We start from the raw sequence: 57,671 nt of genomic DNA on the forward strand, positions 1-57,671 counted from the left end.
AGTATTCCATCGAATCTTTTGAAAAGCAAAGTGTTTGGCTTGGTGGGGGGATAGATGTTGCTTGGTTAGCTTCAGCTGATGTCAATGGAGATGGAGCAGACGATTTATTGCTAAATGAGTTTTGTAAACTTGAAGAAGAGTATAAACTCAGTTGGGCAAAAAATGTAGATGATAAAAATAGTTTAGACTTGATTCATTATCAAAACTGTTTACAGATATCAGAAAATAATATTGAAGATCTGGATGGAAACGATCTTTTTGATGTTGTGATTGACAGATATTGTGACAAAACAGGTCCTATTATTTTTAAACAGACATCCGTTAATGTGTTTAACAAAGAAAGGCCTAGTGAGCAATGTCATCCCCTTTCACTGATACGAGTGGGAGATATGGATGGAAACGGCAGTTTAGATACGTTAATACTCAACAAAAATAGAGATAAGTTAATTCAATACCTGCGGTAAGGTATGAGCAGTGCTTCTTACTTTTATTGTAAGAAGCACTATTTGTTCACTCTATATTCGAATAAGTTTCAGTTAATGCTTTTGATATTGTGCTGTGAGAGTATTTTGAAGATGCTAATAGCATAAGGTTCTTTTTGTTAATTGAGCGTTTAAGGCATATCTTTATTGACTCTGCCATCGAGCTTTCAGATAGATTACAGAGAATACCTAGCTCATCAGAGTTTATTATCTCTGGTATTCCACCCACATTCGGAGCTACTACAGGAAGACCGCACGCCAGTGCTTCAATTAACACCACGCCAAAAGTTTCATAATCGCTACTTAGGCAAAATAATTCAGCTTGATTCATAAGCGTAGCTATTTGAATTTTGTTTTGCGTTCCAAGAAAGTAAACTCTATCCGATAAGCATAGCGACTTTACGAGGTTGCCTAGTTGCTCCCGTAATGGTCCGTCACCAACAATGACCAAATTTAGGTGATTGTTTGATTTAGCAACGATTGAGAAGGCGTTAATTAAACGCTCATGGTTTTTTATCGGTACTAGGCTGGCTACATTCAATATAAACTTGCCAAAATCAGATTTGCCAACGCTAAGTACTTGAAACTCAGAGCCAACAATATTGGGAATGCATTGAAAGTTAAGGTGAAACATTTCTTCAAGCGTGTTACATAATGATTTACTCACGGCTAGACAGGCGTTTGCATTTTTAAAGGCACTGCGAGCTACCTTGTGAAAATAGGGCGTAATTTGATTGTTTGCAAAATGAGAGTAGTGTTCTGTAATCACGTATGGAATGCCATATTTTTCTTTCGCCCAAATGGCCGCACCAGCCGCACTATAAACATGCACATGGATCACATCGGGTTTACCACAGGCTTTAATGTATCGCTTAATTAGGCGTGTTGTGAGTAGCGTTCTAATTTTATGATTCAACGATTGCAGCTTTGGCACAGCAGGGAAGCAAAGTTGTATTTCATTATTGGTTTCTAACTGGTCGATGTATGAAATATGTTTAAGCTCTGAAATACGTAATAAACAAAAAGAAACGACACCAACGGTATGGCCAAACTCTCGTAAGGAGTTGACTTGAGACTGGAAAAAAGTACCTGCCACTGAATTAGCTGGATTCGGATAATTGACCGGTAAAGCGAGAATGTGTTTTTTATCGTTCACAGTTTGACCTTTTAATTAATGTGCGATACCAATAGAGCTGTACAGCGACAATAATACTACCAATAGCGGAAAAGTATTGAACACTATTTAGAAAATTAAGCTCAAAAAAACCGCAGATAGTGATCGTACCTAATGAAATAATTCCGTAGCCTATTTCAAACAGCAGTGCCATTTTTTGTTTATTTCGTAAAATGGTAATAAACGAAAATGCACCTGCAATGGTGCGAAACAAAAACCAGGGAGATAGTGCGATAATTATATAAAAGGTCGATGACCAGTTTTCACCTAAAAGTAAGGTAATCATTTGCTTGCCAAAAATAAAGAAGATCAGTAGTCCAATAGAAAAAAACGCGACTAAGATAGCTAAGATTTTTTTGGCTAAACGCCACTGCTCAATGTGGCCGCCTTGTTTAAAACGAGTCGCGAATTGTTTATGTAATATTTTGTTTGTAGCTACCGTAACAAAGCTAATAGGAGTACCTACAAGTCGGTTAGCCATAGAATACAAACCAACATTAGCAGCCGAATAAAATGCGGAGAGAATGTAAATCGGTGTTTGTAGTGTTAGCATATTATACAGGGTGTGAGGGGCAAGATACTTCAGGTTATTCGCATTTTTTTTAAGTGCATAAAGTACATTGCGCTTACTAAATTTAGATAAAAATTGTTTCATTTTATACAAGGCATAGAGCGCAATAAATAAATGACTAAGAAAGAATCCCCAAATTTGTCCTGCATGACTTATATTGGCTAATACAATAGTAAGTGAGACTAGTAAAAGAGACTTTAAAACAATTACAAAGCCTAATTTATTCATCTGCTCAGCCCATATTAAGTAGTTTTGAAAGGTATTAAAAATAGCCCAAAATAACCCAGTAATAATGCCTAATAGAAGGTAGTGTTTCGCTTGAAATATTAATGAAAAAGCACCATAGAAGACGCAAAGAATCATTAACATAGTCAGTGCTAATAATGTGATTAATTGGATGTTTGCGCGAATCTCTCGTTGGCTCTTTTTAGCAGTCAATAGCGCAACCTCAGCACGCAGGCTAAATAGCACAGACGAGATAGCTGCGGTTGCTAAATAAATTGCAAAATCAGCAAAATCGTGTGGTGAATAAAGCCGAGAAAATAAAGGAAGCGCCAGTAGAGGAAGAAGCTGTGCAATCGCTGTACTATTAACAATTTTTGAAATATCTAATAGAATTTTTTTGATCACGAGGAGGGTGGAGTTTTAAAGTTTAAAGCCTGATTCTACCTAGTTTTCAAATAAAATCATAATTTATCTGGTACTCACCACTTTCCATCGTATATCTCGCTATTTAAGCTGTGTTATTATGGCAAACTATGAATAGTATGTAGTAGAGATTTAAATGCTAAACACGTCATTTAGTCCTTGGCCTTCATTTACGGAAGAAGAAGCGAACGCTGTTAAAAATGTTTTATTATCCAATAAAGTAAATTATTGGACGGGTAATGAATGCCGAGAGTTTGAAAAGGAGTTTGCGCACTTTTCCGATTCGGACTTTGCGATAGCCGTTAGTAATGGTACGACAGCGTTAGAGTTGGCGCTTAAAGCTATTGATATTCAGCCAGGTGATGAGGTGATTATTCCCCCTCGCACCTTTTTAGCAACAGCAAGTAGCGTTGTTACTTGGGGTGGCATACCTGTTTTTGCAGATGTTGAGCAAACCAGCGGTAATATTTCAGCTGCATCAATCAAACAAAAAATTACTAAAAAAACGAAAGCGATTATCGTTGTGCACTTGGCTGGTTGGCCATGTGAAATGGATGAGATTTTGGCGCTAGCCAAAGAGCATGATTTAAAAGTAATCGAAGATTGCGCCCAAGCACACGGTGCGAGATACAAAGGGCGTTCCGTTGGTAGTATTGGTGATATCGGCTGTTGGTCATTTTGTCAGGACAAAATCATGACCACAGGCGGTGAAGGTGGCATGGTAACAACAAATGACAAATCACTTTGGCAAAAAATGTGGTCGTTTAAAGATCACGGCAAAGATTTTGATGCTGTTTATAACCAAGAGCATCCGCCAGGTTTTAGATGGTTGCACAATAGTTTTGGCACCAACTATCGTATGACTGAAATGCAGGCGGTTATTGGTCGTATTCAACTGCGTAAAATGGACGCGTGGTTTGCGGCAAGAAATAACAATGCAGCAGCAATACTTTCGTCACTACAAGGTATCAACTGCATTGATGTCCCTGTATACCCTGAAAATATTGATCATGCGCAATACAAGTTGTATGTCTATGTAAATCAGGATGAGTTAGCACAAGGCTGGACACGTGATCGAATTGTTGACGAAATAAATGCGCGTGGGGTGCCTTGTTATCAGGGCAGTTGCTCCGAAGTGTATCTAGAAAAAGCGTTTGATAATACGAACTTTAAACCTGAGGCACCGCTTAAAACGGCTAAAAAAGTGGGAGAAACTAGCTTGATGTTTTTAGTGCACCCTACGCTAAGTGCAGCCGAAATCATTCAGTCTTGCGAAATCATTTCTGATGTTTGTCAAAGTGCGAGTAAATAATGTTAAAGCGTTTATTTGATATATTCGTCGCGTTGACCTTATTAATCTTACTATTACCGGTCTTGTTGGTTGTGGCGTTACTTATTCGTATCAATCTGGGTGGGCCTATTTTATTTAGTCAGGACCGCCCAGGTTTAAATGGCAAAATTTTCAAAATGTATAAGTTTCGCTCAATGAGTAATGAGCGAGACCAACACGGCAACCTGTTGCCTGATGAGGTTAGACTAACAAAATTTGGCAAAGCGCTGCGTGCCTCTTCGCTAGATGAATTGCCAGAATTGGTGAATATTCTTAAGGGGGATATGAGCTTAGTTGGGCCAAGACCACTACTTGTTGAATACTTACCGCTATATAACCAGCAGCAAGCTCGTCGCCATGAAGTTAGACCTGGCATTACTGGGTGGGCTCAAGTAAATGGCCGTAACAGCGTAAGTTGGGAGCAAAAGTTTGACCTTGATGTGTGGTATGTTGAGAATCAAAGTATCTTGTTAGATATCAAAATTTTGTTTATGACCTTTTTCAAAGTAATTAAAAAGGACGGAATTTCTCAGGCGCAGCATGTAACGGCAGAAAAATTTAAGGGAACCAAGTGAAGCTTTATGTTGTCGGAGCAGGTGGTCATGGTTTGCAATGTGCTGAAACTGCAGAATTACTAGGCTATTCAGTTGTATTTTTAGATGATCGAAAAAGTGAAATGAATGGGCTAATTGAAAAGTGGACCATTGAAAGCACGGTTGATACTATCCCTGAATTAAAGAAACAAAGCCATTTCTTTGTTGCAATAGGTTGTAACAAAACAAGGCAAAATATTACTGAGCTTATTTTGAACTGTAATGGTAATTTAGTTACCCTACAGCACCCAAGCGCTATCGTGAGTGATAATGCAACGATAGAAAGTGGTGTTTTTATTGCGCAGGGGGCGATAGTTAACCCATTTGCGAAAGTTGCGTGTGGTGCGATCATTAATACCGGCGCAATTATTGAACATGAATGTAAAGTTGGGGCGTATAGCCATGCATCGCCGTCATCTGTAATGCTTGGTAATAGCGTACTTGAAAGGTGTGCGTGGCTGGGCGCAAAAGCGGTGTTATTTCCAGGTAAAACGGTAAAAGAGTACACAACAATTGGCGCCAACAGTTTAGTAAACCGCGATACAAAAAGTAATACTGTTTATATCGGAAGTCCAGCCCGTGAGCTGGTCAAAAAGTTATAAATTTGAACAAATAGAAATTAGAGGAATTTTGAAGTGAGATCGTACAATAAAGGCTTCTCGTTAGTTGAGTTATTGATAGTAATGATTATTATTGGTTTGCTGGCGTCTCTAGTTGGTCCTGCCATGTTTGGTAAAGTTGATTCATCTAAAGTAAAAACTGCACAAGCGCAAATGCAGCTACTTGCCACCGCCATCGATACTTATCGCTTAGACAATGACGCTTTTCCAGAGTCTTTAGAAGGATTAAGAAAATCTTCAGGCCCGCGTTGGGATGGTCCTTATTTACCTAAAGATGTACCGCTAGATCCTTGGGATAACCCTTATTTTTATCAACAACAAGGTAATTCATATACACTAATGAGTTTGGGTCGTGACGGAAAGCAAGGTGGTGAAGAACTTGATTCGGATATCGTTTATCAATGAGTCAGTTACTAGAATTTATAAATCATGGCAAAGCTGACAAAAACCAGATTAGCCAGCATGATTTAGACGAGTTTTTGCAGGGGCATCAATCTGATTTAGAAACGGCTTTACTATCAATGTCAGGTCGCTCAGAAGATGAACTGTTAGAATTTTTGGCAGAAAAAAATCAGTTAGAGTGCATTCGTTATGAAAAAGCGGGTTTCTATATTGATGAATCAAAAATCAATGAAGCGCTAAAGTTAAATTTAAATTGGAAGTTTCTCTCTAAATTTAGCTGGTTACCATTGGGGGTTGACGAGTACTTAACTATTGTTACTAACAAGCCATTTAATCTAGAAGCGTCAAACTATCTAAGCTACAGCGGTTTAAAATATAAGGTTGTTCTTGCGCCTGAATCTTTATTGCAGCGCGTTTTGGGGATCTTTGAGCAAAACCGCCAACAGGCAATGTCAAATGTCGTTGAAGTAGAAAAATTAAGAGCTATGGCTCTTGAAGCCCCTGTAGTTAACTTAGTAAATACACTTATTAACAGGGCGCTAGATGCGGGTGCATCAGATATGCATATTGAGCCAGTTGAGTCAGGCGGTAGAGTGCGCGTTCGTGTTGACGGCATTTTACAAAAATTAGATGACATTCCTCACTCACTGTTACTTCCTGTTGTATCACGTATTAAAATTTTAGCTGCGATGGATATTGCGGAAAAGCGTCGCCCACAAGACGGTAAAATCGCTTTGCATGGGCGTAGTATTGATATTCGAGCCTCGGTGTTGCCGCTCAATAATGGCGAAAGCGTGGTAATGCGATTCCTAGTTAAAGGCTCGCTGCGTTTTGATATGACTCAATTAGGTTTTGAAAAAGATACCATTGATCTTATAAACGAAGATCTGAAAAAAACGGCCGGTGTAATTTTGATGACTGGCCCAACGGGTTCAGGTAAAACAACCACGCTTTATTCTTTCTTACAGCAGTTAAACAGTAGTCACGAAAAAATCATCACACTTGAAGATCCTGTAGAATACGAACTTGAGGGTATAAACCAAATTCAGGTGAATGGCGATATCGGTTTTGACTTTGCTGCGGGCTTGCGCAGCATTGTTCGTCAAGATCCAGACGTCATCATGGTCGGTGAAATACGTGACGCCGAAACAGCGCGCATTGCAATGCAATCGTCACTAACCGGTCACTTAGTGTTTAGTACCGTACACACTAATGATACGCCAAGTGCGTATATCCGACTTATAGACCTTGGTGTTGATGAATTTCTGTTAAATGCTTCTGTGATCTCAATCATTGCACAACGTCTTGTCAGAAAACTATGTCCACATTGTTGTGAAGACGACCCTAACGCGACAGAGATCATCCGTAAAGCCAACCTTGAGCAGGTAGTTCAAAGTCTGGGAAGAACGGATATTACAATTAAACGCGCTGTCGGTTGCTCGCATTGTAATGAAAGTGGCTACAGTGGCCGTTTAGCTTTAATCGAATATTTACCAAACAATAACAGTATTAAAGCGCTTGATAAGAATGCTTCGTTCACTTTAAAAGCCACTGATTATATGCAGCAAAGTGGTTTAAGAACGCTTTATCAAGATGGCTTGATTAAAGTAGTTTCAGGGCAGACAACAATCGAGGAAGTGATTAGGGTTGCTGGCTGATGGAACGTTTTAAAGTTACATATTTAGATGGCAATGGTGGCAAGATCGAAAAAGAGATGTATGCGCACCATGAGTCAGAAATTCTAGAACAACTGAGTGAATCTAAATTCACTCCACTGACTATTAAAAAGGCAAGTAAAAGCGTTGTCGAGCTGTTACGCGGCGACGGCGTATCTAAAGCCACTATTGAAACCTTTATTACTAATTTAGCAAGCTTACTTTCAAGTGGCATTAATTTAGATAAAGCACTCACACTGCTTAGTAAATCAGCAGATACAGCCTCATTAAAGTCTTTGATCAGTGTGCTGCAAAAAGATGTTAGAGGTGGTGAAACATTTGCGAACACACTTGCTAAACATCCGGAATATTTTGATTCATTAGTTATTAACCTTGTCAAAATCGGTGAGAGCACAGGGCGGTTGGACGATGTGTTAGTTGACTTAAGTGAACAGCTAAAATTCCAACAGAAGATTGCATCGCAGATTAAGCAAGCTGCTATCTATCCACTTATTATCGTCGCGATTTGTGTTATTTCCGTTTTGTTTATTCTAGTTTCTGTAGTGCCACAATTATCGGGAATGTTAGAACAAGTTAAAGATCTCCCAGGGTACACCGTTGCATTAATGACTGCTTCTGAGTTTGTTCGTAGCACTGCCGGCATTATAAGTTTAGCCGCTTTTGTAGTGATGACGATGTTTACTATTTTTTCACAGGCGAAAGAAATAAAAGCGTTTAGAGCAAGTCTTTGGCGAGTGTTTCGCAGCTTGCCAATTATAAACTCCATGCAATTTTTAACTATGCAGTTAAGGTTTTCATCGGCAATGATGGCAACACTCAGAGCTGGGTTATCATTAACTGACGCCGTTGAACTATCTGCAAACACCCTGCCTGATGAGGATGTTAAGTCAAAATTGCATGAAATTAAACGACGTATCCAATCTGGTGAGCCATTAGCTGGTTCAATGGAAGAAGCATCATTATTTTCATCAATGGAAATCGGTTTTATTGATGTGGGTGAAGAAACGGGGGAGTTAACAAAAGCCTTTACTGAGATTCAACAACGTAAAAGCTTTGAGTTTGACACTCGTTTAGCCTCGCTACTAAAACTACTGGAGCCGTTATTAATTCTAATAATGGGGGTGATAGTTGGTGGCATCGTCATAATTATGATGTTAAGTATTATGAGCGCTCAAGATGTAGGTCTATAGCGTGGGCTGGCAAAAAGGGATCTCACTACCTGAGATGTTAGTTGTACTAATTATCTTGTCAGCATCAATTTCATTGGTTGCGCCGCTGACAATAGATCGCTTAGAAAAAAACGAAATTAAGTTTGAAAAAAAAGAACTTTATCTATTGTTTAAGCGTCTACAAAAGCATGCAAAATGGACCGGTGCCGCAGTTGAGGTTAAAGCTCAACAACATAACTTACAAGTATACTCCAATGGTGAACCGCTGCAGGCGAAGCGATTTGAAAAGCTCCTGTTTGATAAACAGTCGTTAATCATAAATGCAAAAGGCTATCCAGAGCGTTGTACAATAAAAATTAAAGAACCAAAAGAAAGTTTAGAGGTAGTTTTTTCTGAATGTACAACAAAAAACTAGGCTTTTCATTAATAGAATTACTTGTTGCGATATCTATTTTATCTATGGCAATTGCATTGGCGAATGTTGTTTACGCTAATTACGTTAATAGCGATGCAAGATTTGCCCGTCAAGCATTGCTTTACTCTAATTTGAGCGAAGCTGCTGACTTTGTTAGGGCGCGTTTTAAGCGAGGTGAAGAAACCGGTGCTGTAGATGTGTCTGGTTTGCATTGTCGTTGGAATTTAATTGAGCGAACCGCAAGTAAGCGTAAAGTTCACAATGTTGAAACTGGCGCGGTTGCAGAGTCAGGAGAAACATATTATTTAAATACGATAGAGATTTCTTGTTCAGCTGATGGGCGTGAAATTGACACAATAAAAATTAAAGTGCTGACCTACAACTTACTCTTTTATGATACGGGAATTGACCTTTAGTTATGCGTAGAAATTCAAAAGGCTTTACGCTAATAGAAACATTAGTAACAGTCACTGTACTAACGTTGTTGTTAGGGTTAGCTTATCAATCAATGAGTGTGTTTATCGCAGCAACAAATAAGTCCAGTTCGCGCTTTTTTGAGGTTGAACAAGTTGTTGAATTGAAGTTAAAGCTAAGAGCATCGGTTCGCTCCATGCTTGATTACTATGTTAAACCAGACCCCACTAAGCCTAAAGAATTGTATTTGTATAACAGAGACAACGTTTTGCGCTTTGTATCATTGAGTTCATTCTTTTTCGATGACAAAACAGAGGTTGCAATACAAATGGCGGCGAAAAACGTTGATAGCCAGGTTTTTATCGAAGTAACAGAATGCCCTATAGCAGAGTTTCTACCTTTAAGTCTTGAACAGAATTTTTTAGTTACGGAAAATTGTCGGCAGCAATCGTATAAACTGCCTTTTACTTCAGTGGTGTTTAACGTTGCTTTAGCTACCTCGAGCAGAGAAAAACAAGAGTTTGATTTAACTAGAGGTTTTGCAGAAACATTTAAAGCAGGGTCAGAGCTGGATCACCTATTACCTGAAGCTATAAAATTGCAATTTGAAGGTGAGCAAAAAACAGAGTGGTCTTTTTTAACAGTGATAGAAAACAGAATGAAATACTTGGAAGGGTATGGCTCAACGATCAATATATAAAAGTAGCCAAGGTATTGCGTTAATATCTGTTTTACTCGTTTTTACTATTCTGGCATGGGTAGTAAGTTATTTTCTGTCGCAAACCAATGCGCATTTGAATTTAATGGAAAATATAAAAAACAAGGTGAAGGCTGAGATTGAAGTTGACTCACTCATTGATGAAGTTTATTTCACCCACTTAACAAGTGAATATATAGATAAAAGTGGCTTTGAACAATGGAATTATAGAGGACAGGCATTTTCACCCCTACAAGGCTTAACTATTACAATTCAAGACACACAGGGAAAGCTAAGCCTTGGCGGTTTAGATAAAGGTATGCTTAGTCGGTTTTTAGCTCAACAAGGTGTTGAAGCACCTCAAATAAGGCATTTCCTCGATTGTATTGAGGATTGGCAGGATGGAGATTCATTAAAGCGAATGAATGGTGGGGAAGAGGATTGGTATATCCAAAACGAGATGCTACCGCCTCGTAATGGCAAGATGCAAACGGTAGGGGAACTCGAAGCGGTATGCGGTTTTCCAAAACAGCAGCGCGACATTTTGTATAATAACTTAATTTTGACTGGTGATGGTGGATTTAGCCCATTGTTTGCAAGCAAAGAATTGATTATGGCAAGCACACTTGTTGATGACAGAAAGGAAACGCTAATCGCACTTAGAGAGCAACAGGGTGATAAAAAAATAAGCGAAGTCTATAACCAAAATTCTTCGCAAATAGGTGCATATCAGTACAATATTTCCGATGTTATTGAAATAAAACTTGAGTATAAGCTTGGTCAAGTGCTCACAAAGAGAAATGTTGTGATCAGTCATAGATTAGGGTATAACCCAAGACCAATTATCCAGTACTGGCATTGGTCTGAGTAAGGCGGTAGGCTTCACGTTGTTTAAAGATTACATAAAGAACTTTATTAACTCACGTACGTATGTTTTTCGTGATAACAAATTAACGCATTTAAAAACGGGCAATGCTGCAGAGCAGGTTAAACAAGTCGCGTTGGTTTTAGTTGGCAGTCAATATATTGTAGAAATAAACTCCTTTTTTAAAGTTAAAAAGTATAAAGAGTTGACTGAAGCTGCTAAGTACTTCGCTGAGCAAAATAAGCCATTTAATGATTATCAATATTGGTTAGTCACAAATAAAGTCAATAACGGGTATTTTGTTACTTTTTGTTTCATTCAAAACGGCATAGTTAATACGTTACGCGATTCTATGAAGTCGGGTGGACTAGTTCTACCAGAGCGTGTAATTGCTGCTAACTTCATTAAAGAAAAGCAAGTATTAGATGTTGAAGGTGAGACATTTATCTGGGATGTGAATTACGCTTTACGATACGCTCAGTATAATAACCCGTTAATCAATATTGCTTGTGCTGACTACGAACAGGTAACCCTAAGCAAAAATACGTTCAATCAAACGCTTTTAATGCACCTTGATTGGCGAAAGTTTGCGCCATATCTAAATAAATTTAAGTTTTCCGAGCGCAATAAACCGAAAATAACTGTAGGTAACCTTCTTAATGTGACTGCAGCAGTTACCTTATATCTAATGGTGTCTTCCGCATACCTTTATCTAGTTGATGCAAAAGTTTCTAGAGAATTTGAAAAAAATAAAGAATTGATTACATCAGTAAAAAAGCAACGCGGTGAGTTAAAAGAGCTCGAAAATAAAGTATCGTTATTGAGTGCTCCATTTAAAGATTACCGTGAAAAGTATAAAGCGTTTTCAGCACTGCCGTTATCTACTGATTATGAACTAACCTCGATTGTTATTAATAATGATGACATAGGTATTAGAGGGAGTGCCAAAAGTGCGACAGAGCTATTTCAAGCATTAGCTGAACATGAGCAGTTGAAAAATGTTGAATACCGCACTCCTGTTCGCCGTATAGGTGAGCAGGACCTTTTCTCAATTAGTTTTAATGTGGTGAACTAAATGAAGTTATTAAGCTTAGGTAGTGAAGATTTAGCTTCAAAATTAAGCATTTCAGTTAAACAGTTAAAGCTATTTGGTTTTTGTATTGTTTTACTTTTGATTAAATTTATTGTTGTTCCTATTGTTGAGTGGCAGGCTGAAATTAAAGAAAACATTGATTTTTATTCATTACAACTTCGTGATGAAGTTGAGATTGAAAAAAATAAAAAAGCAATTCAACAAGCGTTAACTGACACAAAAGATAGTGCAGCACGTTTATCCCCTTACTTTTTTAAAGACATTACTAGTTCACAAGCACAAATACAGTTGACAAAAAAAATTGAGCAGGCTGTAAAAGATAGAAATATGGAGCTTGTTTCAAAAGGTAGTACTGAACTCGTTGAAAATGAACTTTACCGTACGCTTGAGTTCAGATTTGAGTTTCAGGGCTATGCTAAACAATTACAAGAATTTTTATTCTGGATGGAACAGCAACAACCTCTCGCCGTTGTTCAGGAAGTGTCTGTTCGTTCGGTACGAAGTACGTCATACACAACAATGAGAATACGGGTCCACTATTTTTTATTAAAACCAGATGAGGCAACTTCGTGAACAGAGTTATAGCATTTGCATTGTTGCTACTTTTTGCGCTTGATTTTGTATTGAGGGTCTTTGTGTCACATAGTAATGAGAAAGAGTGGGAGCTTAATATTGCAAATATCGAGGTTTTTGCACATAAGAGCCATGAGCAACCAACATTTAATGAACACTTGTTTGGCTTCATAGAGCCAGAAGCACCTCAAGAACCCGAAGTAGCAATAACCGAGGAAGTCGTTAAAGAACCTCCGTTTAACCCAGTAATTAGAGCCATTTACACAAGTCCAACGCCTTATGTAATAGTTGCGCAGACTAACGAAGGTCCGTCAATTAAATTAACGTTGGGTGGTGTTTTGCTTGGGCATTCGTTAGTGTCAGTTGATGCAACAAAGGTGACTTTCGAAAAGCAAGGTAATAAAAAAATATTTAGGATGTTTAAAAAATGAAGAGTTTAGGTCTTTCAAGTCAGAAAGTTATATCTTTAGCTGTTTTATTGGCGCTTTCAGGTTGCGTTGCGACAGATGAACCTTATCAGGTACAAAAATCGCCAATGGCAACAAACAGCGTTGATACAGCTGATAAAGAAGAATTACGCTCTTCGGACGAGCCTGAAACTAAACTAAGTGAATTAAATACAGTACCAGGTGCAGGTGTTACTCCGCCCGATGTTAAAAAGGTCAATTCACCAAAGTTTGATAATACTCCTGTTACAATAAAAGCTAACTCACTACCAGTTGCGGAATTTATACACACTGTGTTTGGCGAGTTACTTAGTTTAGATTATGCGCTTGATATGAGTGTTAAAAATTCAGGTAGAAATGCAACCCTCAACATTGATAAACCAATGGCGAAGTCGAGATTGTTCCAGTTGGCCCAAGATTTGTTACTGCAAAATAATATTTCATTTGATGTTAAAAATGACGTTTATTTCTTTGTAGCGCATTCACCGAACCAAAAAAAGGGGTTTAATTTAGGGGTTGGCCGAGCCGCTGTTGATGTACCTGAAGTAACCGGTGATATATTACATATCGCACCATTATATTTTGCCGATTGGCGTTCACTATCCCGTGTTGCAACACAATTAACGACCGCGAAGTTAAACTATATGAAAGAAAGAAACGCGGTATTAATTTCAGGCTCTAGAGAGCAAATATTACAGGTCATTAAAATAATCAATGCGTTTGACAGGCCTTCAGCAAAAGGGCGTCATATAGGAATCATTGATCTGGTTTATATTTCACCGCAAGAGTTTAAAGAACAACTTGAAGAAGTTTTTAAAATTGAGGGTGTTCAGATTGTTACTAATGGCAATCAAGAAGGAACTGTGGCAATAACACCTATGGCGAGGCAACGTTCTGTACTTATTCATTCGGCTTCGGAACCTGTTTTTGAACGAGTAATGTACTGGGCATCAAAGTTAGATATTCCAAGCACTTCAGATGGAAAACGCTATTTTACCTACTTTCCTCGCAATGTAAGTGCGGTCGATATGGGGCAGAGTTTAGGTACCTTGTTTGGGCTTAACAAGGATGCAAAAAAAACGGGGAGATCATCGAGCAGTGATAGTTCGACTGCTGGTTCTGCAGAAGTTGAAATTAAAGATTTATCAATGGCGGTTGATGAAATTCAAAATGCACTTGTGTTTTATGCAACACCTTCAAAGTACCATGAAGTGCTAGAGTTGATTAATCAGTTAGACGTTATGCCTGGGCAAGTATTAATTGAAGCCGCGGTAGCTGAGGTTACGTTGGAAGGAAACTTCAGTAAAGGCATTAATTGGACTCTTAATAGTAGTAATGTCAGAGATAAGAGTAGTTCCGTGCTTAGTCTTGCAGATGGTTTAAGTTACGTTATTAGTGGCTTAGATTTTAATGCCACCCTTAGTTTTCTTGAGTCGAACTCTAAAGTAAACATTGTTTCTCGCCCTCGCTTGTTAGTGAGAGATGGTAAGGCTGCATCGATGAATGTAGGTACTGAGGTACCTGTTATAACACAATCGGTGTCTGAGGTTGAAAGCTCTGATAAAGTACTACAAACAGTACAATACAGATCCACAGGTGTCTCTTTACAAGTAACGCCTACAATTAACGCAAAAGGTGTTGTATCGCTTTCTTTGTCTCAGAGCGTTTCTGAGGCCGGTGAAAACAAAAGTTCAACGATTGACTCGCCTATTATTTTGAATAGATCATTTAATACTGAACTATTAGCATTAAACGGAAAAACAGTTGTACTTGGTGGTTTAATAAGCGAAAATACTTCGAGCGGTAGTTCAGGTGTGCCGTTTTTAGCTGATATTCCTATTTTAGGGAACTTGTTTAAAAACAGTAATCAACGAAAAAATAGAGTTGAATTAATTGTGATGATTACACCTCGAATTATTACAAAACAGCAAGATATTGATGACGTAATTGAAGTATTTTCTACTGAATATCAAAATATGTCAGTACCTGAAAAACTTAATTAATTTTGCTTTGCGTTTGTAGTGGTTTAGAATGGATATCTAAATTAGTTAATAATAAAGTTTGTTAACACTTAGATTATATCGTTAATAATTTAAATTTGGCTTGAAATTTAGCGTGTTTAGCTATATAAAATAGCATGCTGATAGAAGTCAGATAATAATTACAATAAATTAGGTAGTAAAATTTAAATAAGCAGGTCGGAGAAGTCTTTTTTGATTGACATCTTGTTAACCTGTGATTTAATACAACCTTTATAATTGGTATACCAAAAAATCAGTTCAAAAAGGAGAAACTTAATGAACTTAAACAAAGGTCTGGTTGCGCTAGCGGTCACAGGTGCTCTAGCGTCACCAATCGCAGCTAATGCAGCTGCTACGTTAGTAACTTACGGTGGTAAATCAGGTATTCAAACTGGTCCACAGGCTAGCACTGGTACTTTCGATAACGGCGTAGTGTACGGTATTCGTTACTCTACAGGTTCTGGCACAAGCTTAGTTGTAACTGGTGCTTCAGATCACGTAACTATCGATAAAATCTACGTAAAAGATGATAACGATGGTAAGAAAGAAAACCTAGTTGTTGATTACGATGCGGGTGAAAACAACACTCCTGCTGGTACTGACTTCCCAGGTTCAGTTCGTACAGACGTTTCAATTGCATACACTGCAGACGTAACGGTTCCGAACGAAGGTACGTTTACTATTCAGTTCTCTGGCGCTGCTGGTGGTTTAGATCCAGCAACTGCTCCTAACCTAGTATTTGTAGCTCAAGTAGCTGATCCAGGTACTACCGGCACTTATGTTGCTGGTGACTTTGTAACTATTGGTTCTGTAATCGATTACAACCTAAATGCAGAGCGCAATGTTGTTGATTCAATCACTGTTCAGGTTGACACTAACCGTCCAGAACTAGCTGGTTTACACTTTGTACTAGCTGATAACTCAGAAGTTAGCACTCACGGTGTTGTTCCATCTACTCCAGGTTGGATTGCTGGTGAAGACTACTCTAAAGACCCGTTCCAGCAAGCTGATGCGATCCCTGCTCACACGCAGATTTTCCTAGCTAGCCCTGGTGTAAATGACGGTGAGTACAACCCTGTTAAAGTTTCTGCTGAAGAAGGTTCACAAGTTGGTGATTTCATCCGCGCAGAAGTAACAGAAGTAAAGAACACGTCAGGTATCGTACTTAATGCTTTAGCTAACAACGAACAAGTCGCAGTTGCTGAAATCGTTGATGGTTTTGCACTAAACGTTATCGACCAAGCTACTACTACTATCAACGTAGAAGCTGACCGTTTATCGTTCATCCACGATGATGCTGCTGACGAAGTTGGTGTTAATAACCTTACTTCAACTGCTTTACTACAGCTTCAAAACAAAGCTGACTACGGTGTTGAACTAAGCCCAACTGATACACTTTCAATGGACTTCGCACGTAAAGATGGCGAATCAATTAAAGGTGTTAAATCAATCACTTTAGGTGGTACTGGTTTATCTAAAGCATCTGGTTCTGATGATTTCGACCTAGCTTCTACAGCACTTAACACTCTTGGTCTATACACTGGTTCTTACAACTACAACGTAACGCCTTTCGTTATCGAAGTAGACGGTAAAAACTTCCTAGAGCAAAACAAAGAAAACCCAAGTGACTGGGTTGCTTCAGGTGTTGAACTTAAGACTTCTGCTGGTGATTTCGACGTTCCAGTAGTATACGCTGAAACTGGTACTTATGTTGACGGTAACTCTGTTGCTGAAAACGGTGCTACTCACGTATGGCCTGTAAACGGTGCACAGTTCAAGATCCCATACATCTACTCAATCAACACAACTACTGGTTACGGTTCTACAGTTAAGATCGTAAACGAATTCGCTCAAGAAGGTGATGTATTTGTTGATGCTGTAGTTGCTCCAGCTGGTCTTGGTCAAGGCGTTCTTAAAGATGAACAGCCTCGCACTATCAAGAACGTTCTTCTTGGTACAGTTCCAGGTGAAGGTCACTTCACTCAAACTGGCGACCAAATTGCTGAGCTTCTTGAGCTAGATATGGCTATGAACTGGCACATCGAGTTAACTTACCTAGTTAACGCACCACAAAATAAAGTACACGCTGCAGCGCAAAACAAAGACCCTGTAGGTCGTGCTGATACGCCAGTACTTTACAAAACTAACAACACTGGTGGCACAATCAAGCTTAGCTGTACAGATGCAACTACTGGTGGCGTAAGCCCAGATACTTGTGAAGGTACACTAGTTGGTGGTGACAAGCGTCAATGGCAATAATTCTTTATTAGAATTATTTGTTAATAAAAAGAGCACTTAGGTGCTCTTTTTTTATTTTCGTTTTTAAAGATACAGAGCAGTGTTATAATCCATTAATTTAATCGTCTGTGTAAATTATGAATAGCCTGATAAGCTTCTTCCTTCAGTTATCGCGAAAATCCAAACGAGCGATTACACTTTTTATTGATACTCTTTTAGTTACCATCTCATTTTGGCTATCAATTATTCTGATTCAGGATGATATCGGCGTATTGCTAAATAAATCATATTGGCTTTTACTTTGCTTATTTTTGCCGATAGCTTTACTCGGATTTATAAAGTTGGGTTTGTATCGTGCTGTATTACGCTACGTTAGCTCACAAGCGTTAGGTGCAATTTTATTCGGTACCATCATAGCCACACTGTCTTTGGTGGTAGTGTCTTTTATGCTACATATTAGCCTACACAGAAGCGTACCGTTTCTATTTACAAACTTCCTTTTAGTCACAATTGGCGGAGCACGTATTTCAGTAAGAGCTGTTCTCGGTCACCTCCAAGTGAGACGAAAAGAGCCTATTATTATTTATGGAGCAGGCTCTGCTGGACGACAGCTCGCTAACGCACTACAAAACGGCAATGAAATGCACCCTGTTGCTTTTGTTGATGATGATAAAAATAAAGATAAGACAAAGATACTTGGGATCAATTGTTTTCATAGCACAGGCCTGCAAGATGTAATCGATACTTGGGGCGCAAGGAAGCTATTACTAGCGATGCCCAGCGCATCGCTTGACCGTAGAAAAAAGATTTTAAAGGGGTTAGAGCCCCTTGCAATAAAGGTAATGAGTGTACCAAGTGTTCCAGAAATGCTTGCTGGAAAGAATAAAATTACGGATGTTGATGATATTACGCCAGATGATTTATTAGGTAGGGCTCCTGTAGACCCAACCCCTGAATTAATGGCTAAGAATATTGTTGGTAAAGTGGTTATGGTAACGGGTGCGGGAGGATCTATTGGATCGGAGTTATGCCGTCAGATCGCCCATCAAAAGCCTAAACAGCTGATTCTTTATGAGTTATCAGAATATGCGCTATATGCGATAGATAAAGAGTTAAAAGAGACAGTTAAAAAATTAGGCTTAAAATTAACTATTACACCGTTGCTTGGTTCGGTGCAACGGAAATCACGCTTAACTACGGTACTTAAGTCATTCAAAGTACAAACTTTGTATCATGCAGCGGCATACAAGCATGTACCAATGGTTGAATATAACGTTGTTGAAGGTGTGAGAAATAATGTGTTTGGCACATTGTATACTGCCGAGGCTGCAATAGAGGCGAATGTAGAGACAATGGTTCTGGTTTCTACAGACAAAGCCGTAAGACCTACAAATGTAATGGGGGCTACTAAGCGTTTAGCTGAATTAGTATTACAAGCACTCTCAGAGACGCAAGTTAAAACACAATTTTGTATGGTACGATTTGGTAATGTATTAGGTTCATCAGGTTCAGTTGTTCCCTTGTTTCGGTCTCAAATAGCTAAAGGTGGGCCAATTACGTTAACACATCCTGAAATAACTAGATACTTTATGACAATTCCAGAGGCTGCTCAGTTGGTTATTCAAGCTGGCGCAATGGGGCAAGGAGGCGATGTATTTGTATTAGATATGGGCGAGTCAGTTAAGATAATTGATCTTGCTAAACAAATGATTCACCTATCAGGCTTAGCACTAAAAGATGAAGACAAACCGTACGGTGATATTGAAATACAATGCACTGGCTTAAGGCCTGGAGAGAAATTGTATGAGGAATTACTGATTGGCGATAATGTCAGTGGTACTTGCCATCCTAGAATTATGACTGCGCTGGAGTCTTTCTTGCAATGGAATAAATTACTTCCTTTGTTAACACAACTTGACGATGCTTGTCATAATTTTGAACATGATAAAATTAGAAAAATTTTACTTGAGGCTCCAACCGCTTTTAAACCTACGGGAGGGATTTCAGACTTAGTGTGGATGCAAAATAAGAGTCAACAACCTGTTGGAGAACAAAAGTAAATTTAAAACTAATAACAAATTTAATTAAGAAGGGAATTGTGATTAAAAATAATAGTTTAAATAGTTTTTTCTGGTTGCTTGGTTTAGTGGTTATTACTCTTGCTGCTTATTCAAACGCATTTAGTGTACCGTTTTACTTAGATGACTTTTATCATATTCGCGATAATAATTTTTTAAGAGAAGGATCTGTTGGTGATATTTTTGGATTTCAAAGGCCGGTCGGAGTATTGAGCTTTTGGGCTAATTTTCAATTTGGGTTCGACTCATTAATCGCGTTACACGCGACCAATATCATTATTCATATTATCAACGCCGTACTTGTTTTTGTGTTTGTTAAGGTGTTATTTATTACGCCAATACTAAAACAGCATCCGTTAGCAAAGTACCAAGGCTACATTGCGCTGCTAGTAGCATTTATTTTTGCTGTGCATCCATTGCATACTCAAGCTGTCACCTATTTAGTTCAGCGCTTTGCGTCATTGGCTCTGACGTTTTATTTACTGAGCTTAATTTGCTATGTCAAAACACGTGTGTCAGCAAGTTTGTCCATTGCCGGTCTGTGGCTAATTACATGTATTGCCACCACGCTATTGGCATTTTTAACCAAACAAAATGCGGTCACTTTAGTTGGCGTGTTGGTGTTAATTGAGATTTACTTATTTGCTAGTAAGCGATTGGCTAAATGGCTTGTTTATATTGGCATTCTTGCTGTTGTTGCGGCGCTCGTAATATGGCAGTTTGACTTATTTGCGCCGTACCTAACTAAGCTTGACCAACTAACTACTGAAACCGGGCGCTTTACACGCTTAGAATATTTGTTTTCACAATTTTCTGTACTGGCGATTTATATTGGCAAGGTGTTCTTCCCATTTCCGCTAAGATTAGAATATGGCTATGTTCCAAGCGACTTTAGCACTTTATATAATCTTTTAAGTTTATGCTTTTTAATTGGATTACTTGCAGTTGCCTATCGATTTAGAACAAAAAATCCGCTATTGCTGTTTGGTGTACTGTTTTACTTTATTGCTCATGGCGTTGAATCTAGCATTATTCCGATTAAAGACATTATTGTAGAGCACCGTACTTATATTCCGAATGTTGGCTTGTTGATAGCCTTAGTTTCAAGTGTTTTTATTTTTGTTAAGAAACCACAACAGCTAAAGGTGGCGTTAGGAACGTTTGCTGTTGTAATAGTAGCGCTTGCAACAACCGCCAGTTATAGAAATGCACAGTGGCAAAACCCGCGTGTTTTTTATGAGTATGAACTAAGTTTAAACCCGAATCATAAACGCTTGAGTGCAAACTTAGCCAAGGTTTATTTGGAAGCGGGAGATTTGCAGTTGGGCATTGCGCAACTAGAAAAAACTATTGAACTTAAACAAGGTCAAATCGATGAGGATTTAGCAAATAATTTAATTGCCGCAGCGATCGATTCGGGGAACTTTGAAAAAGCACATAAAATAGCCGACGGATTGTTACCGAATATTAAAAATTCATACACTCGCTCTCAGGTGCTGACCAACCTTGGTGTGCTTCATTTGCGCAAGAATAAACTAGCTGAAGCAGAATCCTATTTTAAACAGGCACTTGCTGAGCCTTGGTATTTAGCCGATACCCATTTTGCAATTGCGGTAGTGTATTTTAAAACAAGTCGCTTCATATTAGCTAAAAAGCATATTTTACTTTTACTTGAGAAGAAGCCAAGGCATCAAGAAGGCCTGCGTATGAAAAAATTACTGATAAGCCAAGGGTATTAAAAATAAGGCCGAGCTGAGATAGCTCGGCCTACTTAGTTATAGTTTTCTCAAATGTTCAAGAACATTAGTGACATAATTTTGCGCACTGCTTACACAATCACTTTCAACATAACATCTCAGCTCTGGTGCGTTACCTGATGGTCTAAGGTGAATTATATCCCCTTTGGAGAAAAGCATTCTAAGTCCATCTGTTAGGTTTATCTCGTTCAACTTATCCGTTATACCTAACTTAGGCAACCAAGCTTCAGGCTCTTTATTAATGTTAGCAATTAGTGATAGGCTTTTATCTCGTGCAAAGTCTTTAATTCGATTACTCGCTGTATAGCGTTGTGGTAATAACTTAACTTGTTCAGAAATTGTTTGCTTATTTAATTGGCTTAATAAGGTAATTGCGGGCAATATCGCATCTCGTGTAGGCAATGGTTGAATTGTTTTGCCATTAAGCTTTATTTTGCTGGCTAATAAATATCCGCCGTTTGCTTCAAAGCCTGCAACAGAGTTAAATGTACGAAGTAAGCCGTCGAATTCTGAAATAACGTATGGTGATCCAATCTTTGTACGTTCAATGTGTTTAAAAAGGTTGCTCTTTTCGATTGCGGTATTACAGCTCACCGGAGTAGATAATGCTTCGATGCCTAAAATTTTTGAACATAATAAACCTAATATATCGCCTCTCAACCACTCGCCAAATTCATCAGAAAGAAGAGGCCTATCGCCATCGCCATCGGTCGAAAATAGCGCATCTAATTTGTATTCTTTCACCCAAGCGCGCGCTTTTACTTTGTCTTCCTCTGCCACAGCTTCGGTATCGATCGGTACAAATTCGTCACTTCGCCCTAGTGAAATAACTTCAGCACCAAGAGCTTCAAAAATGAGATTGTAAATATCACGGCCAGCACTCGAATGTTCATAAATGCCAATGCGTTTGCCTTTAAGGCTATCCGATGAAAACGCTTCGGTGTTTCTAAGTATGTAGGCGTCTTTAGCTGCTGCTAATACTGTTAGGTGAGGTAGTGAGGTGATGGGAGACACGTTAGCTTGCGCTGCTAAAATTGCGGCTTCGTCTGCTTTAGAAATTTCACCTTGGGACTTGTAAAACTTTAAGCCATTACGATCAAATGGAATATGGCTACCGGTAACCATTATACACGGCATGTTTTGCTGCATTGCATAATACGCTAGCGCAGGAGTCGGAATTACGCCGTAAAATTTGGTCTCGATGTTAATTTGAGCAAGTCCAGCGCTAATAGCTTGTGCCATCTGGTAACTACTCGGGCGATTGTCAATAGCCAATGCCATTGTAGTGAGAACGTCTTGTTCACGTATTACGTTGGCGAATGCAATTGCAAACGCGGCACATACTTCAGGAGTGAAGTCGGTTACTAGGCCTCGAGCACCAGAAGTGCCAAAACTAATGTTAGACCTGGCGATAATGTGAGAACTTTCTTTCATTGAATTTTTGGTCCTAAAATTTATGTCATTATTTCTTTCATTTTGCTGAAAAATAAATCAGCTTTAAATGCTTGAGCTCGTACAAAACAATTACTCATCATTCTTTGTGCTTTGTTTGGGGTTAAGTACTCTATCGCGTTAATAATGTCGTTGGTACTTAATTCCGTGGGGCAAAGGTAGCCGGTTTCTAGGTGTACAACGGTTTCTTTTATTCCTCCATCATCAACGCCAATAACGGGTTTTCCTGCGGCCATAGATTCAACTGGAGACATACCAAAATCTTCGTCAATAGGGATGTAAATAGTTGCAATACATTCTGCAATATATTGTCGTAACTTTTCTTGTGATACCCAACCAACTATCTGTATGTTTGAGTAATTTTGACACTCTGCTTTTAGTTTTTCGAACATGCTACCGCCTGAAACAAGTATGAGCTTTTTTGTGGGAAGCTGTTTGAAAGCATCAACAATAATTTGTATGCGTTTATACTCTTCTAGTCTAGCTGTTGATAAGTAGTAACCATTAGAGTTTGAATTAAAAAACTCTTCAATATGAACTGGTGGATATATAACCGTTGCATCAACATCTAAGTATTTTTTTAAACGGGATTTAACATTCTTTGAATTCGCAATGACTAGATCCATCTTTGGCAAAGTTGGTTCATATTTTTGTTTCACCCAAGTTGCGAACTTATCAATTATAAATGCTTGCCAAGAAGGCAGTGTACTTTGATAGTGATCATAAAGATCATAAGCAAACCTTGGCGGAGTATGACAATAGTATATGTTTTTTTCAGCTTGAGAATTGTGAACTGCAATAGGTGCGTTGCTACCTGAGAACAATATGTTCTTGTCAGTGAGTAAGCCACTTGATATTTGTTCAAAGTAGTTGATCGACTTAATCGACTTCCAAATAGGAATCTTTGAAACATTGCCAATATTTATAATTTCTAATTGTAGTTCGGGGAAAGAGTTAAAAATACCTTTATTTGTACCACTTACAATAAGCTTGCAATCTAAGTGTTTAGCTAACTCTAGCGAGACTTTTTCTGCGCCTCCAGCGACTTCGAGAAAATCATATAAAATTGTCAATGAATACTCCTTGCTAAATCATTTTCTCATTTGAACAAATAATACCTATATTTACCCAATTTGTAATTGTAGTTTGAAGGTGGTTTGCTACAATCGTGCGCCAATGGAGTGAATTATATAAAAATGATGTCTAAAATATACCCAACTATTTTGTCTGGTGGTTCTGGCACTCGACTTTGGCCTCTATCTAGAAAGCACTATCCTAAGCAATTCTTGCGGCTTACTAGTAGCTATACAATGCTTCAAGAAACGGCTTTACGCTTAACTGGATTTAATAAACCTATAGCTGTTTGTAACGATGCTCATCGATTTATACTTGCCGAACAATTACAAGAAATAGGTCAAAACCCAACGTCTATTATTTTGGAACCCGTGGGCAGAAATACAGCGCCTGCTATAGCGCTTTCGGCATTTAAAGCGTTAGAGCATAATAGCGATGCTATTCTAGTTGTACTTGCTGCGGATCATGTAATTGAAGATAAAGAAACATTTCAAAAGTCGGTTGAACTGGCAGCTGAATACGCAGAACAAGGCAAAATAGTTACTTTTGGTATCGTTCCCAGTACTCCAGAAACAGGTTTTGGTTACATCCAAGGTGAAAAAAGTGATAAAAGCGCACTGAAAATTAAGCAATTTGTTGAAAAGCCGAATAGAATTAAAGCCCAAGAGTATTTAGAAAGCGGAGACTTTTTCTGGAATAGCGGCATGTTCGTTATGAAAGCCAGTATTTATCTTGAAGAATTAAAAAAATTTAACGCGAAAATGTATGATTCAGCGTTAAAAGCATATTCAAATGCTACATCTGACTTGGACTTTGTTCGTATAGCTAAACAAGACTTTGAATTGTGCCCTGACGATTCAATTGATTATGCAGTAATGGAACATACCGAACTTGGTATAGTTTTACCTATTTCTGTAGGGTGGAGCGATGTTGGGTCATTTTCAGCGTTATGGGAAGTATTGCCGAAAGATGAGCATGGAAATGTAAATTTAGGTGATGTTAAAAACATTGAGTCGCGTAACTGCCTTGTTCAATCCGAGAATCAATTTATCTCTACAATTGGTGTAGAGGACTTAGTAGTTGTTGGGACTAAAGACTCAATTCTCGTGGCTCATAAAGATAAAGTCCAAAATGTAAAAGAAATTGTTAAGCATTTAAATCATACTGGTCGCAGTGAACACTTACTTCATAGAGAAGTTCATAGACCGTGGGGGAAGTATGATTCAGTAGATAATGGTGCTCGCTATCAAGTTAAACGCATAACTGTTAAACCTGGCGCGTCACTCTCTAAACAAATGCATCATCACAGAGCAGAGCACTGGATTGTTGTCACGGGGACAGCGATAGTTGAAATCGATGAACAAGAAACTCTTCTGAGTGAAAACCAATCTATCTACATTCCGCTCGGATCTACTCATCGACTAACTAACCCTGGCAAAGTCAACCTTGAGCTTATCGAAGTTCAAAGTGGAAGCTATCTGGGGGAAGATGACATTGTTCGCTTTGAAGATACATTTGGAAGAGTGTAGTTTTGGGTTTTGAAACAAAGGGAATCCCTGTGAAATTTTATGGTCAGTTCGAACCTCAGGTTGATAACTTTATTTACTCTCGCTATGTAAAGCATAATGAATTTTTAAGTCAGGCTGTTTGTACCTTTATTGAATGCGGTGCCTTTGACGGTGTGACAGAAAGTTCATGCTTATTCTTCGAAGAGTCTCTCGGTTGGACAGGTTATAACATCGAGGCTTCGCCAACCATCTATGCTGAGCTTATAAAAAATAGGCCAAATACTGACAATTTTAATTTAGCCTTATCTGATTCTATTGGCGAAATCGAGTTTACTGATGTTCATCATCCGTCATTTCCGCTGTGTACGAATGGCTCAGTATCGCATACACCAGAGCACGTAAAAATTCTGAATGAAATGAATTGCGAATTCACGACTTGTAAGACTAACAAAGTTACTTATCGTGAATTTATTAATGAGAATGGAATAACAGATATTACTTTAATGGTGTTAGACATAGAAGGACATGAAATACAAGCTTTGAAGGGGTTTGAGAATGTCACGGTTCTACCAAAAATATTTTGTATTGAACATGGGCACTTGGGAGTGGAAACGTTACGAGAGTATGTCGAGCCATTAGGGTACATTTTTGATACTACATCACATGTTAATTCCTATTTTCTTCATGAGAGCGTTTATATTGATTTTTTACCATCGATTATAAAATCGGAGTTAGATCTTATTAATACCTCTAGCAATATTGAAGAAATAGAGCTATTAACTCGCAGCATTGAAAATAAAGCAATGTTGTTACATGAAAACTATAAAGCTAAAGCTAAGCGAGTGGATTCGCTTATGAACTCTTTGTCTTGGAGAATAACTAAACCGCTGCGATTTATCGTCGGCTTAATTAGCAAAAATTAGAGCGCCGCAGCGCAGTAAACTAAAAAATAATAGGAAAAAAAATGTCAAATAAAGTAGCCCTAATTACGGGCATAACAGGTCAAGATGGAGCTTATTTAGCTGAGCTGCTTTTAGAAAAAGGATACGAAGTTCACGGTATCAAAAGAAGAACCTCTTTATTCAATACAGATCGAATAGATCACCTATACCAAGACCCTCATAACGAAGGTGTAAAGCTAAAGCTGCATCATGGGGACCTTACTGATTCAAGTAGCTTATTACGTATAATTCAAGAAGTTCAACCTGATGAAATTTATAACCTGGCTGCACAGAGCCACGTGGCTGTTTCGTTTGAAGAACCTGAATATACTGCTAATTCTGATGGGGTTGGTGTTTTACGTATTTTAGAAGCTATAAGAATTCTTGGTTTAAAAGATAAAACAAAGTTTTACCAAGCCTCTACTTCTGAGTTGTATGGTTTGGTGCAGGAAATACCTCAAAAAGAAACGACACCTTTTTACCCTCGTTCTCCTTATGCTGTAGCTAAATTATATGCTTACTGGATAGCAGTGAACTACCGTGAAGCATATGGAATCTATGCTTGCAACGGAATTTTGTTTAACCATGAATCTCCACTTCGAGGTGAGACTTTTGTTACTCGTAAGATCACCAGAGGCCTTGCTCGCATCAAATATGGATTAGAAAAGTGTCTTTACATGGGTAATCTTGATGCCAAACGTGATTGGGGTCACGCAAAGGATTATGTTGAAGCTCAATGGTTAATCCTGCAACAAGATAAGCCAGAAGATTTTGTAATTGCTACTGGTGTGCAATACAGCGTAAGAGAATTTATTGAGAAAGCTGCAGCTCACATGGATATTGAAATTCATTGGGAAGGAGAAGGGGTGAACGAAAAAGGTTATGACCAAAATGGTAACCTAGTTATTGCTATTGATCCTGCATATTTCCGCCCTGCTGAAGTTGAGACCTTATTAGGTGACCCAACCAAAGCGGTAACACAACTTGGTTGGAAACCTAAGTACACATTTGAGGCGCTTGTTGAAGAGATGGCTGAAGCTGACCAAAAATTGGCTGAGCAAGAGGCCAACCATGGAAAGCTTAATAAAGTAGCTCGATAAACCTATTCTTTAGCCATGTTTCTCATGGCTTTCAAGGAAGTTATATGATTCCCGTGTATAAACCACACTTTAATGGTTTAGAAAAAAAATATGTAAACGAATGTTTAGACTCTACTTGGATTTCTTCGAAAGGCAAATACATTGACTTATTCGAAGCTAATTTCTCTAAGTTTATTGGTGCTAAGTTTTCGACCACTACAAGTAATGGCACTACGGCTTTACACTTAGCGATGGTTGCTTTGGGTATAAAAGCTGGTGATGAAGTTATTGTGCCAACATTTACTTATGTTGCTTCAGTGAACACAATATTACAAATCGGGGCTATTCCTGTATTTGTAGATAGTGACCCTGAAACATTACAGATTTGCACAAAAGATGCCGCTAACAAAATAACAGAGAAAACGGCGGCGATAATGGCTGTTCATTTATATGGACACCCTTGTGATATGGATCCGTTAGTTAAGCTCTGTGAAGAAAATAAGCTCTTTTTGATTGAGGATGCAGCTGAAGCTTTTGGAACTCAATATAAAGGGCAGTATGCAGGTACTTTTGGAGATGTCGCAACATTTAGCTTTTTTGGAAATAAAACAATTACCACAGGCGAAGGTGGTATGGTTGTTTGTAAATCACAGGAAGTATATGAAAAAGCTTGCCATATAAAAAATCAAGGCGTTTCGAAAACTAAGGAATATTGGCATGACGACTTAGCTTTTAACTATCGTATGACTAATATTCAAGCAGCTATTGGGTACGCACAATTACAAACAGCCAACGATGTGATTGCTCGAAAACGAGCTATAGCATTAAGTTACCAGAGTAATTTGGCTGACTTACCATTAAGCACTCATAAAGAACAGCCTAATTGTTTTCATACTTATTGGATGTGTTCGGTCATACTTGATGATGCAAAAATAAGAGAACCATTGCGTAATTACTTGAAGGAGCATGGAATCGATACTAGACCATTTTTTCCTTGCGTAAATACGATGCCACATTGTTCAACTGATGATATTTTTGAAAGTGCTTCAAAAATCAGTTTGTCTGGTTTTAATTTACCTAGTTACCCTGATTTAACAGATGAAGAAATCAAACATATATCTGAAGTCATAAGAACCTTTTTTAATGAATTATCTAAATGAAGTTAAAAAGTTACATATTTGATGTATATAAAATGAGGCACTTTTGTGCCCATTTAATATCAGCTGATATTCGAGGAGCTTCTAGAGCTTCATATTTAGGGTTGATTTGGCCAATAATTCAACCGCTTGCGATTAGTGCTATTTTAACATTGATTCTTGGTACTTTGTTTAAGCAAGAGATGAAGTATTATGCGCCTTTTATTTATACAGGTATTGTTTTTTGGGAGTTTGTTATAAAGTGTTTAACGGGAGGAGCGACAGCTTATATTCAAGCTGAACCTTACATAAAACAAATAAAAACCCCATTAATCATTTATCCAATTCGTATAGTTATCGTTAATGTATTTTTTCTTATGCTGGGCCTTTCTGGAGCTCTAGTTTGGTCTCTCTATAGCTTTCCTGAGAATTTAAATTTATCGTGGCTTAGTTTGCTCCCTGCAATCGTTATTTATACTTTTTGTGGTGTAGGTGCAGCAGTAGTCTTTTCTTATATGGGAACTTACTTTAGAGATACTCCAAATATCACAGCACTAATTATGCAAATCCTGTGGTTCGCAACACCGGTATATTTTCTCCCATCTTTCTTCATTGATGCAGGGGCTCAATATTTAGTTGACCTTAACCCACTGTATCATTTAATGGAACTTGTTCGAGCACCTCTGCTGCAAGGGAAGGTTGCGGGGTTAACGTCATATTTAATGGCTATTAGCTTTACATTTGTGTTGTTAATTTGTGGAGCTATTATAAATTATAAATTTGAGCGGAGATTAGTTTATGCCCTGTAAGGAGTTGATTAATCTTCAAAATGTTGTCCTAGAATATCCAAAGTTCTCTTATACGAAACCATCTATTAAACAGTTATTTGGAGTTAATAAAAACTACAAAAGTATTAGGGCAATTGATGAGGTTTCGCTTTCTATCAGCGAAGGTGAGAAAGTTGCTCTAATTGGACATAATGGTGCGGGTAAAAGTACTTTTTTAAAGATGATTGCCGGAATTTACCCAATTAACTCAGGGCAGCTAACTGTTTGTGGTGATATTAGGTCTATGTTTGATATCAGTTTAGGGTTTGAACCTGATGCGACCGGGCGAGAAAATATCCTGTATCGGAGCTTATTGATGGGGATATCACCAAGTGAAGTGAAGAGCAAAGAACGTGAAATCGTTGAATTTTCTGAGCTGGGTGAGTTTATTGATCTACCGATACGTTCATATTCTGCAGGTATGTTAGTTCGCTTAGCATTCTCAATTACTACTGCATACCGGGCGGAACTACTCTTAATTGATGAAGTAATTGGTGCTGGTGATGCTTCCTTTATTGAGAAAGCTAAAAATCGTTTGCTAGAGCTTATTAATGAATCGAAGTCGTTAATTTTGGCCTCTCATGATGAATCTATGGTCAGAAAAATTTGTAATAGAGGCATTGTTTTTAAAAATGGTAAGGTGATCTGTGACGATAGTATCGATAATGCACTGTACTTTTATTCAAACCTAACTAAATAGATTGTACTAATTATGAAAAAAACTAAAAGAGTACTTTGGTTGCTTAACCACACAACACTGAGAGAGTGTGAAGTTCCATTATTATTAGATTACGATTTGGAAGTCTTTGTTCCTAAGAAATTTCCTCAAAACTCAGATAACCGCAGTGCAAGTGTCTCATTTGATTACGATAATACACTCAGTATCCCAAAAGCTGAATTAGAAGTACTTAACCAGTTTGACTTTTACACTTCCGAATTTACTCTGGAAATAAGGGAAATTATCAATAAGCATTTTGAAATTTGTATTTGTGCATATATGTTCCCAATGTTTGATAATATCGCCCGTTACTTTGAAGGTAAGATCCTGCTTCGAGCTTTTGGTTTAACAGATCCTGAATCATCATATTTTGATTTTGCAAATTGGATAACATTACCGGGGTTCAATAGGCGTATAGCTAATGTTTCTGAACGTTTTTGGTTTGCTGCTGGGTATAGTCATATATCAGAGCTAGAGCCTATTCAGTTTAAATCGAGGGCTTTATACTTGCCGTTAGGTTTGCCAAAATTTGTGCGAGAGAATGCAAATACATGGGGTGGGGGGGAAAAGCGAGTTTTATTTGTTTGCCCTGATATAAATACGTATGATGAAAATAAGCAAGCTTATTTAAAGTTTAAAGAATATTTTGGCCATCTTCCGCACATTATATGTGGCGCTCAAACAATACCTGTTGATGATCCAAATGTAGTGGGTAGGTTATCAACTGAGGATTATAAAGAAGTATATCGCACTAGTGCGGTAATGTTTTATCACAGTGAAATACCAACACATATTTATTACCACCCAATAGAGGCAATTTCATACGGCATGCCGGTCATTTATATGCAAAAAAGTATGCTTGGAGTATTTGCTGGTAAAAAAGAAATAGGTGCATGTGACACATTCAGTGAAGCTGTGAATAAGGTAGAAAAAGTGCTTGCTGATAACGTGGACTTTTCAACGAAAGTCAAAGAGTGTAATAAACCTTTTTTAAGATTTTTTTCAGAGGATTTTGTTAAGGCCACATGGGATGATAATTTTAGACCTTTGCTAAATACCCAAGTAAATAGAATACAGTCTTCTAGCAAAGTCGCTATATTGCCTATTGATAAATCACACAAGACAAATACAACAACTTTAGCGTTGCATAAAGTTATCAAAACGTTCGGAGAAAATGGGATCCTTGGTCATTTAAGCTCGGCAAATTCACCATTAATGTTGGCTGAGACACAGAAGTCTGGAAGACTTTTTCATTGGAAGGATATGGATCATGAACAACAAAGCGTAGCTCAGAGGCTTTCTGGTTACTCAAAGTATGGAACGGTTGAAGTTTATAATATTCCGTCCGATAATCGTTCTGACTTTATGGATTGTGAATTATGGTTCATTGTAGGATCAAAATTTAAAAAGCCTGTCGCGTCAATAAAACCATTTATCATGATCATCAGTGATAATATACAGTTCTCCGATGCCCAAGAGTTAGCTAATTATGAAAGGGTAATACTCCAAGATATGTTTAATAGAGCAGAGGGAGTATTCGTACTTAACGAGTCTTCAGTAATGCAAATAAAACAGAATTTTAACCTTTCAAAAGGCAAGTTGAAGGTTATTAACAGCCAATGGATAGGTGATTTTGGGCAGCCTAAAAGAATCAAAATTGATGCTCAACAGATAAGAAAAATACTAGGAGTATACGGTTGTGAATAAAGTGGGTATTTTTTTAGGCTACTCTTCAGAAACATCTATTAAGAAAGAGGGATTAGGTAGACTGTTAGCTTTCGTAATCAAAGGTATCCAAGCCGGTGAAAGTGAGTTAGTTATTGCATGCCCTCAATGGTTTCAAATTCATTTAGAAGAGTTATTAGAAGACCATAATATTCCACTCTCTAATATTGAGCTTTTAATGACGGAAGGGATTCCTCTTGCTGTTCGACTCAGAAGAAAGAAGTCATCAAAGCGCAAAAGTTTGTTTGACTATGTCGAAGGTTTTAAATCTAGCTTAATTACATTTGCAAAAAAAAGAGTATTAAAAGTAGCTGTTGCAAACAAAAGCTATAAATTGTTTCAACCTTTGATAGAACTTCTCTTGTTTTTTATAGGTTTATTAACTTTTGCTCTCTTATTTTTGCCAGTTTTCTTGCCGTATCTGATCTATCGCCTTTTACCCTTGAATATAAAAAATTTAATTACAATGCCTTACAGGATTGTAACAGGGTCGCTTTCAAGTATAAGAAATAACGTGTTAGCTATAGAGGGTTCTGAACTACTAATAGAATCTGAACTAGATGAGTTGATTTGCAAAATAAATACTAGAACCGATATTGGACAGTGGTTTGTTCCGACTTTGTTCTGGTCTGAAATCGGTAAAATCAATGCTCGCAAAATAGTCGTATCTCCAGATTTGGTCTTAAATGAAATGCCATCACATTTTGTATATCCATGGGTAGAAAATGTTGTTAGTAAGTTAGAAGCCGCGGCTTACTCGGCTGATAAATTAATAACTTATAGTGAGTATGTTAAAGAAAAGCATTTGGGGAAATTTTTGGGTATTGACCGCAAAAATGTCACGGTAATTAATCATGGCCGAGTATCATTAAAAGAATATTTACTTTTAGGAAACAAAAAACAAACTTTGGACGAAACTCGTAAAGTTGCACTCAGTATTCTAAGAGATTATTTTATCCAGCATCAAAATGTATTTTGGTCTTCGGTTGACTTTGAGCATATCAACTATATTTTTTACTCTTCACAATATAGGCCTTATAAAAATATTTTTGCACTCGTTCGTTGTGTTGAAAATATAAATAGAGAGCAGGGTATTAATTTAAAATTAGTGTTAACGTGCTCAATAGAGCATGCACCTGAGATCATAAACTTTATTTCTGAAAATAATATGCATTCAAAGGTGTTGATTGCTCATAATTTGTCTTCAAAAGAATTGGCTGCTTTTAATGCATTGGCTTCTTTGTCAGTCAATCCCTCATTATTTGAAGGGGGTATGCCTTTTACTTTTTGTGAAGCATATTCAGTGGGTACGCCCTCAATTATGGGCGACATACCTGTCACTAGGGAAATCCTTACTAAGCGCACCCCGCACTTGTTAGATTCGATGCTTTTTGATCCTTATTCTGATTATGACATGGTTAATAAGATTATTTGGGGGCTCGAGAATAAAGAGCAATTATTTAAAGAGCAAAGAGAGTTGTTCGATAAATTTCCTTCGTGGGATGAAGTTGCTGCTCGCTATATTGAAGAAATTTTAGGGGAATAAAATGGATCTTTTTAAACAGAATATATTAGTTGCAGGTTATGGCCTCCCTGCCGAGATGGCAATAAGTACACTTTTTTCCTTGGGTGTATTACCAGAGCAAATAAGTGTATTAACACATGAAAATGATAGTAGAAATAGTGGTCTGCATGCTTTGTGTGATTTACGTAATATTCGAAAGAATACTGAAAGTGCAAAGTCGGTAGATACATTGGAGTGGGTTAAAATACAACGCCCTGATATCATTTTAAGTATTCACTATCGAAATATTATACCTAAGGCCTTATTAGATTTAGCTTCTCTGGGAGGTGTTAATCTTCACCCTTCGCTATTACCGAAATATAAAGGCGCTCATTCTGTTTCATGGTCTCTTATCAATGAAGATGAATTTACAGGTTTCACTTATCATTACATGGATGAAACATTAGATACTGGAAACATTCTTTTTCAAGAGTCAATTAAAATTGAAGATTCAGATACTTCATTTAGTTTGTTTCATAAACAAATCTTACAGGCTTTACAAAAGTTACCTTTAGTCTTGCAAATGGTTTTAGGTGGCGATAAAGGATATGCGCAGGAAGGTGAGGGAAGCTATTTTAACCGAGATTTGCCATATGATGGAAAAATTAACCGAGAATGGAGTGAGTCTAAGATAGACCGATTTATTCGGGCAATGTTTTTTCCTCCATTTGCACCAGCCAAACTTGATTTAGATGGTGAAGAGTATTATTTTCGAACTATAACAGAGTATAAGTCTAAAACTAAAACTCTATAGATTTAACTAGGTCGCCAGAGATCCAGCGAACAAAGGTAAACGCAACGAGTTAACTTGTTGCGTTTACTCAATGCAATATTCTATTTTTTATTAATTAGGTTTTCGAGTTTTTCAATTGTTTCTTGTTGCTCTTTCACAACTTTTGTAAGAACTGCTAGTATATCCATTGAAGCCAGCCCTTTTCTATCTAAAGTTGCGACCAACTCGGGCACATCTTCAGCAATAAACCCAACATGCAGATCATTTGGTGAGCGCTTGTAATTAAATGTTACAGGGTTTAGTTCTTTAAGTGCTTTTATTGCTTGTTCTAGGGATAATGATGTGACGTCCTTTTTTAATGTACGGCTAGACGCATCAGTCCATACTCCGGCTGAAGATAAATAAGCTCCACTTGCAGTATTAATTAAGCGACCTGATGCATCAGATACTCCTGCAGCTACTCCCCCAATATGTACGTTTCCAGATTGGAAAAGCGTTAAAACTTCACTCGCACTGCCATTAAAAAATACAAATTTATCGTTATCTAAGCTATTTCTCGAGCTTTGAACCCATTTCTGCTGATTATTAGAACGGTACTCGATTTCGATAACATCAGAAGCATCTGAAGTAGCAAATACACTTCTGTTGTGTAAACCCGATCCAGACATAACACCAAATTGAACTTTTTGCCCAAGACGTTCAATGTCACTCGCATTAGTCGTGAGTTTTAGTTGCCCATTTGAAACTTTTATATCGCCATCGTTCTCTATAGTAAATTGTGAAACACCACCTGTAGTTTGAACATCAAACAATCCATTTGGCATGTAACTGTTATCTATGTTTACACCCACATTACTTGAAGGATCAATTAAAAACGCATGGTTATTACTATTCGACGAGTGAGCTACGTCAAACTGACCATCAGGTGAGGTCGTTTCAAAGCCAACATCACCATCAGAGGCTATGTAAATACTCGCATTGGAGGCACCTGGTTGGATTCTAAATGGAAGTGTACCGCTGTTCGTTGCATCACGCACAAAGAAGTTACTCTCATTACCTGCAACATCCCAAGTCTGAGCAGAAAAGCCCGATGAACCGTCTTGTTCTAAGCGAAGTGTTGGTGTGTTACCCTCTTTAATGTGTACATTCGCAATTGGAGCACTGGTACCAACACCTATGCGGCCAGCATCGTCAATATATAATGCGTTAGTTCTAGCGCCTGCTTCTACTGTAAATGGGGTTTTACCACCATCAATATCATCTATTGAGAATCGATTCGCCCCACCATTTGCAGAGTCATTTGCTGTGAGTTGCCAGTCATTTGATGGGAAAGCAGACGATGTGCTGGTATCTTGAAATTTAATTCGAACATTATTTTCTTTTAAGCGAATCGTATCAAAGCCAAAACTTTCACCATTGTTACAATCTAGGCCAACACATACACTGCCCTGAACAATCAAATTATCTAAAATTTGTTGGTCTGCCTGAGTCTGCAAACTCATTAATAGAGCTGTTGTCAGGGCACTTGTTTTAAATATATTTTTTGCGTTCATTATTAGTACCCTACTCTAAACCAAGCTTAAAGGTTGGTTTTTTCTCAGTTGCTTGTTGATGTGTTTTTACTGAAAAATTCTCGGTAGTAAACTTGCCACCAGTAACGTCTACTTTACTAATGTAGCCTCTCGCGTCTTCAGAACGACCATTGTTCATAGTGTCCTTGATTTCTTGCAGGTAAGTAACGGCTTGTATCTGATAATTAAAAGTGCCATCTACAGGCAAGTTCAAATCACCAATATCTAGTGACGGCGTGTCAGACTCAAATGATTTCGAGAAGTCACTCGGACCCGATACAGAGATTATGTATTTGTCGTAGTGTTTTACCGGAGTGAAGTCGATATGGCTCGTCGATTTTGTAATGGCAATATGCTCAGATTTAGATTTTTGAATTTTTATTATATCGGCATTAGCTAATGCGCTGCCACTGGCAAACACACAGGCCAACATTATGGTTACCTTGCTGGACATTGTTCGTTCCTCTACGTTCGGGTACAACCCTAGTAAACGTGTGCGTTAGTTACACTGTTAAACACGAGATTGCTATTCAGTAATAGTTATTTATTAGTTTAACAAATATTTACAATTGTGGAATAATAGTTTCTATAATTATTGGTCTGAACAGTTCATGTTCGACCCATTTGTTATCATTCATAATAGATGAACAAATTCTTAATTATCCCTTGCACATCGGTGGATACTAACGCGTATGTTTCTTTTAAAGCCTATTTATTTTTTTGCTATTGTTTGGGTGCTAATTCACTCTCAAGCTGTTTTGGCAAGTTCTAATAACTCCTTGAAAACGATTTTAAATGCCATTAATGAGCTCGAAAAAAAATCTGAGCCCAAATGTTATGCAACGGCTTCTCGTTTAGAGGACTTTATGTTTGGGACTCCACTAAGTGATAAGGCAAGATTTGCTAAAAACATGCTGCAAAAAGAGTATATTGAAATTCTATGGCAGCACGCACACGTTTTAGCTGAAGCTGAATCCGAGCAAGTCGTATTGAAAAGCCATATACTTGAAGCGCAAAAGCAGTTTTTTTTAGTGAATCAGGATAAAAATCAACACTGGCGCATCACGTTTTCTGGCGACAATAGTGTAACGTTACACAAAGATGATAAGCGTCAGTATGGAAGTATTGCTTATTCATTGAGGGCAGTCCTTGCCGTTCAACAAGATGCATTGCTCGATTTTGACAACCAACTACTGCCACTAACAGCTAAGGCTGTTGATGCAATGAAGAATAGCTTAGATTTTTACACGTTGGCAGCATTAAAAGTTGCAGACAACACTGCACGCATCAACAATCAAGCTGAAATTGAACTTGAAGTCATTAATTCGATTTGGCGTGAACTTGGTGTGAGAGAGAAGCCAGTTCAAAAACAAAATGGCTCTATTAAATACGCTAAGCGCTCACCTACATTACTTAATGCAATGGTTGAGAAAAAACTCAGTTCATATTCAGCTTACAATCAAGTTTCAAATCAAGTGTTTTTACGAAACCTACAGGTATATTTTGCTCGAACTTCTTGGCCAAGCAACAAATCTGATAGTGATGCAATAATTAATCTATACGCTGAGATAATAAGTGAGTTTGCAAGCGACCTCTATTTAGGCGCTCAGCAATTGGCGATGGAAAATAAACAAAGCTTAGTGCAAGAGAGTGATGTATATGAATTTGTTAATCAATTTATACCTCATAAAATTAATGAGTATGAAGATGCTTTGTTCTTCCCCAAGTTAGGTAATAAGGAAATGGTGTATATTGAGTCTTATGACATGGATGCATTTCGTGATGCTGGCGCACATTGGCATTACTTAAAAACAGCGATAAACAAGCCCGAGTTTGACTTATATATTGAACCAGACCCATTCGCAGCAGAGTTATTGACTGAAAATATTGCGCAATATGGTGTTTTACTATTACGAGAAGCAGGCTCAATTGCCAAACAAGATAATGCGGCCAATTTAAACGTTGCCCATTTATCTCGGGCAAAGCAGCTTATCATCGATAAAACTAAACAACATACTAACGCATTAGTATCTAATAATTATGAGCAACCATTAGCTTCTGCTGAACATAGTATTAAATCTGCAACGTTTTCTAATGTATCCAAACAAGCAAAATTTGATTATGAGCATCGCTCGTCAGATTGGTTAAATCGCCAACTTAGAACATTTTTACGTCGTGACAAGTCTACAGGTGTTATTACTATTCCTCCGGCATTCGGTGGCTCAGGGGTTGCTGCAGAAGATATAAACAATGACGGATTAATTGATATTTTTATATTAGGGGGGCGCGGCAACAAGCTGTTTTTGAACATGGGGGATGCTCAGTTTAATGATGTAACTGAACGCTACAAATTAAACTGGTCAAGAAAACAGGACAACCATCCAGGTGAAGCTCGTCAGCCGATAGTTGCCGATATTAATAACGATGGGTGGCAAGATATTATTGTTACTTACGTCAATGATACGCATCGCGTTTATCAAAATATCAAAGGGCAATATTTTAAAGATGTAACTGAAATCGCTCAACTGGGAGGGCAAGGTCTCGTCGGCGGTCCGGCTACCGTGTTTGATTATGATCGTGATGGCGATCTTGACTTATACATTACTTATTTTGGTAACTATATCACCGGCGATTTACCTACCTTAAAACGCCGTAATACCAATGGGAAACCCAATCAATTGTATGAAAATATTGGTAATTTCAGATTTAAAAATGTAACAAAAGGCTCTGGTTTAGACAATACAGGATGGGCTCAAGCAGTTGCGCACACCGATCTGAATAATGATGGTTGGCAAGACGTGATCGTTGGGAATGATTTTGGTGTTAATGGTTACTACATAAATCAAAAAAATGGCACATTCATCGATGTTTCCTCAAAAATTGGTACCGATAAGCCTTCATATACTATGGGAATTGGTATAGCGGACCTAAATCAAGATTCGTTACCTGATATATATATTTCAAATATCGTAACCATGAATAAAGATGAAACTTACGTCCTGCCAAATGAAGATACTCAAATGAAGTTCGATGCAGAGAAGCTTGCTCATATGCGAGTGATTGAAGCAAATGATCTGTTTATGTCCTCAAAAAGCGATGGCTTAAGTTATCAACCAAGTGAGCGTGTGGGGCGGGGGTACTCCTCAACGGGATGGTCTTGGGATGCTGACTTTTTTGATTATGATCTTGATGGAGATGATGATTTATATGTTCTAAATGGAATGAATGAGTTCAATTTATACAGTAGTAAAAACCCTTACTTTGAGGATCAACACGGAAACAAGCAAAAAGCACTTCTTCCTGTTAGCGAGAAAGAATTAAATATTTTCTTTGAGAATAAAGATGGGCACTTACAAACAATGGATAGTTCGCTAGGTTTAAATTTATTGAGTAACTCTCGAAGCGCCAGTTATTTTGACCTTGAAAATGATGGTGACTTGGATATCGTTTTAAACAATTACCATGAACCAGCAGCATTGTTTCAAAATAATTTAAAGACGAGCAGTGGCTGGTTAAAAGTTGAACTGTTAGGCGCTCCCCAAAAAAATGTAACGAAAGACGCTATTGGAGCTCGAATCTACCTAACACTTCCTAATGGACATAATATTTGGCGCGAGGTGCGAAGTACGGACGGATATATGTCAGTACATCCTAAAGTGCAGCACTTTGGTCTGGGCAATGCAAAATCGGTTAAACTTAAAGTCGTGTGGCCTAACGGCGAAACAAGCACTATTGAAAATGTAAAACCCAATCAATTGAAAGTAATAGAGCTTTAAACCGTGAATTATTTTAAATACGTAATTTTAGCTTTTTACCTAGTGTTTAGTTTTGCACTTAACGCAATAGTAATGCCTCCAATTAATGTAAACATAAATAACGTAGAGTTTACAAATTGGCTTGATCAATACAAAGAAAAGGCTACTGTCATTGATGAGTTGTTGTATTCCGCAGGGATAGAAAAACCAAGGCAAGTTTATTTGAATGGACTGGTGGTTGAAGCCTCCCCCTATCTACTTCGACACGCTGTCAACCCGATAAATTGGCAAGCGTGGAGTGACAAAGCACTTAATAATGCGAAACAAAAAAATAAACTAATTTTTTTATCAATAGGTTATTCAACATGTCACTGGTGCCATGTGATGGAAAAAGAAAGTTTTGTCGATATTGAAGTTGCTGAATTTCTTAATCAAAACTTTATTAACCTAAAGGTAGATAGAGAATTACAGCCTGCTGTTGACGCATATTTTACAGAGGTACTTACAACGGTTAAAGGCAGTGCCGGGTGGCCGATAACTGCTATTTTAACACCTGATGCTAAGCCAATTTGGATTGATTCATACGTATCTAAATCCGACTTATTAAAGATTAGCGCCCGCTTAGTTACTATTTGGGAAAAAAGTCCAAAGCGCCTGGAGCAAGTGGCTACAAATATTACCCAACAAGTTACGGCACCTAGTAGCGATAATAATGCAAAGTGGTCGCTCGAACGCGTTACTCAAAATATATCAGACACATTAAATCAGTTAGATGTTGATTTTGGAGGATTACCAGGTGCTCCTAAGTTTCCTAGTGAGGCTTTATTGTTACTAAGCCTAGAGCAATACAAGATAAATCCATCCAATGAATTAAAGAAAAAGTTGGTTGTGTGGTTAGATAATTTAAGTCAAAAAGGCATTCGTGATCATGTTCATGGTGGGTTTCACAGGTATGCAACTGATGCCTTTTGGCAGTTGCCACACTATGAAAAAATGCTTTATAACCAAGCGCTTTTAATTCAAGTTTTTGCACGTGCTAGTCATTTGTTGGAACGACCTGATTATCTTGATGTTGCCATAGATACCTTAGCATTTGCTACGCACGTAATGCGTTCTCCTGAAGGTGGTTACTATAGCGCAATTGATGCCGACTATCAGAATCAAGAAGGGGGTTATTATCTGTTTAGCAGGCAAGATAAAGCACTTTTAAGTAAAGAAATAAAAGATGCCTTCTTATGGTATCAATTTAAAGACAAAGAGTTATTTGCACCATACTTACGTAACTCTGATTTACCGCCTATTGCACGTAATACACTGAGGGAAAGTAGAGAAAGTCTTCCTCTACCACATATCGATAAAAAAATATTGCTGTCTTGGAATGCACTTTTTGTTGATGCATTGATTGAATTGTATTTTGTTACCTCTGAACATAATTATTTAAAGTCAGCAGAGCAATTAATAGAATACCTTGAGGATAATCTTATTGTGCAAGGTACATTAAAACGAGCCGTTTATCTTGATACAGCTGGGGGAGATGCAGCACTCGAAGACTATACATATTTGGCGCAGGTGTATGACAGAATGTACATCGCGACATTTAATAATGAATGGCGTAATAAAGCAAAGAGCTTGCTTCATAATATTATTGGTGATCAAAAGTTAAATAAAAAGATTCTAAATGTAAATGATGGCGAATTAATATCAGTCGATGCTCTATTTTTGTCACTTTCGGAGCGTTACCGATATTCTGATAGTGTAATAGCTAGTGCTTATAGAAAGCGCAAAAAAGACGTTCAAAAAGCGTATCTACGCGCTCCGATCTCTGCATTTAGTGTTGCAAAAGTGTTTTCGAGCGCAGTTCACCCAGTTGGCAGGGCATCATTTGCTCAGGGAAACGGTATGATATCAATTGAAGGGTTGCCTGATACCACGCCATATTTAACAATAGAGCTAAAGCCTGGATGGCATATCAACTCAAACTCGCCAAATCAAGCATCGCTATTAGCAACTTCAATATCTATTGACGGAAGTGCTATTGATAGTAGTTTTTATCCCCAACCAATAGAGAAAAAACTAGGATTTAGTGAACAGCCTTTAAGCTTATTTGATGAAAAAATAAAAGTTAGGTTACCAAGTTATGGCAGCTGGCTAACGCTGGAACTGCAGGCCTGTAGTGATCAGGTTTGTTTATTACCTGAGTCTTTTACATTTAAATTGTAAGTATGTACGGCATAAATTATCACTATGCCGTACAGCACGTTAAATAGGGCTATTTAAATTTAAACTGTTCAATGAGTTGTTCTAATTCTTGTATAAACTCAACCCGTTCTGGCTTCTTGCTGAGGGCTTGAACGACTAGAAATTTATTTTTTTGAAATGATGTAATTTGATAAACCCAAGATTGATTGCTTTGATGCAAAGCATAGGCTTGGGTCGCGAGCGCAGGGATTGAATCTATCTTTATCTGATTATTGGATATAATTTCAGGATCCGAAATACTATTACTATTTGATAAAAAGTGATTACTTAGTTGCTCGATATTATCTATCGGTTTGGCTAGTTTTCCGTGACTAACAACAACTGTGGCACCTTTAATTTTATTTGAAATAAACACAACAGAGTTTAAATTTCTCTGAACAAGTTTGAACCCACTCGTATCTTTGAAGTAAAAAGGCAAGCCTGTGTATAAACGAGACGAATTATCGGTTTCTACTGCGGTGCTAAATAAGCTTTTCTTTATCGCAGCCTTGTGATTCATTGAAGACCCTTCAGGATAACTTGCCTCAATTTTAATACTCGACAACTTATCGCCTGCAATTAACCACAACTTTTCATAATAGGTGCCAGAAATTACCTGTTTAAATGTCAATAATGAACACTTTGCATCATTTACTTCTACGATTTCTGATTTCATTAGTTGTAGCTGATTTTTAAGAAAGTTCTCAGGTGTTAACTGCGTTAGATATGTTTGATAGGGAATTTCCACTTCACTAATCTTTATACGCGAAAAAGATTCGGGTTGTATAAAACCATAATGCTCTTGCGTTAACTTGAACCCTTGTGGTACTGAAAGTCGGACTTCGATACCTTGGTTTAGGCGGAAAGTCTGTGCAATTTCTTGGTTCTTATTCTGGTCAGATGTGCTTGAACATGCAGTCAATAACACAAAATATAGAGCCAGAGACAGCGTAATTAAAGGCTTTTTCATCAGATACTTTTTTCTGTAATACTTTATTACTTAGATTAACAAAAATTAATCTTTGTGAATAGATTGTGGTGCTGCTGGCTCTATACTAAAATTACTGTTTATTTTTCCCCAATAAACAGAGCAGTGTTCTCCTGAGCGTAGCGTAATGATAAATATAAATAAAAAACTTTCGTGGTTGTTTGGGGGGGCGTTGATAAGCGCAGCCTGCAACAGCTATGCAGCATCTTCAGTTACTCCAGTTTTTTCAACTGATACTATAGGCCCAGGTGCTAGTAGTCCGTTAGTTATGACTCTAAACAATGGAAGTGGCACAAGTGATAGAAATATATCATTTACAGCGCCTTTGCCTGCAGGAGTTACTATTTCTGATCCAGTAATAGCCTCTAGCGATTGCGGTATTGACTCTCAGGTAACCGCTACTGCCGGGGGGACAAGTTTTAGTTTGTCAAATGGTTCTCTAGCTACAGGTAGTGTATGTTCTGTTACCGTTTGGACAACAAGTTCAACACCCGGTACTCACACTTTTACAATGCCATCAATCACCATTGGAAGTGATACGACATCATCAGCTAATGATGATTTAGTTGTAAATACATCTCGACCTGGAGTGTCTTTTTCATTTGCATCAGGAACTGCTGTTGTAGGAGAAAATATTAGAGCAACACTGACATTTGATAACTCTTTAAATGGTTCATTAGCGAGCTCTTTAACCGCAAGCTTTGCACTGCCTGACGGGCTGGAAATATCAGATTTTCCTGACACAACCAATACTTGTGATGCTAATGTTTTCACAGGCGGCAGTGTTGGTGCACCTGGAGATAGCACCTTCTCACTGTCATTTGGAGGGGGGCTTGACGTCGCCGCTGTTGATGCTGGGGCAACATGCAGCGTTAGTCAAAATTTAAAAGCTAAGAAGCCCGTAAGTGGTACAGTTGCGTCATCTCTAATTAATTATCAAATGGGAGCTTTAGGTTACGCTGCTGATGATATTGTAATAAGTCAACCAGCTTTGATTATGGATGTGCTGTCGCCAGTTTCTCCTGGGCAAAGTACTCAGCTGCAATTTACGATAACAAACTTTGAGCGCTCGTCTTCAGCATCTGATATTGATTTTTCGGTGGATTTAGATGCGCTTACGCCAAGTTCAATTGCAGGGATTAGTTGGACATCTTCTGCAGTGAATAATGTATGCGGCAATGGCGATTTGTCAGGAAGTGGCAGTTCACTTATTACTTTTTCCAATGGCTCGTTAGGTGCGGAACAGAGTTGTACATTTAGCGTTGATGTAAATGTACCACTGGGTACAACTCCTGGATCATATAAAGTTAATTCAAGTACCGTACTAATCGACAGCGTATCTAAAGGCACGGCTACAACTGATCTTGTTGTTGTTGGAGCTCCTACAGCCGCGTTACGTTTTACTCAAAGTGGCGATAGTGTCTCTAGCGTTGCTGCTGGTAGCACCGTAGGTGTGGAATTCACTTTTTCCGATACTAGTAACTCGTCAGTAACTGACCTTCAGGCTTTGCTTGAGTTAACTGGTGGGCTGCCATTCCCTATAAGTGCTGCACTTCCGCCTACGCCCAACCCTCCATGTGGAGCAGGCTCTTCATTATCACTGGTATTTATTGATTCTGACAGGCAAGGGTTGCAGTTGACAGGTGGTAATTTAGCAGCAAACGGGTCCTGTACATTTACAGCGGACGTTACGATACCATCTGGACTAGAGACGAGTGTGTTAAACTATACAATGACGTCCGCCTCGGCTACGGTAAATGCGCAAACAGTTAACCCAAAACTCCCCAGTTTTTCAATTACTGTAGTGGGTGCTCCAAGCTTAAAAGTAGATATGCCAAAAGGCGTATTAGGTGGGGATTCAGCAAATGCAGTATTCACTTTATCGCACCGAGATATTAGTCCTGCAGCTGCATCTAACATTGGCTTTACACTTGACTTAAATAGCGTTCTATCTGGTTTAACAGCTTCTAACCTTCCATTGTCAGGTGTATGTGGCTCTGGTTCTAGTTTAACTGGGTCGGCAGGGGACAGTTTTGTCACTCTTACCGGAGCGAGTTTATCGCCAGACTCGAGTTGTAATTTTAACCTCGCGCTTAATATACCAAACGGTGTTACACCTGGTGAGTTTAACGCTACTACTTCTAATGTGACAGCGACCGTTGATGGGTTGAATGTTACTGGTAAATCAGCATCTAGTGATTTAGTGGTGGCTGGTCTTGAAGGAACTCTAGAGTTTCTAAGTTCCGCGATTCCAGGCAGCACAGTTACTGCAAGATATTCATTTAATAATGTAGGGCCTACAGATGCTACTTCAATAGTTTTTACTCATAACTTATCAGAACTTATATCAGGAACAGTCTATACTGGCGGCGATTTGAGTAATGTTTGCGGTTCTGGTTCGGCCCTAACTGGAACAACATTATTGATATTGACCGGTGGCAACCTTCAATCAGGTCAGAATTGCAGTTTTGACCTTGAAATAACGATTCCTGGAGGAGCCGCTTTAGGCAGCTATAACGCAATAACAAGCTCTGTAACATACAGCGTAGGGTCAAGTGTTTCAATTGATGCATTGGTTGCGCAATTGAAAGTAGATGTACCTCTCGAGGTAACAGCTAAATTCACGTCAGATTTTGTTAACGACAACAGCGCTGCGACACTCGAATATACTTTAATGAATTCAGGATCACAGCCTATTACGAATATAGCTTTCACTGAGGATTTCAACAGTGCTTTATCAGGCTCGAGTGCGAACATTGGCTCTGCAACTCAATGTGGAGGCTCTCTATCGGGGAGCTCAACTTTATCATTCAGTGGTGGTAGCTTAGCTGTAGGAGCATCTTGTACATTGACTGTTGGAGTTGATATGCCCAATGTGAACAGTCAAACCATTTTTTCATCATCTACCTCGTCAATTACCGGTACGAGTAACTCTATTGCATTCTCTGTTGATCCGGTTTCCACAACTATAAAGGTAATAGATAGCGCACAGGATATTGTTACAACAATTGGTGTACCAAGTTTGACGTTAACCAATACAGGCCCTGTTTCATTCCCAATTACATTTACCAACGCTGAAGAAGTTAATCTAACTGTGAGTGATGTGCTACTTACAACAACGGGTACAGCGAGCGCCTCTGTTTCAGTTAATAATGGTACAACTACAACTCCTGAAATAGTCTTGTCAAATATCTCAGGAGATGGCACGTTAGCTTTTTCGATAAAAGCGAGCGTGGCAAGAAACAGTGCAGGTAGCTCAATAGCGAGTTTGTCTTCGCAATCAATTAATGTGGATAATGTAAAGCCCATTATCACGATGACTTCAAGTCAAAATGGTAATACCTTGAATAACTCATTGCCATTTGTTGTAACGATTGATTTTGCTACTGATCTTGACACGTTGAGTGTCAGTAAAAGTGATTTAACATTGGTAAACGCAAGTGTATCTGATTTTTCTGTAACTGATGGAAACAGTGCGAATATCACTTTTAATGCGCTTGCAGATGGACCAGTTAGCATAACCTTACCGGCTAACCAAGTTAGAGATAGTGCGGGCAATGGTAATGACGTTCAAACGGTGAACTTTATCTCCGACAATACAAAACCAGTAGTGACTATCAGTACGAATAAAGTAGCTAACAAAGGCTCATTCTCGGCAAGCATTAATTTTTCAGAAGTGGTAACGGGCTTCGACGTGAACGACATTGTTGTCGGAAACGCTGCGTTATCTGGTTTCAGTGGTTCAGGTAGCGACTATTCCGTTACAGTGACTCCAGGGGTTGAGGGAACGGTTACACTGGATGTTGCAGAAAATGTTGCCACGGATAATGCAAATAATGGCAATTTGGCGTCCAGTCAGTTAAGTGTTGAATATGACATAACTTTGCCAACTGTTGTTATTACGGCCCCTAGCACTACTCAAACTAACAGTTTCTCTATTTCAGTTGCTTTTAGTGAAATAGTTTTAGATTTCGACATTGGGGACGTTAACGCAACTAATGCGGTTCTCAGCAACTTTACCGATAATGGCTCTGGTAGCTATTCAATAGATGTAACACCGTCATCTGATGGTATCGTTTTAATTGATATTTTGGCTGGCGTTGCTTCGGATGCGGCCGGGAATAATAATACTGCAGCTGAACAAAAGAGTGTCTCTTTTGATGGTTCAAGACCAACTGTTGCTATTAGTGGTCCAGCTCAAGTCGGCGGAGCCAAGTTTGATATTCAAATAGCTTTCTCGGAACCGGTAACTGGTTTTGAAAGCTCAGACATTTCTGTTTCAAATGCTAGTGTTGTTTCACTTGATGGTTCTGGGAGTAATTATACAGCGACAATTGCACCCTCAACAGGTAATTCAGTCACAATCTCAATACCTGAAAACAGCGCATTAGACAGTAATGGCAATGCTAATCAAGCTTCTAATCAGCTAGACATAGCGATAGATGACACTAAGGTCAGAGTTACAATAAATGCTCCAGAGAAAGCAAAATCAACGTTTACGACTACAATTGACTTTACTAATAGTGTGACAGGATTCGATATCTCTGACATCCAGGTTGTAAACGGGCAATTGAGTAATTTTGTAGCACTTTCAGGGTCGAGTTATAGTGTAGATGTTACAGGTTCACAATCTCTTCAAATCAAACTATTTATTCCTGAAGATGTTGCTCTAGATCAGCTAGGAAATGGTAATGTAGAGTCATTAGAGGTTTTAGTTTCTTACGATAGCTTAGCTCCAAAAGTAGAGAGTCTAATTCCTGTGAATAATAGTGACTCAATTCCTGTAACGACTTCGTTCAGTATTGATTTTGACGAATCGATTGAACTAGGGTCTGGGAAAATCAAGCTAATTGATATTGATAATGGTGACACTGTAGAAGCGTCTCAAAGAACAATATTAGGAAACACAATTGAGTTTTCATTTGGTGTCGACTTAAAAGTAGAGGCGCGATACCAAGTGCTTGTTGAGCAGGGAGCCGTTCAAGATACTATTGGAAATACAGCACTAGAAATTACAAATTGGTTTTTCACCACTAGCAATACCGCCCCACTAGCAAATGACGATTCAGTAATTGTTAATGAAGATTCAGTGGCAACGATTAATGTGGTGGAAAATGATACTGACGCGGAGGGAGAATTAGATCTTTCCTCTATTGAGTTGAATCAGCCTCGCAATGGTTCTGCAGTAGTTAATAATTCTGGGGGGGTAATCTACACTCCAAATTCAAATTATTTTGGAAATGATAGTTTTAGTTATTCAATTGCTGATAAGGCTGGCTTGCGCTCCAATTTAGCTGAGGTTGTGATTACTGTAGAGAATGTTAACGATGCCCCTAAATTTGATTCTCAACCAAATACGGTCGCTGTAGGTGAAGAACTCTATAGTTATGATGTGAAAATATCGGATATCGATAGTGAATCTACTTCTGTAAGGGCTTTGACTAAACCAGATTGGATTGAACTCAATGGCACTAAACTTACTGGAACTCCATCAAGTGAGTTGATTGGTCAATCAATTCCTATCGTTTTGGAGGCATCTGATGGTGAATTAACACAGCAGCAAGCGTTCTCGGTCGAAGTGATCGCATTTGATAATTCCAATTTGATTGTTAGTCAGGAAATAAGCGTATCACCTATTTTAGTTGGGGATGCATTCTTACTGACATTAGAAATTGCGAATAATTCGTCTCAAAGTATTTCTATTGATGCATTGTCTATAGATATTGAAGGTGTGACTATTGAACAGGTGACTAATGAATGTTCAGTGTCAGACGCTTCTATTAATTGTCAGATTCCGCAATCATTAGAACCTAATGCTAAGGAAATTGTGCTGGTGACACTATCTGCAAATTCGGCCGGCGAATTTGTATCAACAGCGACACTAGATTTTAATAGCGGGTACACGAAAAACAATAAATTAGCGAAGGCAATTACGGAGTCTAAATCAGATGAGGTTGGGGCTTCGATAGATATTACCGATGTAAATAGTTTTGCTTTGGGTGATATGAATAATGATGATCTGATTGATATTATTTATGCAGGTAACAAAACTAGTTCTATATATCTCAACCAGGGCGCAGGGCAATATATATTAGGTGCCAATGTTTTAAGTTCTGAAAATGTTTTAGATGTTGAAATATCGGACTTAGATGGTGATGGTAACAATGATATTATTTTTGCAACCGAATCTGAATATGGCTCAGGAGTTTGGTTTAACTCTGGAGACCTAAGCACCGCATCAATACAAATACTCTCAAAATTACCTAGTAAAGCTGTGTTTGTATTTGATGTTACAGGTGATGAAGTTGAAGATGTTGTCTTCCTTGACAATTCTCAGCCAGGGTTCAGTATATTCGCTCAACCATTTGAGTCGCTAATTCAATCTACAAATCGATCTGTACAATTTACGTTAGGTGATCAAGTTCAAGTCAATGATTTGACTAGTGCTGATTTAAATGGTGACGGCCTAGAGGATATGATCTTAGCAATTTCAGAGGCACCTCTAGAGCTTTGGATTCAAACTGAAGTAGGCGAGTTCGAAAAACAGCAGACTTCAATTTCTAATGTCCAACGTGTCTTAACTGCTGAGCTATTAGAGAGCGGTATTCTCAACATAGTCACATTGTCCCAAGATGGTGTTCGAGTACTTAATAATTCAGGTACAGAAATAGAGTCCCTATCGAGTATTGAGTATATCGATATTAGCATTGATAATTTACTTGGTGATGAGGCAAGCGAAATCTTACTTCTAGCCGAAAATGGTGATATTACTTACCTAGAGCGTATGGAAAATGGTTATAAGTTGTCACCGACTGTATTCACTAGTGAAGGTGCAAGCAAATTTAAAGTTGCTGATGTAGATTCAGATGACGACTTAGATATTGTAAGTATCTCTAAAGATGGAAGAAGTCATATTCGTTATAATCAGGGTAGCGGGCGATTTGGTCTGCAGACGACCGACTTAAATCTTACAACAAGTAACTCTTCATTAAATGCTATTGAAGGAAATAGCGAAGAAATTTCAATTGTTATTTCAAATAACGGCTTGTCTCAAGCAGAGATGTTTGAATTAAACATAGCGGCTATTGGCAATACGGTTTCAATTATAAATTCGGGTATTGTTACCTGTGAGGAGAACTCAACAGGTCATTTGTGTAAGGGCAATGAGCCTCTTACTAAAGGTGAAAGCGCCAATATTCAAGTTACCGTGATGTTTAATCAAGTTGGTGACGGCTCTATAAATCTATCTGTAACAAGTAATCGAGTAGATGATAATTCTGAGGATAATCTGGTTGAAATTTCGACTAAAACCACAGCGAAACCAATCATTATCGAGCCGCCGAAGAAAAAGTCCTCAGGCACTATACTCTGGCTATTACTTTTTACAGCTATAATTTTATTGCTCCAAGCTAGAACTAAAGTAACTAGAAAGAACACATAGTAAGATATACACTGCTCTTTGTTTTTTAGGAGGGCGGTTTTTGAAAGTATTACATATAGGGAAGTATTACTTCCCTTTTTTTGGAGGTATCGAAAAAGTTAATCAAGATTTAGTTGAAAATCATGTTTATCGTGAAACGGTAACTCCTTTCGTGCTAGCGCACCACGATACAATAGGGATGGCGAGTGAATTTAGTACTATTAATCAAGTTCAAGTGCTAAAAGTTAAGCTAAATGGGGTTGTGGCTTATGCGCCGATTGCCTCTTCCTTTTTACAGCAGCTTAATAAAGTGATCGATGATTTTCAGCCTGACCTAATTCATATCCATATGCCTAATCTATCGGCATTTGCATGTTTGTTCTCAAAAAAAACGCGGAAAATCCCTTGGGTAGTGCATTGGCATTCTGATGTGATAGGTGCAGTACCTGATCTGAAAATAAAGCTACTTTATCCGTTTTACCGAGTATTAGAAAAGCGCTTGTTGACGATTGCACGTAAAATCTTAGTTACGTCACCTCCTTACTTGGCGCATAGCGTAGGGTTAAACGCGTTTAAAGATAAATGTTGTGTAATTCCTATTGGTATTCGAAATTCGACTGTAGCGCCGTCTTGTGCGCAAACGATTAATCAATTGAATTTATTAATGATTGGTAGATTAACTTACTATAAAGGGCATTCATTACTGCTTAAAGCCATAGCTAAGTTATCTGTCGAAGTTAGTGTTAACTTATCTGTTATCGGTGATGGTGAGTTGAAACAAGAGCTGATAGAACAGTCAGCAGCGCTTGGGTTGCAGTCGCGTGTAAACTTTTTAGGGCGGGTTTCAGATAGTGAAATAGCTACTCAATTAGCTAATACAGACTTGTTGTGCTTACCGTCAATCGAAAAAACAGAAGCCTTTGGGGTGGTGTTATTAGAAGCTGCAATGCATAGCAAGCCCGCGCTAGTAACCGATGTTGAAGGGAGTGGTATGTCTTGGGTCGTACAAGATGGGCTTACAGGATACGTAGTAAAAAATAATAGTGTTGATGCCTTGTATGAAAAGCTAATTGAAATCTATAACAATAAAGCTAACTTATTGGCCTTAGGGGTTAATGCAAAGCGTAGGTTTGATGAGGTGTTTAACTTAGATCAGGTTGCTGCGCAAACAACTCAAGTATATAAACAGATTATTACCGATAAAGCTATGCTAGATAACGAATATCATTTAGACTAGAGCTTTTGTTAGAATATTAAAGTCAGTTGCAACGAAATGTTGATTGTTATCCCAGCACATAACGAAGAAGCGACAATTCAAGATGTCATTCATGATTTGTTGATGCATGGGTACAGAGATATTGTTGTGGTTGACGATGCCAGTACCGATAACACAGCACAGTTAGCAAAACAGTCGGGGGCGAAAGTATTGAGCATGCCCTACAACTTAGGGGCGTGGAAAGCAACGCAAACCGGTGTGCGTTATGCGTATGAAAATAACTATTCTCATTTAGTTACTTTTGACGCCGACAAGCAGCATTTAGCCTCTCAAATTCAGCATCTAATCGACAATCAAAAAATGACCAACGCTAATTTAGTGATAGGTTCGTGTCCATCGCGGGGTTCGCTGTCTCGTCGTATTGCTTGGAAATTTTTCCGCGGTTTGTCTGGTGTTAAAGTGAATGATTTAACCTCAGGTTTTCGTTTGTATGACCACCAGGCGATTAGTGTATTAAGTAAAAAAGAAGCGTCTTTGCTTGAATATCAAGATGTTGGGGTGCTATTGATGCTTAAAACATTTCATATCGAAAAATCTGAAGTCAATGTTGAAATGCAGCGACGTGAGTCAGGAATTTCTCGTATTTTTTATTCTTGGTGGGCGGTAATTTATTATATGGGTTATACCACTATGTTGTGTTTAAGCAAAATAGCTAAAAAAGCGCACTTATTATCTGACGAGATTGAAAAAGTTTAAATGGAAATTTATCAGTTTTTTACGGCATCCTTAGCTGTTGTTTTTTTTATATTTGTTATTTTATTAATTCGCCGTGATTCCATTCTTATGGGCGCTGCTTTTCGCTGGCTTATTCTGGCTATATCCATTTTAGTGTTAGGTGTTTTCCCGCAAGTGGCAGATATTGCCGCTGGTTGGGTTGGCATTGCTTACTCACCAATTTTACCGGTTATTCTCGCGTGTTTACTGTTAATGTTAAAAGCGCTAATAGCAGATATTGAGCGTGCAAAAACGCAAGTTAAAATGGACAGGATCGCGCAAAAACTCGCGATGGTTGAAATGGAACTTGAGCAGTTAAAGCAAAATAAGCGCACTGAACCATAGTATTTGTCGATAATTGCGGACTAAGGTTTATCTATGAATAAAAAGTTATTTGCATAATGTTGCTTAGGTCTACAAGATCTGTTTTATTTTTAAGTGCATATCATTATGAACTACGACGTATTTAACGGTGATGCCGATGGCATTATCGCTCTTCTTCAATTGCAGCTTGCAAATCCTACTGAAAGTAAAAAAATTACTGGTGTTAAACGCGATATTCAATTGCTTAAACAGGTAGATGTTAAGCCAAGTGATAAAATTCGCGTGCTCGATATCTCGATAGAAAAAAACCTGGAAGCACTTCATAAGTGTTTAGATACCGGTGCAGAAGTATTTTATGTTGATCATCATCGTGCAGGTAGTATTCCGCAAAATGATAAATTAGAAGCGCATATCGATTTAGACGCTAACACTTGTACAAGCTTGATTGTCAGTGATTTACTCGATAAGCAATATCATCTTTGGGCAATTACTGCCGCGTATGGCGATAATATGATTGCTACTGCCGATGTAGAAGCAAATAAACTCGGATTAACGCAAGAGCAAAAAGACAAGCTAAAAGCGTTGGGGGTTTATATTAACTATAACGGTTATGGTAGTTCGATTGAGGATTTACATTTTCACCCACAAGAACTGTTTGAATTATTGCTTGATTACCCATCACCTTTGCAAGTTATAGAGCAAAAAGATTCGATTTTTTACCAATTAGAATCGTTATATGAAGCGGATATGGCAAAGGCGCAAGCTGCGCAAGTGATGTATGAAAGTGATTCGGTTAAAGTTATTTTATTGGAAGATGCACCATGGGCAAGGCGTGTAAGTGGCGTTTTAGGTAATGAACTTGCAAACCAATCACCAAATAAAGCGCATGCGGTACTCACTCATCATCAAGAGTCGGGCTATACTGTGAGTATTAGGGCGCCATTAAATAATAAGCAAGGTGCAGACAAAGTAGTAACTCAATTTGCGACCGGTGGTGGGCGAGCAGCAGCAGCTGGAATAAACCAACTAAGTGAAAGTGAACTCACACGATTTTATCAAGTATTTGGCGATTACTACTCATAACGTTTAAGGGTTTAACAAATGACGGTACTGGTTACTGGTGGGGCGGGGTATATTGGCTCGCATACTGTAGTTGAGTTTTTGCAAACGGATTTTGATGTTGTGGTAATTGATAACTTATCAAATTCATCCGAAGAAGCGTTAAAGCGTGTTCAGCACATCACAGATAAGTCAGTAACATTTTATCAAGGTGATATTTTAGATTCTGACCTGTTAGATTCAATTTTTACCAAGCATAGTATTGATAGTGTTGTTCATTTTGCAGGGCTAAAGTCTGTGAATGAGTCTATTACCATGCCGCATAAGTATTATGAGAATAACGTTCAAGGCACGCTCAATCTGCTCGCAGCAATGGATAGAGCAGGTGTTAACAAATTAGTCTTTAGCTCGTCAGCAAATGTTTATGGTACACCCGAATCACTACCTGTAGTTGAAACCGCTCCGGTAGGGGGAACAAGTAACCCTTACGGAACATCTAAATACATGGTTGAACGTATTTTACAAGATTTAGCCGCATCAAATGAAAAATGGCGTTTTGCAATTTTACGTTATTTTAACCCAGTAGGTGCGCATAAATCAGGCCTGATTGGTGAAGATCCTAACGATATTCCAAACAATTTGTTGCCTTACATTTCACAAGTCGCTATCGGTAAATTGGATTGCTTAGGCGTGTTCGGTGATGACTACAACACGCCGGATGGTACAGGTGTACGTGATTATATTCATGTGGTTGACCTTGCACTTGGTCATTTAAAGGCGCTCAGCAAGTTAGAATCAGCTAGTGGGGCGTTAGTCTATAACTTAGGCACTGGTAATGGTTTCTCTGTACTTGAGATGGTCAAAGCTTTTGAAGTTGCGTCAAAAAGAACCGTTAAGTTTGAAATAAAACCGCGTCGTTCGGGAGATATCGCAATGAGTTATGCAAATCCTGAAAAAGCTAAAAATGAATTAGGTTGGGTAGCACAGCGCGGACTAGACGATATGATGGTCGATGCATGGCGTTGGCAAAGTCAAAACCCAAACGGTTATCAGTAGAAATCACTATTTTTTTATGCAAAAATTCCATCCATTAAAAAAATAATGGATTAACAGTGAAAGCAGTAATACCAGTAGCTGGCCTAGGCACCAGAATGTTGCCAATGACCAAAGCTATCCCAAAAGAGATGCTTCCTTTGGCAGACAAACCACTAATTCAATATATTGTTGATGAATGTGTCGCTGCGGGAATAAAAGAAGTTGTGCTTGTTACGCATTCGTCAAAGAATGCTATCGAAAATCACTTTGACACGTCATACGAGTTAGAGGCGACGCTTGAGCAGCGAGTGAAACGTCAATTGTTAGAAGATGTAAGATCGATTTGCCCAGAAGAAGTTACTATTATGCATGTTAGACAGGGTGAAGCAAAAGGGTTAGGGCATGCGGTGTTGTGTGCTAAACCGATTGTGAGAAATAACCCATTCGTAGTTGTTTTGCCTGATGTAATCCTTGATGAGAGTACGGCCAACCAAGGTAGTGAAAATTTATCTGCTATGGTTAATCGGTTTGAAAAATCAAAACATAGCCAGATTTTGCTACAAGAAGTGCCAAAGGAAGAAACTAATAAGTATGGCATCGCTGATATTGGTCAAGAGACAACAAAACCAGGTGATAACGCAGTAATTAATTCAATGGTTGAGAAGCCTGAAATTGACAAAGCTCCGTCAAATTTAGCTGTTGTAGGGCGATATGTGTTATCAGATAATATTTGGCCGTTATTGGAAAATACACCTGTAGGAGCCGGTGGAGAAATTCAACTTACAGATGCAATTGATAAGCTTATTGAACGTGAAATTGTTGAAGCACATCATATGAGTGGTAAAAGTCATGATTGCGGCGACAAACTCGGCTATATGAAAGCATTTGTAGAGTACAGTCTTAGACATAGTAATTGCGGAGCTGATTTCAGCCAATATCTTACTAGTAAATTTAGTGAATCTTCACCTTTACTTAAATAAAAAAGGATGCTCACGCATCCTTTTTAATGATTATTACTCGCTGCCATTTAAAGGGAACAGGTCATTGATCTCATCGGGTAAAAAGGGCCTGCCTTTTTCATTTACTGATGTGCCAATAACAAGTGCCTCTATAGCTACTTTGTTATCTTTTTTTCTCACAACGCGTTGGCGAAAACCAAATTTTAGTTTTGAAATGCGTTCTGGGCTCACTTCAACATAAAACTCGTCGCCCGGTTGCAATGAAGTTTTAAAATCAATTTCACTACGTATTACCACCAAGTTAATTTTATCGGCAGCTAGTTTGGCAAAATCGACATTGTTAGCATATAAAAACTCGTGGCGTGCATGTTCTAGGTAATTAAAATACACACCGTTATTTACAATGCCTTGTAAGTCACATTCGTAATCTCTTACTTTTAGTTCTATTCGAAAAGTCATAAATTATTACTCAAAATCTTTTTTAGCAGTTTACCTAAATCTTTGATTAAAGAGGTATGACTTATGCTCTCAGATACGAACTTTTCTCGCTTACACAATTAACTTCTTATAAACTATGCGGCAATTACTATGTATCAAAGATGGGATGCCAAAGTGAAAACTAGCTTAAAACTCGTTTCTGCAGCTATTCTCGCGTCAATTTCAGCAACCAGTGTTGCTAATCAAGAATCAGACAATATTGAAGTTATTACTGTTACTGGTGACTTTAAAAAAGAAAGTATTCAAACGTTAAGCGCAAGTGTGCATGTACTTGGTGAGCAAGATATTGCAATGCGTAATGCCGTGCATTTGGATGAAATGCTAAATACGGCTGCTAACGTTAATTATACGTCTGGCGCTTCGCGTGGACGTTTTATTCAAATTCGTGGTATCGGTTTACGTTCGCAATTTGTTGACCCGATTAATCCATCAGTAGGGTTATTAATTGATGGCATTAATTACTCGGGTTTAGGTGGCGCAGCGTTGTTGTTTGATACACAACAAGCTGAAATTTACCGAGGCCCTCAAGGAACACGCTTTGGCGCAGACGCGCTGGCAGGCATGATCCACATTGATACAAGCGAAGCAACGACAGATACACGCGCTAAGTTGCAGCTCGGTGCCGGAAATTACAATTCCTATAACCTAGGTATTGCTGCTGGTGGCGGTATTGATAATGTTGTTGGTATGCGTGCTAGCGTGTACCAAAATAGCTCAGATGGTTATGTTGATAACATTTACTTAAATGAGTCTACCCAAGATCAAGATGAACTGGTTGCACGTTTTAAAGCAAAAACAGATTTCAGCGATGTGTTTGTTAGTGAATTTAATCTACATTATATCGATATTGAAAATGGTTATGATGCGTTTACCCTCGATAATTCACGTAAATCAGTGGCTGATCAGCCAGGGCAAGATAACCAGGAAAGTTACGGCGTTAGCTGGCGTAATAATTTCTCAGGTTTTGATAGTTTTGATATCAACTTTAATGTAACGGCATTAAATGCAGACACCCTCTATAGTTTTGATGAAGACTGGGTGTGTAAAGATGTTAAAAAGCCCGAGGTATGCCGTGCAGGTCTTCACCCAGGCGGCTACAGTTCAACCGATGCCTATTTACGAGATCGTCAACACCGCTCCGCTGAGTTAAACCTGCAAAGTAAAGATGGCAGCTGGATTGCTGGGGTGTATTATCAAAGTAAAGACGTTGATTTAACACGCGCCTATACATGGCAAGTACAAGACTTTGAGTCAAACTATCAAATAGATAACATTGCTGTATTTGGTCAATTGGAAACACGCATTGATGATCGTACGGTTTTGATTACGGGCTTGCGTGCAGAAAATTACCAAGATGATTACTTTGATAACAATGGCTTTTCAGAATCAGGTGATGATTCAATGGTAGGCGGAAAACTTGCACTTGAGCACCAAGTAAACCAGCAAGCAATGATCTATACCAGCCTCACCAGTGGCTATAAAGCGGGTGGTATCAACGGTGAAGCATTAGCAAAAGCTCGAGATGAAGGCGTAGATCAACGTTTCTTTGAAACCATTAAATATTTTGACCCCGAGTATTTATGGAGTGGTGAATTTGGCGTTAAGGGAATGTCTAAAGATCAGCGCTTAGTACTTAGATTGGCCGCATTTTACATGTACCGCGATAATATGCAGGTTAAAGCTTACAAAGGATATAAAGCGACGGAAAATTCAACCCCCATATTCGTAAGCTATTTAGGTAATGCGGGTAGTGGTCGCAATTATGGTTTGGAAATTGATGGTCGTTACCAACTTAGCGAGCGTATTAGTTTAAAT

At 38.4% G+C, this 57,671-nt stretch carries 45 protein-coding genes (1 of these 45 running past the window's edge); 37 read left to right on the plus strand and 8 right to left on the minus strand.

Translation table 11 applies throughout. The annotated features are described in order from the left end of the window. The coding region (locus tag L1068_RS11900; protein WP_237130449.1) for a hypothetical protein at positions 1-464 on the plus strand (464 nt) is incomplete at its 5' end. Positions 465-510: 46 nt separating this feature from the next. On the opposite strand, the gene L1068_RS22140 is transcribed toward L1068_RS11900, so the two are convergent. After that, on the minus strand, positions 511-1,638 hold the full coding sequence (locus L1068_RS22140; protein WP_237130450.1) for a glycosyltransferase: 1,128 nt from the start codon (positions 1,636-1,638) through the stop codon (positions 511-513). Next, positions 1,628-2,857 (minus strand): oligosaccharide flippase family protein, encoded by a 1,230-nt coding sequence (locus tag L1068_RS11910; protein WP_237130451.1) that lies wholly within the window; start codon positions 2,855-2,857, stop codon positions 1,628-1,630. Before L1068_RS11910 ends, L1068_RS22140 begins: the two co-directional genes overlap by 11 nt. Before the next feature lie 154 nt (positions 2,858-3,011). On the opposite strand from L1068_RS11910, the gene L1068_RS11915 reads away from it, so the two are divergent. The 17 genes from L1068_RS11915 to L1068_RS22145 all read left to right on the plus strand — a co-directional run bounded on the left by L1068_RS11915 (position 3,012) and on the right by L1068_RS22145 (position 21,244). Beyond that, a complete protein-coding gene (locus L1068_RS11915; RefSeq protein ID WP_237130452.1) occupies positions 3,012-4,187 on the plus strand; it encodes a DegT/DnrJ/EryC1/StrS aminotransferase family protein in 1,176 nt (391 codons plus the stop codon). Beyond that, entirely contained in the window at positions 4,187-4,780 is a 594-nt protein-coding gene (locus tag L1068_RS11920; RefSeq protein ID WP_237130453.1) for a sugar transferase, read from the plus strand. Before L1068_RS11915 ends, L1068_RS11920 begins: the two co-directional genes overlap by 1 nt. Further along, positions 4,777-5,400, plus strand: coding sequence for a NeuD/PglB/VioB family sugar acetyltransferase (locus L1068_RS11925; RefSeq protein WP_237130454.1), 624 nt, complete (start codon positions 4,777-4,779; stop codon positions 5,398-5,400). Before L1068_RS11920 ends, L1068_RS11925 begins: the two co-directional genes overlap by 4 nt. Positions 5,401-5,433: 33 nt before the next feature. Next, complete coding sequence (gspG, locus tag L1068_RS11930) at positions 5,434-5,823, plus strand: type II secretion system major pseudopilin GspG (RefSeq protein WP_237130455.1); 390 nt, start codon at positions 5,434-5,436, stop codon at positions 5,821-5,823. Then, complete coding sequence (locus L1068_RS11935) at positions 5,820-7,478, plus strand: type II/IV secretion system protein (RefSeq protein ID WP_237130456.1); 1,659 nt, start codon at positions 5,820-5,822, stop codon at positions 7,476-7,478. Before gspG ends, L1068_RS11935 begins: the two co-directional genes overlap by 4 nt. Further along, positions 7,478-8,686 carry a type II secretion system F family protein gene (locus L1068_RS11940; protein ID WP_237130457.1) on the plus strand — a complete coding sequence of 403 codons (1,209 nt, stop codon included), beginning with the start codon at positions 7,478-7,480 and terminating at the stop codon, positions 8,684-8,686. The genes L1068_RS11935 and L1068_RS11940 overlap by 1 nt, the downstream gene beginning before the upstream one ends. Before the next feature lies 1 nt (position 8,687). Then, positions 8,688-9,080 carry a type II secretion system protein gene (locus L1068_RS11945; RefSeq protein ID WP_237130458.1) on the plus strand — a complete coding sequence of 131 codons (393 nt, stop codon included), beginning with the start codon at positions 8,688-8,690 and terminating at the stop codon, positions 9,078-9,080. Continuing rightward, positions 9,062-9,496, plus strand: a complete 435-nt coding sequence (locus L1068_RS11950; RefSeq protein WP_237130459.1) for a prepilin-type N-terminal cleavage/methylation domain-containing protein — start codon at positions 9,062-9,064, stop codon at positions 9,494-9,496. Before L1068_RS11945 ends, L1068_RS11950 begins: the two co-directional genes overlap by 19 nt. A gap of 2 nt (positions 9,497-9,498) precedes the next feature. Continuing rightward, complete coding sequence (locus tag L1068_RS11955; protein WP_237130460.1) at positions 9,499-10,194, plus strand: prepilin-type N-terminal cleavage/methylation domain-containing protein; 696 nt, start codon at positions 9,499-9,501, stop codon at positions 10,192-10,194. Next, positions 10,172-11,062: a type II secretion system protein GspK gene (locus L1068_RS11960; RefSeq protein WP_237130461.1), complete on the plus strand. Its 891-nt coding sequence runs from the start codon at positions 10,172-10,174 to the stop codon at positions 11,060-11,062. Before L1068_RS11955 ends, L1068_RS11960 begins: the two co-directional genes overlap by 23 nt. A 16-nt stretch (positions 11,063-11,078) precedes the next feature. Beyond that, positions 11,079-12,131, plus strand: coding sequence for a hypothetical protein (locus L1068_RS11965; protein ID WP_237130462.1), 1,053 nt, complete (start codon positions 11,079-11,081; stop codon positions 12,129-12,131). Next, positions 12,132-12,722: a GspMb/PilO family protein gene (locus L1068_RS11970; protein ID WP_237130463.1), complete on the plus strand. Its 591-nt coding sequence runs from the start codon at positions 12,132-12,134 to the stop codon at positions 12,720-12,722. It begins immediately after the preceding gene. 62 nt (positions 12,723-12,784) lie between these two features. Beyond that, positions 12,785-13,153 carry a hypothetical protein gene (locus L1068_RS11975; protein ID WP_237130464.1) on the plus strand — a complete coding sequence of 123 codons (369 nt, stop codon included), beginning with the start codon at positions 12,785-12,787 and terminating at the stop codon, positions 13,151-13,153. Further along, positions 13,150-15,171: a secretin N-terminal domain-containing protein gene (locus tag L1068_RS11980; protein WP_237130465.1), complete on the plus strand. Its 2,022-nt coding sequence runs from the start codon at positions 13,150-13,152 to the stop codon at positions 15,169-15,171. The genes L1068_RS11975 and L1068_RS11980 overlap by 4 nt, the downstream gene beginning before the upstream one ends. 294 nt (positions 15,172-15,465) lie before the next feature. Further along, entirely contained in the window at positions 15,466-17,448 is a 1,983-nt protein-coding gene (locus tag L1068_RS11985; RefSeq protein ID WP_237130466.1) for a hypothetical protein, read from the plus strand. Between the two features lie 116 nt (positions 17,449-17,564). Next, the gene (locus L1068_RS11990; protein ID WP_237130467.1) at positions 17,565-19,487 is read left to right on the plus strand and encodes a nucleoside-diphosphate sugar epimerase/dehydratase; all 1,923 of its coding nucleotides are present in this window, start codon (positions 17,565-17,567) and stop codon (positions 19,485-19,487) included. 38 nt (positions 19,488-19,525) lie between these two features. Further along, positions 19,526-21,244, plus strand: coding sequence for a hypothetical protein (locus tag L1068_RS22145; protein ID WP_237130468.1), 1,719 nt, complete (start codon positions 19,526-19,528; stop codon positions 21,242-21,244). Between the two features lie 36 nt (positions 21,245-21,280). Here L1068_RS22145 and L1068_RS12000 read toward each other — a convergent pair whose 3' ends face one another. Next, positions 21,281-22,696 carry a phosphomannomutase gene (locus tag L1068_RS12000; protein WP_237130469.1) on the minus strand — a complete coding sequence of 472 codons (1,416 nt, stop codon included), beginning with the start codon at positions 22,694-22,696 and terminating at the stop codon, positions 21,281-21,283. 20 nt (positions 22,697-22,716) lie between these two features. Continuing rightward, positions 22,717-23,787, minus strand: coding sequence for a glycosyltransferase (locus L1068_RS12005; RefSeq protein ID WP_237130470.1), 1,071 nt, complete (start codon positions 23,785-23,787; stop codon positions 22,717-22,719). A gap of 126 nt (positions 23,788-23,913) precedes the next feature. On the opposite strand from L1068_RS12005, the gene L1068_RS12010 reads away from it, so the two are divergent. Genes L1068_RS12010 through L1068_RS12050 form a run of 9 tightly spaced genes read left to right on the plus strand, consistent with a single transcriptional unit; the run spans position 23,914 to position 34,040 of the window. Continuing rightward, positions 23,914-25,317: a mannose-1-phosphate guanylyltransferase/mannose-6-phosphate isomerase gene (locus L1068_RS12010; protein WP_237130572.1), complete on the plus strand. Its 1,404-nt coding sequence runs from the start codon at positions 23,914-23,916 to the stop codon at positions 25,315-25,317. 2 nt (positions 25,318-25,319) lie between these two features. Continuing rightward, positions 25,320-26,219 carry an FkbM family methyltransferase gene (locus L1068_RS12015; RefSeq protein ID WP_237130471.1) on the plus strand — a complete coding sequence of 300 codons (900 nt, stop codon included), beginning with the start codon at positions 25,320-25,322 and terminating at the stop codon, positions 26,217-26,219. A gap of 41 nt (positions 26,220-26,260) precedes the next feature. After that, positions 26,261-27,337 (plus strand): GDP-mannose 4,6-dehydratase, encoded by a 1,077-nt coding sequence (gene gmd, locus L1068_RS12020; protein WP_237130472.1) that lies wholly within the window; start codon positions 26,261-26,263, stop codon positions 27,335-27,337. 44 nt (positions 27,338-27,381) lie between these two features. Beyond that, positions 27,382-28,476, plus strand: coding sequence for a DegT/DnrJ/EryC1/StrS family aminotransferase (locus tag L1068_RS12025; RefSeq protein WP_237130473.1), 1,095 nt, complete (start codon positions 27,382-27,384; stop codon positions 28,474-28,476). Continuing rightward, a complete protein-coding gene (locus tag L1068_RS12030; RefSeq protein ID WP_237130474.1) occupies positions 28,473-29,261 on the plus strand; it encodes an ABC transporter permease in 789 nt (262 codons plus the stop codon). The genes L1068_RS12025 and L1068_RS12030 overlap by 4 nt, the downstream gene beginning before the upstream one ends. Continuing rightward, positions 29,251-29,979: an ABC transporter ATP-binding protein gene (locus L1068_RS12035; RefSeq protein ID WP_237130475.1), complete on the plus strand. Its 729-nt coding sequence runs from the start codon at positions 29,251-29,253 to the stop codon at positions 29,977-29,979. The genes L1068_RS12030 and L1068_RS12035 overlap by 11 nt, the downstream gene beginning before the upstream one ends. A 12-nt stretch (positions 29,980-29,991) precedes the next feature. After that, positions 29,992-31,704 (plus strand): hypothetical protein, encoded by a 1,713-nt coding sequence (locus L1068_RS12040; RefSeq protein WP_237130476.1) that lies wholly within the window; start codon positions 29,992-29,994, stop codon positions 31,702-31,704. After that, positions 31,697-33,268: a glycosyltransferase gene (locus tag L1068_RS22150; RefSeq protein ID WP_237130477.1), complete on the plus strand. Its 1,572-nt coding sequence runs from the start codon at positions 31,697-31,699 to the stop codon at positions 33,266-33,268. Before L1068_RS12040 ends, L1068_RS22150 begins: the two co-directional genes overlap by 8 nt. 1 nt (position 33,269) lies before the next feature. Continuing rightward, a complete protein-coding gene (locus L1068_RS12050; protein WP_237130478.1) occupies positions 33,270-34,040 on the plus strand; it encodes a formyltransferase family protein in 771 nt (256 codons plus the stop codon). Positions 34,041-34,120: 80 nt separating this feature from the next. Here L1068_RS12050 and L1068_RS12055 read toward each other — a convergent pair whose 3' ends face one another. Both L1068_RS12055 and L1068_RS12060 read right to left on the minus strand, forming a co-directional pair. Further along, on the minus strand, positions 34,121-35,572 hold the full coding sequence (locus L1068_RS12055; protein WP_237130479.1) for a tail fiber domain-containing protein: 1,452 nt from the start codon (positions 35,570-35,572) through the stop codon (positions 34,121-34,123). A gap of 10 nt (positions 35,573-35,582) precedes the next feature. Then, complete coding sequence (locus L1068_RS12060; protein ID WP_237130480.1) at positions 35,583-36,044, minus strand: hypothetical protein; 462 nt, start codon at positions 36,042-36,044, stop codon at positions 35,583-35,585. Between the two features lie 238 nt (positions 36,045-36,282). On the opposite strand from L1068_RS12060, the gene L1068_RS12065 reads away from it, so the two are divergent. Together L1068_RS12065 and L1068_RS12070 are read left to right on the plus strand one after the other, a co-directional pair. Further along, positions 36,283-39,366, plus strand: coding sequence for a CRTAC1 family protein (locus L1068_RS12065; protein ID WP_237130481.1), 3,084 nt, complete (start codon positions 36,283-36,285; stop codon positions 39,364-39,366). 3 nt (positions 39,367-39,369) lie between these two features. Further along, entirely contained in the window at positions 39,370-41,565 is a 2,196-nt protein-coding gene (locus L1068_RS12070; protein WP_237130482.1) for a DUF255 domain-containing protein, read from the plus strand. A 49-nt stretch (positions 41,566-41,614) separates the two neighbouring features. Here L1068_RS12070 and L1068_RS12075 read toward each other — a convergent pair whose 3' ends face one another. Further along, on the minus strand, positions 41,615-42,553 hold the full coding sequence (locus tag L1068_RS12075; protein ID WP_237130483.1) for a hypothetical protein: 939 nt from the start codon (positions 42,551-42,553) through the stop codon (positions 41,615-41,617). 145 nt (positions 42,554-42,698) lie between these two features. On the opposite strand from L1068_RS12075, the gene L1068_RS12080 reads away from it, so the two are divergent. From L1068_RS12080 to galU, 7 genes are all read left to right on the plus strand, one after another. Next, entirely contained in the window at positions 42,699-50,012 is a 7,314-nt protein-coding gene (locus tag L1068_RS12080; protein WP_237130484.1) for an Ig-like domain-containing protein, read from the plus strand. Between the two features lie 40 nt (positions 50,013-50,052). Then, complete coding sequence (locus tag L1068_RS12085) at positions 50,053-51,228, plus strand: glycosyltransferase (protein ID WP_237130485.1); 1,176 nt, start codon at positions 50,053-50,055, stop codon at positions 51,226-51,228. A gap of 36 nt (positions 51,229-51,264) precedes the next feature. Continuing rightward, a complete protein-coding gene (locus L1068_RS12090; RefSeq protein WP_237130486.1) occupies positions 51,265-51,963 on the plus strand; it encodes a glycosyltransferase family 2 protein in 699 nt (232 codons plus the stop codon). Continuing rightward, the gene (locus L1068_RS12095) at positions 51,964-52,326 is read left to right on the plus strand and encodes a DUF2304 domain-containing protein (protein ID WP_237130487.1); all 363 of its coding nucleotides are present in this window, start codon (positions 51,964-51,966) and stop codon (positions 52,324-52,326) included. It abuts the gene before it with no gap. A gap of 105 nt (positions 52,327-52,431) precedes the next feature. Continuing rightward, positions 52,432-53,388 carry a DHH family phosphoesterase gene (locus tag L1068_RS12100; protein ID WP_237130488.1) on the plus strand — a complete coding sequence of 319 codons (957 nt, stop codon included), beginning with the start codon at positions 52,432-52,434 and terminating at the stop codon, positions 53,386-53,388. A gap of 18 nt (positions 53,389-53,406) precedes the next feature. Continuing rightward, positions 53,407-54,420: a UDP-glucose 4-epimerase GalE gene (gene galE, locus L1068_RS12105; RefSeq protein ID WP_237130489.1), complete on the plus strand. Its 1,014-nt coding sequence runs from the start codon at positions 53,407-53,409 to the stop codon at positions 54,418-54,420. A 56-nt stretch (positions 54,421-54,476) separates the two neighbouring features. Continuing rightward, entirely contained in the window at positions 54,477-55,379 is a 903-nt protein-coding gene (galU, locus tag L1068_RS12110) for a UTP--glucose-1-phosphate uridylyltransferase GalU (protein ID WP_343221916.1), read from the plus strand. Positions 55,380-55,412: 33 nt separating this feature from the next. Here the strand turns inward: galU and L1068_RS12115 are convergent, their stop codons facing one another. After that, entirely contained in the window at positions 55,413-55,817 is a 405-nt protein-coding gene (locus L1068_RS12115; RefSeq protein WP_237130490.1) for an acyl-CoA thioesterase, read from the minus strand. Positions 55,818-55,946: 129 nt separating this feature from the next. On the opposite strand from L1068_RS12115, the gene L1068_RS12120 reads away from it, so the two are divergent. Further along, positions 55,947-57,671: the 5' portion of a TonB-dependent receptor gene (locus tag L1068_RS12120; RefSeq protein ID WP_237130491.1), read on the plus strand. 411 nt of this gene lie beyond the right edge of the window; only the first 1,725 of its 2,136 coding nucleotides appear in the window; it begins with the start codon at positions 55,947-55,949; its stop codon lies off the right edge, out of view.

Origin of the sequence: Pseudoalteromonas sp. MMG024 (assembly GCF_021654175.1) — a bacterium.
Taxonomy (GTDB): Bacteria; Pseudomonadota; Gammaproteobacteria; order Enterobacterales; family Alteromonadaceae; genus Pseudoalteromonas.

Bases quoted from the DNA above. Each gene is read 5' to 3' on its own strand.
- L1068_RS11915 (WP_237130452.1), top strand. From the start codon at position 3,012: ATGCTAAACACGTCATTTAGTCCTTGGCCTTCATTTACGGAAGAAGAA.
- L1068_RS11920 (WP_237130453.1), top strand. From the start codon at position 4,187: ATGTTAAAGCGTTTATTTGATATATTCGTCGCGTTGACCTTATTAATC.
- L1068_RS11935 (WP_237130456.1), top strand. From the start codon at position 5,820: ATGAGTCAGTTACTAGAATTTATAAATCATGGCAAAGCTGACAAAAAC.
- L1068_RS11940 (WP_237130457.1), top strand. From the start codon at position 7,478: ATGGAACGTTTTAAAGTTACATATTTAGATGGCAATGGTGGCAAGATC.
- L1068_RS11950 (WP_237130459.1), top strand. From the start codon at position 9,062: ATGTACAACAAAAAACTAGGCTTTTCATTAATAGAATTACTTGTTGCG.
- L1068_RS11955 (WP_237130460.1), top strand. From the start codon at position 9,499: ATGCGTAGAAATTCAAAAGGCTTTACGCTAATAGAAACATTAGTAACA.
- L1068_RS11960 (WP_237130461.1), top strand. From the start codon at position 10,172: ATGGCTCAACGATCAATATATAAAAGTAGCCAAGGTATTGCGTTAATA.
- L1068_RS11970 (WP_237130463.1), top strand. From the start codon at position 12,132: ATGAAGTTATTAAGCTTAGGTAGTGAAGATTTAGCTTCAAAATTAAGC.
- L1068_RS11980 (WP_237130465.1), top strand. From the start codon at position 13,150: ATGAAGAGTTTAGGTCTTTCAAGTCAGAAAGTTATATCTTTAGCTGTT.
- L1068_RS11985 (WP_237130466.1), top strand. From the start codon at position 15,466: ATGAACTTAAACAAAGGTCTGGTTGCGCTAGCGGTCACAGGTGCTCTA.
- L1068_RS11990 (WP_237130467.1), top strand. From the start codon at position 17,565: ATGAATAGCCTGATAAGCTTCTTCCTTCAGTTATCGCGAAAATCCAAA.
- L1068_RS12000 (WP_237130469.1), bottom strand. From the start codon at position 22,696: ATGAAAGAAAGTTCTCACATTATCGCCAGGTCTAACATTAGTTTTGGC.
- L1068_RS12010 (WP_237130572.1), top strand. From the start codon at position 23,914: ATGTCTAAAATATACCCAACTATTTTGTCTGGTGGTTCTGGCACTCGA.
- gmd (WP_237130472.1), top strand. From the start codon at position 26,261: ATGTCAAATAAAGTAGCCCTAATTACGGGCATAACAGGTCAAGATGGA.
- L1068_RS12025 (WP_237130473.1), top strand. From the start codon at position 27,382: ATGATTCCCGTGTATAAACCACACTTTAATGGTTTAGAAAAAAAATAT.
- L1068_RS12030 (WP_237130474.1), top strand. From the start codon at position 28,473: ATGAAGTTAAAAAGTTACATATTTGATGTATATAAAATGAGGCACTTT.
- L1068_RS12035 (WP_237130475.1), top strand. From the start codon at position 29,251: ATGCCCTGTAAGGAGTTGATTAATCTTCAAAATGTTGTCCTAGAATAT.
- L1068_RS12040 (WP_237130476.1), top strand. From the start codon at position 29,992: ATGAAAAAAACTAAAAGAGTACTTTGGTTGCTTAACCACACAACACTG.
- L1068_RS12050 (WP_237130478.1), top strand. From the start codon at position 33,270: ATGGATCTTTTTAAACAGAATATATTAGTTGCAGGTTATGGCCTCCCT.
- L1068_RS12055 (WP_237130479.1), bottom strand. From the start codon at position 35,572: ATGAACGCAAAAAATATATTTAAAACAAGTGCCCTGACAACAGCTCTA.
- L1068_RS12060 (WP_237130480.1), bottom strand. From the start codon at position 36,044: ATGTCCAGCAAGGTAACCATAATGTTGGCCTGTGTGTTTGCCAGTGGC.
- L1068_RS12065 (WP_237130481.1), top strand. From the start codon at position 36,283: ATGTTTCTTTTAAAGCCTATTTATTTTTTTGCTATTGTTTGGGTGCTA.
- L1068_RS12075 (WP_237130483.1), bottom strand. From the start codon at position 42,553: ATGAAAAAGCCTTTAATTACGCTGTCTCTGGCTCTATATTTTGTGTTA.
- L1068_RS12080 (WP_237130484.1), top strand. From the start codon at position 42,699: ATGATAAATATAAATAAAAAACTTTCGTGGTTGTTTGGGGGGGCGTTG.
- L1068_RS12090 (WP_237130486.1), top strand. From the start codon at position 51,265: ATGTTGATTGTTATCCCAGCACATAACGAAGAAGCGACAATTCAAGAT.
- L1068_RS12095 (WP_237130487.1), top strand. From the start codon at position 51,964: ATGGAAATTTATCAGTTTTTTACGGCATCCTTAGCTGTTGTTTTTTTT.
- L1068_RS12100 (WP_237130488.1), top strand. From the start codon at position 52,432: ATGAACTACGACGTATTTAACGGTGATGCCGATGGCATTATCGCTCTT.
- galE (WP_237130489.1), top strand. From the start codon at position 53,407: ATGACGGTACTGGTTACTGGTGGGGCGGGGTATATTGGCTCGCATACT.
- L1068_RS12115 (WP_237130490.1), bottom strand. From the start codon at position 55,817: ATGACTTTTCGAATAGAACTAAAAGTAAGAGATTACGAATGTGACTTA.